Source organism: Thalassomonas sp. RHCl1 (assembly GCF_947387555.1).
In the GTDB taxonomy this organism is placed as follows: Bacteria; Pseudomonadota; Gammaproteobacteria; order Enterobacterales; family Alteromonadaceae; genus Thalassomonas.
On the sequence record NZ_CANDNZ010000025.1, the window covers coordinates 1 to 57,671 of the forward strand.

Below are 57,671 nucleotides of genomic sequence, written 5' to 3' on the forward strand. Positions count from 1 at the left end.
GCTTAAAGCTCAGCCCGGCGGCCTTATTCCACAGTGCCTATGCTATGGTTATCGCCGCTTGCAGCGGACAAAAAGATATTGTTTTCGGTACCGTGATGTCCGGACGCTTGCAGGGAGTCGAAGGAGCAGCCTCTATGATGGGCATGTTTATCAATACCCTGCCGCTGCGTATTAGTCTGGCAAACAACAGTGCAGAAGCCTTAGTGCGACAGACAGATGAGGCCTTACACCAATTATTACCACACGAGCAGGTCTCCCTGGCTTTTGCCCAAAGCTGCAGCGGAATCAATGGCGATGCGCCCTTGTTTACCGCACTATTAAATTACCGCCATACCCGCAAGGCCCAGAAGGACGGCGGTCAACATGCGCTGACCAACCTGAAATTTATCGACCCGATAGAAAGAACCAACTATCCTTTCTCGGTTGCCGTCGATGATTACGGTCAGGATTTCCTGATCAATGTTCAGGTAGAGGCGCAAATAGATGCCGAACGCATACTGGATTATATGATCACCGCCCTGACCCGGTTAACCGACCTGCTGGCGAACAATACCCAAGATCTAATCAACCAATACTCGGTATTGCCGGAGAAAGAGCAACAAAGTTTATTTGCCTTAAGCGCCACCGCTCAGAATTATCCTGACGATAAATGCATTTACGATTTATTCGAAGCCCAGGTAGCGAAAACCCCGGACAATACCGCGTTAATTTTCCAGAACCAGCAACTGAGTTACCGTCAGCTGGAGCAAAGAGCCAACCAGCTGGCAAGACACCTGCTTGCATCTGGTGCCAAACCGGAAGCCCTGGTTGCCCTTTATATGGAGCGATCCATCGAAATGCTGGTAGCTATCTGGGGGGTATTAAAAGCCGGTGCCGCTTATGTGCCTCTGGATCCGCAATTACCGGCATCAAGGATCGGCGCCATCCTGGACGACAGCCAGCCGCTTGCCATTATCAGCCAGCAGCACCTGGCCGACAACTTAAACGGCCTGAGCGACATTCCGGTACTGGCCATTGACGAAGCAGCCCTGGCAGCGGATTTAGCCGCTTTATCCCCAAACAGCATTGAACGTCCCCGGATACAATCGCCGTTAAGCTGTGCTTATGTCATCTATACCTCGGGCTCAACCGGCGTGCCTAAAGGAGTTGTCTGTACCCATCAGGGTCTGGTTAACCAAGCAGATGCCAAGCAAAAACAATATCCACTGACGACACAAGATAAGGTACTGCAGAAAACCCCTTATAGTTTTGATGTTTCCCTGCAGGAGCTGATCTGGCCGCTGATTTCAGGCGCATGCCTGGTGATCGCCAAACCCGAAGGCCATAAAGATCCCAAATACCTGGAGTCTGTGATCAAGAAACACCAGATCACTACCCTGCACTTTGTCCCCTCCATGCTCAGCCTGATGCTGGCGGGCAGCAACTGGCAGGAGTGCACCAGCGTCACACGGGTCTTCTGTTGCGGCGAGGCGGTTTCCAAAGAGCTGGAAACCAGCTTCTTCGCTACCGGTACACAAGCAGAACTGCACAACCTCTACGGCCCCACCGAAGCAGCCATAGACGTCAGTTACTGGGCCTGTGCCCCGGATTCCAACCTGCATACAGTACCGATCGGCCACGCCATGCAAAATACCCAGCTGCTGGTATTAAACGAAAGCATGCAATTGGTGCCCTTGGGCGTCACCGGCGAGCTGCATATCGGCGGCGCCGGCCTGGCCCGCGGCTACCTCAACCGGGAGGAACTGACGGCAAAACAGTTTGTCGACAACCCTTTCCCTGAGCTTGCCACCGACAGGTTATATAAAACCGGCGATCTGGTGCGTTACCTGCCGGACGGCAGCCTGGAATACCTGGGACGCAGCGATCATCAGGTGAAAATCCGCGGCCTACGTATCGAGTTGGGAGAAATCGAGCACCAGTTAAAACAACTGCCTGAAATTGCCTCCGCCCTGGTTATCGCCCATACCGACCAAAAAAGCGAGCAGCACCTGGTGGCTTATTTCATCGGCGAGGACACCAGCGAAGGCAATAACCAGCTGATCCCGTCTGTTAAAGAGCAACTGAGCCGGGTATTGCCTGACTATATGGTGCCGGCAGTCTTTATCAGCCAGCAAAGCTGGCCGCTGACGGTAAGCGGCAAAATCAACCGAAATGCCTTGCCTAAGCCGGAATTTAACGCTTCTGCCGAGTTTATAAAAGCAGAAACCCCCGAGCAGCTGGCCCTGGCGGAAGTCTGGGCAGATTTACTCGTCCTGGATGCGCAAGAAATCAGTATTTCGGCAAACTTTTTCGAGCTTGGCGGCCACTCCCTGCTGGCAATGAAACTGATCAGCCGTATCGAAGCGGAATTTAATACCAGCTTATCACTGCAGACCCTGTTTAAGTCACCGACCATAGCCACTATCGCCGAGCAGCTGACACCGGCGCAAGCGCAGGATGAGTCGCTGGACTTTATGGATCAGCTGCTGGATGAATTTGAAATCTAGGCCGGTATTGATATCTGTGCCAATAGCCGCGTAAACGGCAATAAAGAACAACTAAACGAATTTGAGGAATAAACGTGCAGTCACGTTATGTAGAAATAGCCAAACGTCTGAACCAATTACCCCGGGACAAACAGGTTTTATTCCGCCAGAAACTGGCGGAGCAGGGCATCAACAGCTGGCAATTGCCCATAGTGGCCTCACAGCAGCAACAAAACAAGCTGTCTCTGGCCCAGCAAAGGTTTCTGGTGGCCGAACAGGTCAACCAGCATGCTCTGTATAATTTATGCTCGGTACTGAGTTTTGATAACGGCCTGGATCCGCAAGCACTGGAACAGGCGGTTAATGCCCTGATCAGCCGCCACCGGGTAATGTCTACCTGTTTCAGGCAAGACGCCCAAGGCAACTGGCAATCACACCTGCTGGAAAATACCCGAATCAGCCTGCAGAGCCTGCCGGTAATATATAGCCCGGAACAGTCCCAAACCGACTGGTTGGAGCAAACCTATCAGCAGGAGCAGGCATACAAGTTTGATCTAACCTGCCAAGCACCGTTTAAAGTAACCTTATACCAGGATCAGCAAGCTTATTATTTATTTGTCACTATCCACCATGTCGCCTTTGACGCCTGGTCGATGGAAGTCTTCAACCGGGAGCTGGCCCTGCTTTACCAGGGAGCTGTGCAAAAAGAAACGGTATCCTTACCCGAGCCGTCAATCCAATATCAGGACTATGCCAGCTGGCAACAAGCCTGGTTAACCGGCGATGACTTTACCCGCCAGCAAAACTACTGGCAGCAACAGCTTAAGGAGTTACCCGAATTGCTGAGCCTGCCGTTGGATCGGGCACGGAAAAAAGCCAAAGATCGTACTTTTGCCGGTAACACCCAACAATTGCTGCTCGATCAGAAGCAAAGCCAGACCCTGCGCCAACAGGTCAATGCCGCCGGTAATACCCTGTATATCCATTTGCAAACCGCCTTTGCCTGGTTATTGGCCCGCTATAGCGGACAGGAGGATTTTTGTTTCGGCAGCTCAGTGGCCAACCGCACCCGGGAAGAGCTTGCCTCCCTGGTGGGGCCCCTGCTCAACACCCTGGTGGTAAGACACAAGTTAAACGGGGATCCCAGCTTTAACGAGTCTTTGGCCTTATGCCAAAAAACCACGGGACAAGCCTTTGATCACCAGGACTTTCCGTTCGAACAACTCGCCCCCTTGCTGGACATTAAAGCTAATCCTTACCATAGCCCGATCTTCCAGGTAATGTTTATTCATGTCGGACTGCAAAGCGGCAATGACATACAGCTAAGCAATACCCGGGGAACAATCATCACCCCGCAACAAAGCTCAGCCCGTTTTGATCTCAGCCTGCGGGTCATGGAGCAGGCAGACGGCAGTATAGCGCTGGAACTGGAATACAGCACAGAACTGTTTGAGCATGAGACCATAGCCCGGTTGCTGGCCAACCTGCAAACCATCATAGCCGTCACCCTGACGCAGCCGGACATTCGTTTATCACAAATCCGCTTTGAGCAGGACTTAAGCGCACTGACCGGCCCGGCACTGGCAACGCCGCAACAGCTCATTACCGAAACCCTAGCCGGCCATGATGGCGGGCAACTGGCACTGTCCGACGGTGAAAACCACTACAGCTACCAACAGCTGGAACAAGAAGTGGTCCAGCTGATGGGCTGGCTGCAGTCCCACGGGATCAGCAAAGGCCAGCACCTGGGGTTATGCATGAACCGCGAGCCGCTGCAGGTCGCCCTGATGCTGGCATGCTGGCGTCTTGGCATTGTCTGTATCATGATGGATCCGCGCCAGCCGGACCAGCGCCTGGAAAACCTGGCACTGGATGCCGGCGCCGCTTTAGTGGTCACATCAAAGGCACATGATTTTACTCAGGTAAAACAAGAAATCCTGGCGCAATGGCCGCAGGGTTTTGATACCAGCGTTGAAGTGCAGTCCCCGGATCTCGACAGCAGCGCCTATATTATCTACACCTCGGGCTCTACCGGTAAACCTAAAGGCACAGTGATCAGCCACCGCGCCCTGAGCCATTATGCCAGCGCTTTCTCCCAGCAATATCCCCAACCCGAAGGCAGCAAGTGGCTGACCCTGGCGACCGTTGCCGCCGATCTCGGCCTGACTTCTGTGCTGGCGGCCCTGTATCAGGGACAATGCCTGCTGCTGCCAAATGCCGAGCTGGCTTTTGATCCGCCGGCATTGGCGGATTTCCTTAGCCAGCATCCAGCCGACTGCCTTAAAATCACGCCGTCGCACCTTAATGCCCTGCTAAGCCTGGAAAACCCTGAAGCGGTATTGCCGAAAAAAGCGCTGTTCCTCGGTGGCGAGGGTTTAACGGCGGATCTGCTTGACAAGTTAACCGCCCTGGCGCCTGAACTTGAGATCATCAACCACTACGGACCCACCGAAGCCACGGTCGGCGTCTGTGCCAACAAGTTAAGCCGCATTCCGCAAGGCATCAGCCCGGTTGCGCCGCTTGGCACACCTTTACCCGGCATGCAGCTTAAGGTTTGCGATGCACAGGGCAATGTAGTGCCTCAAGGCGTGGTCGGCGAGCTGAGAATCTCCGGCCCGCAACTAGCCAGCGGTTACTGGCAGGCACCGGAGCAGACGGCTGCCAGTTTTATCCTGGACAGCGAAGGCAAACGTTATTATGCCACCGGCGACAGGGTCAGGCTCAACCACAGCGGTCTGATAGAATACCTTGGGCGCGGCGATGATCAGGTCAAACGCCGCGGCTACCGTATCGAACTTGGTGAAATCAGCGCCTGGTTAGCGCAGCAAAGTGAAGTCGAGCAGGCTTGCGTACTGATGCACCAACAAGATGACCGCCAGTTGCTGGTTGCCTGGCTGCAAATGCCGGAAAGCGAACTGCCCGCAGTCCAGCTAAGGCTGCAGCAGGCACTGCCGGACTATATGGTGCCGGACAGCTGGTTATGCCTTAAGCAACTACCGCTAAATGCCAACGGTAAGATAGACCGCAAGAGCTTGCCTGCTCCAGAGCTTGAACAGCAGCAAACACAGCACCGGCCATTAACTGCCAGCGAAGCAAAGCTGGCGGAGATCTGGCAGCAGCTGCTCAATGTTGACAGCATAAATGCGGACGATGACTTTTTCGCCTTAGGCGGCGATTCGATCAAGAGCCTGCAAATGATAGGCCTGGCCGCCCGCCAGGGTATCAAGCTTAAACCTGTCGAGATCATCAACAACAGAACCCTGAGCAAGGTAGCAGCCTTAGCCGAAGGTCCGAAAGATGCCATCTGCGAACAACTGCTGGCCCTGTACCGGGAAATACTCGGCGATACCATCACAGAGCAAAGCGACTTTTACCAAAGCGGCGGCGACTCCATCATGAGCCTGCAGCTTATCGCCAAGGCCAGGGGGGCCGGTATCAGCTTTACCCCGAAAATGCTGATGGACCACAGCTCACCTGCAGCCCTGGCCCAGGCAGTCCGGGAACAGCAAAAAAGCGGCGAAAGCACAGGACAGGCACCAGCAAGCCAGGCGCAAGAACCAGCACCGGCTTTACCCCGGGTTGACCGCAACCAGCCCCAGCCTCTGTCTGTTGCCCAGCAAAGGCTCTGGTTTATGCAACAGCTTGAGCCGACAAACACGGCCTATAACCTGCCGGCGCAGTTCGAAGTCAAAGGTCAGCTGGATTTAGCGGCCTTGAGCCAAACCGGACTGGCGCTGGTGCAAAAGCACGAGATGCTCAGATGCCGTTACTTTGAACAAGAAGACAAAGTTTTCCAGCAGGTGGCCCAGGCATACCAGCCGGTGAAAGTTCACAGCACACAGGACAACAATGAAGAAAACCGCAACCGGGTAGCCAGCAAAGTCTTTGACCTGGGCTCGGGACAACTGATTGCCATAGACTTGTTCCCTGTATCGCAGGATCATTACCACCTGGTGTTCAATATCCACCATATCGCCACCGATGGCTGGTCCATGGGCTTATTGATCCAGGACTTCCTCGAGTTGTACCGCAATTTCCAGCAGGATCCGCAATTCACCCCGGCGCAGACGGACGAGCCCGGCTATCTGGATTATGTCGCATACCAACACAACCAAAACCGGCAAACCGATAAGGCACTCAGCAATTACTGGCTTGAGCGCCTTGAAGGCATGCCCCACACCCTGGCTTTACCGGCGGATAATCCCTGGCCCACCAGGCAAAGCAATGAAGGGGCGAGTGCAGAGTGGCAGCTGGAAGCTGAGTTAACCCAACAGCTGGAAAGCTATGCAGCCGGCCTAAAAACCACGCCTTTTAGCGTGCTCCTGGCAGCCTTCCAACTGCTGTTATGGCGTTACAGTGGCCAAACAGACTTCGCCGTCGGCATCCCGGTATCCGGCAGGGAAGACGCCGACAGCCAGAACATGGTGGGGGTCTTTATCAATACCCTGATCAACCGGGTGCAGATCACACCCGAGTTAGCCGCCGAGTCCTGGTTAAAACAGATGTCAGCAGCACTGCAGCAAGATCTGTCCCGCCAGGACATGCCGCTGGAGCAGTTGCTGGAGTCGTTAAATCCCGAGCGGGACTTAAGCCGGCCGCCGGTATTCCAGGCCCTGTTTAACTACCAGGCAGACCACCAGCACAAACGGGCATTAAACATCCCAGGCCTCAGCTTTACCAGCCGGGAGCAAGCCGAAGTCAATACTAAGTACGAGCTCAGCTTTAACCTGTTACGCCGTGAGGAACTGTCGCTGCAAATCGAATATAACAGCGCCCTGTTCCGGGCTGAAACCATCAGCCAGTTATTTGGTGATTACCAGCAGATCTTAACCTGGTTAACCCGGGGACAGCAGCAGAGTTTAAGCAGTCTGAAGCTGGTGTCTGCCGGTTATAACTTTATTCAGCAGCCCAGCTCTGAAATCGGCGAACAGGATGACTTTATCCGCCGTTTCGAACAGCAGGCCGCCCAAACGCCGGATGCCGTCGCCGTTGTCGCCGATAGTCAGAACTACAGCTACCAGGCCCTGAACAGCGATGCCAACCGCCTCGCCCATTGGTTGATGAACCGCGGTATCGGGCAGGACCAGCTGGTAGCCTTTTGCCTGCCCCGCGGTTATCAAATGCTGATGACCCTGCTGGCCATCCAAAAAGCCGGTGCGGCTTACCTGCCGCTGGATCCCAAGCATCCGCAGCAAAGGATCTCAGGTATTTTGGCGCATGCCAAAGCCGAGCTTTGTTTATGCGATCAGCAAACCAGGAGCTTGCTTGAATCGTCTGCCCTTGCCTGCCCACTGATTGATCTAAGCTCAGAGCAGACATTGGCACAACAGGCGGCAAGCAATCCGCAACTACCTTTTGCCGCCGATGCCCTGGCCTATACACTGTACACCTCAGGTTCAACCGGCACCCCGAAAGGCGTGGAAATAGAAAGACGCAACTTTGCCGCCTTCTTACGGGCAATAGAGAGTGTATTGCCTTCATTTGAGCGCATTCTGGCCCTGACCACTATCACCTTTGATATTGCCGGGCTTGAGCTTTGCCTGCCCCTGACCCGGGGCGCCACTGTCGTTATTGCCGATGAACAGGCCCAGCTAGATCCCGAATTGTTAGCAGAACTGATCACAGGCAACAGCGTCGATCTTATCCAGGCAACCCCGGCAAGCTGGCGTTTACTAAGCCAGTTGCCGGAGCAACTGCTGGCACAAGTACATGCCGTTTCTGGTGGCGAAGCCCTGGATGTCGAGCTGGCCACAAGCCTGCAAAACCGTTGCAAGTCACTGATCAATGTTTACGGTCCGACGGAAACTACGGTCTGGTCTTCCTATTACCCGGTCAGCCAAAGACCTGCAGGCAATGTACCTATCGGCACGCCGTTACCCCACAACCGCATGTATGTGCTGGACGGGCAACTGATGCCGGTGCCCCTTGGCGTGGCGGGCGAACTGTATATCGGCGGCAATACCCTGGCCCGCGGCTACCGTTTTAACCCTGAGCAGAGCCAAAGCAGCTTTATCCAACATCCAGAGTTCGGCCGCCTGTACCGCACCGGCGACCGGGTGAAGTGCCTCAGGGACGGCCAGCTAAGCTTTATCGGCCGGGTTGATTTCCAGCTTAAAGTCCGCGGCTACCGAATCGAGCCGGGAGAAATAGAAAGCGCATTATTGCTTAACCCGCAGATCCGTGCCGCAGCGGTCACTGTGGTCGACAACCAGCTGGTGGCTTATCTGGAAAGCCGGGAAGCAACCCAGGCTGACAGCGAGCAGTTTACCGGAGAAATTCATCAGCAGCTGAAACTCAGTCTGCCTGCCTATATGTTACCGAACCTGTATCAGGTGATGGAGAAGCTACCGGTAAACAGCAATAACAAGATCGACCGCAAGGCGCTGCCGGCACCTGTTGTGGCAAGCCGGGAGCAAGCTGTGCCATTAACGGACGCCGAGCAAAGACTGGCAGCCATCTGGCAGGAGCTGCTTAAGGTCGATTTTATCAAGGCCGACGACAATTTCTTTACCCTCGGCGGCCATTCCCTGCTTGCCGCCCGGTTAAAAGCCCGGCTGAACCGGGAAAACCTCAACCTGCCGCTGCAAACCCTGTTTGAGCATCCGCTACTGTCGGAGCAGGCAAAACTGCTGCAGGTCAGCCAGTATCAGCAGATCCCTGTAGCCGAGCGCCATACACTTATGCCGCTGTCCGATGCCCAGAGAAGGATCTGGTTTATGCAGCAGCTGGATCTCTCCGATGCCAGTTTCAATATGCAAACCCAGGTGCAATTACAAGGCAGCGTCTCTGTTGCCGCCATGAAACAGGCCCTACTTGCCGTCAGTGAAAAACATGAAATGTTGCGGGTCACCTACCATGCCCATGAAGGTGAGGCGGCACAGAAGCTGAACCCTGAACTGGTACCGGCATTTGCCTTTATCGACCTCAGGGAAAAAGCCGGTGAAATAGAGGCGTTAACCGAAGAAAATGCCGCTATCGCTTTCGATCTGACCAGCGAATCGCCGTTAAGGCTGTACCTGTACCAGACAGCTGAAGCAACCTACTTCTGCCAGCTGGTACAACACCATATTGCCTCGGATGCCTGGTCCATGAGCCTTTTGATTGACGATTTGATCCTGGGCTACCAGCAAGCACTTGATCAGCACCAGGTATCGCTGGAAAAACCTGAGGTCGATTACCTGGACTATGCCGCATGGCAAAATAACGATCAGATACGCAAGCAGCAAAGCCTTAGCCTGGATTACTGGCGTAAAACCCTGACCGGCATACCGGCGCAGCTGGCATTGCCGTTTGATCAGCAAAGAGCACAGCAAGCGGATACCCGCGGCGACGTCGTCAGCTTCACGGTACCCGCTCCCCTGACCGCACAGCTCAGCCAACTGGCAAGCCAGCAACAATGCTCTTTGTTTATGCTGCTGATGGCGGCCTACAGTACGGTATTGCACAACAACAGCCAATCGCAGGATGTGGTGATAGGCACGGATGTCGCAAACCGCGACCACGGCCAGCTGGAGAAAGTGATCGGCTTCTTCATCAACCTGCTGCCGCTGCGCTTCAGACCCAAGGCAACCCAAAGGTTCAGCGAATATTTGCAAAGTGTCCGCCATACCTGCCTGTCAGGCTTTGAACACCAGATGCTGCCGTTTGACCGCATGGTCGAGGCGTTGCAGCCAGAAAGAATACCCGGGGTACACCCGCTTATCCAGGCGCTGTTTGTGATGCAAAACACCCCGGACAATGAACGCCAGCTTGACGGACTGACGGTTAAAGCCGTTACCCCGCGCCAGCAGCATTCGAAATTCGATATGGCCCTTTTCGCCAATGAAACCTTTACCGATGAAAAGCGCGCCAGTCAAGGAGACCGCCCGGCAGAGCTCAGCTTTAACTGGGTCTACCGCACAGGTTTATTTAATAAAAACACCATAGAGGCTCTGAGGGATGAATTCCTGCAAGTACTGGCACAAATAGTGGCCAGACCGGAAACCCCGTTAAAAGCCTTATCCAAATCTAAAGAGGAAAGCACCAAGATGTCCAACACGGCCGTCAGCTCAAAGAAAACCGGCAAATTGAGCAAGCTCAGCAAAATGAAAAAACTGAAAAAGACTTCAGAAACCCCTCAGGTCACGGCTGCTCCCCTCAACCCGGAGCGCCCGTTCCCCCTGCTGGTTCAATGCCACAACCCGAGCCTGGATCCCCTGAGCTGGGCAAGACAAAACCAGCAGCAGATCCTCTCCTGGCTGGAAGTACACGCGGGCATCGTTTTCAGGGGCTTTAACTTACCGACCGAGCTGGAGTTCGAGCAATTTTGTGTCGCCATTTATCCCGAACTTTATGCCATGTACGGTGATCTGCCGAAAAACGACATCGGCAGCAAGATATATAAATCAACACCTTACCCCGAAGATCAGATGATCATGTACCACAATGAAAGTTGTCACCAGCACCGCTGGCCGAGACGCCAGTGGTTCTATTGCAGCCAGCCGTCCCCGGTCGGCGGGCATACGCCGATCGTCGATTGCCGGGAAATGTACCAGCGCCTGCCGGAAAATATCCGGGAAAAGCTGGAACAAAAACACCTGTGTTATGTCCGCAACTTCTCCGGACTGGACGTCAGCTGGCAGCATTTCTTCAAAACAGAAGACAGAAGCAAAGTCGAAGCCTTATGTCAGCAGAATGATATCGACTACACCTGGTACGGCGAAGATAACCTGAGGATCAGCCAGGTATGTCCAGCGGTGATCACCCACCCGGTAACCGGCGAGAAAAGTTTCTTTAACCAGATCCAGCTGCACCATTTCAGTTTCCTGGAAGCGGACGTACAACAGCACCTGTTAACCACAGGCGGCCTGGATAACCTGCCGAGAAACGTCTGTTACGGCGATATGGAGCCATTGGAGCAGGAAGTGGTCGATTTGATCAGCGAACTTTATGAAGCCTGTGCCGTCAGGTTTGACTGGCAAAAAGCCGATGTCGTTATGGTCGACAATATGCTGGCCGCCCATGCCCGGGACCCGTTTGAAGGTGAAAGAAAAATTGCCGTTGCCATGGGCGACATCTACCAGCCGGGAGAAACCCTTTCGGTACCGCCGCTGCAGGCAAAACATACCGGCAAGGCCCTCGACAGCCAGGTATTAACAAATGAAAACCAAGCAGATAAAGAACAGGTTAAGGAAACAGCATTATGAGTTTATGGCAAAATCCCGGCACAGATTTAGGTGAAGCATTAAGCCATCAACAACAACTGATCAACGGCAAAACCGCCGAAGTACGTTACTTCTGGCTGAGCCTGCCTGCCGCCCTCGCGCCGGCGAGCACAGCCGGGCAACAACAGCAAAGACTGCTGCAACTGATGGAGAACCATCAGGCGCTTGCCAGCTATTACGGCGTGCCGGCAGATCTTAGCGTCACCCGGGCCCAGGTACAGGCCCCCAGACTTAACTTTCGCATCTGTGAGCAGACACTTGACAAACAGGCGGCCGAGCAAGAGGCGAAACAGCTATTTGCCGAGCAACAGCCGCATTTGCTGGCCTGGTTCTGGTACCAGGGTGAAGAGCTCAACATCTTGCTTGCCGGTTCGTCCCTGACCCTGGATGAATACAGCTGTGCCCGCATTCGCGACCTAATTGCCGATCCCTATTCCCCGCAGGAAGAAGCCGAATTGCAATACCAGGAATACAGCCAGTGGATCAATGAACTGCTCAGCGATGAAGAAGCCGAAACCGGCATCAGTTATTGGCGCAACCTCAACCTGTCTGCCCTGCCGGGCGCCAGGCTGATTGAACAGCAAGGCAAGGACAACAGCCCTGCCGCCGATCAGGCCGGTTATGCCAGCCTGTCACACAACATACCGCAACCACTGCAGCAAGCCCTGCTGCTGGCCGCCGGTGAATTCGACTGTGCGCCGCAACAAATCGCCCTGGTGGTCTGGGCGGCCCTGCTAAGCAAACTTAACGGCCATGACGAGCTGCAGTTAAACTATTTCCATGACTGCCGCCTGGATTACCAGGAATTCGAATCCAGCCTCGGCCTCTTTACCCGCCCGCTGCCGCTGCCTTTTTACCAGTTAAACAGCTGCGATCTCGAAGGCGCCAGCCGCGGTTTAGTGCCGTTATTTGAAGAAATGCTGGAATACCAGGAATATGTCAGCGTTATTGACGAACAAAACCCGGGCGCCACACAGGCCGGTTTTTTCTGGCACCAGCAGGAGCTGCTTGATGATATCACCAGCGCCGGCCTGCCGACCGCCAGCGAACTGCTGCTGCAGTATACCCAGACCAACTCAGGCGACGGCGGCTTAACCCTGAATTACCAAACCGGCCTGTACAACGCCCGGGCGATGCAGCGCCTGCTGGAACATTACCAGCTATTACTGGCGGCCGCCCTTGCCGCTCCAAGAACACCGCTGGCACAACTTAAGTGCCTGCTGCCGGATGAAGAGCTGGCGGCAACACCGGCTACAGCACAACCCCAGGGCAACCTGGTAAGCCTGTTTAAAACCCAGACAGAGCAAACCCCTGACGCCCCCGCCTTGCGTGACGGCGACAACTGCTACACCTACGGCGAACTGGACCGCCTCAGCGACGCTTATGCCGCTATCTTGCAGCAATCGGGTGCTGGCAGTGAAAAAATCGTCGCCTTATGCTTTCCCCGCAGCGGCGAATTTCTCGTGGCGATGCTGGCAGCATTAAAATCAGGGGCAGCATACCTGCCGCTAGACCCGGAGCAGCCACAGGCCAGGCTGCAGCAAATTATCGATGATGCCGATCCTGTGGTAGTGATCACTGAACTGGATAATTTAACCGGCAAAAACATTGTCAGCCCGCAACAGCTAAACGAAAAAGCCCAAGACGGCACATTTGAGCTGCAAATCCCGGCCATCAGCCAGGAGCAATTGGCCTATGTTCTATACACTTCAGGCTCTACCGGCCAACCGAAAGGCGTACTGGTAGAACACAGGCAATTAAGCCATTACAGCCTGGCCGCGGTCAAACAGCTGGCCCTGCCGAAACAGGGACATTATGGCTTGATTTCATCCCTGATCGCCGATTTGGGCAATACTATGTTATTCCCCGCCTGGCTGACGGGTGGCTGCCTGCACCTGCTCAATGGCGAACAGGCCCACGACGGCCAGGCATTGGCGCGTTACTGTGAACAACACCCACTGGACGCCCTGAAAATAGTACCTTCCCATCTGGAAGCCCTGCTTTGCGGTGCGCAAAGCCATATCCTGCCAGCAAAGGCGCTGGTACTGGGTGGTGAAGGCATCAGCAGCAGCTTATTAACGCAATTACAGCAGCTGAACTTAACTTGCCGGGTATATAACCATTACGGACCGACAGAAACTACCGTCGGGGTGCTGATGGGTGAAGTCGATATCAGCAATGGTTATGACCTGCTAACCTCTCCCCTGGGGGATAACCGGATATACCTGCTGGATAAAAACCAGCAAGCTGCTATCAGCGGCCAGCTGGCCGAACTTTATATCGGCGGAGCGGGCGTCACCCGGGGCTACCTCAACGACACTGAGCTTACCGGCAAGGTTTATCTGGACGACCCTTTCATCCCGGGACAGAAAATGTACCGCAGCGGCGATCTGGCGATCCGTCATGCCGACGGCGGCATCCGCATCATAGGCCGGGCCGATCATCAGGTAAAAATCCGCGGTTTCCGCCTGGCACTGGAAGAAGTGCAGCTGCTGCTGACCCGACACCCGGATATCAGTCAGGCCAGCCTGCAAATACGCGGCCAGGGTGAAACCGCGAAATTACTCGCCTTTGTTATTCCCGAGCAGGACAAGCAACCGGCACAGGACGAGATCATCGGCTATTTAGGCCAGTATCTGCCTGCCTATATGGTGCCCGCCTTTATTTATCCGGTGAAACAATTCCCCTTCACTTCAAACGGTAAAATTGACCGTAAGCAACTGCTGGCACAGGCAGAGCAGGCAGATAAACACGAGATAGTCGCGCCGCGTACCCCGCTGGAGCAGCAACTGGCCGGGATCTGGAAAAACATTTTAAAAGTATCCGAGCTTGGTGTAACCGACGACTTCTTTGCCCTGGGCGGCCACTCGCTGGCGGCCATCAAGGTCATTGCCCTGATCCGTCAGCAGCTGCATTACCAGCTGCCCAGCAACCTGTTGTTCCAGTATAAAACCATAGAGCAGATAGCGGCCTATCTGGAGAGTAATGCAGAAGTAAAACGCCTGTTTGCCTTCTCAGAAACCGGCAGCAATCATGCCCTGGTATTTATGCACGCCCCTGCAGGCCACTTCAACCACTATAACCAGCTGATAAACGGCCTTAAAAATGAAACCGATGTTTACGGCCTGTTCCCGGATCCCCAGCGCATCCTGAACACGGCACCAGGCCAGTTGGATCAGTTGCTAGATGATTATATTCAGCAGTTATTGCCGTTAAAATCACGCCAGCTGATCCTGGCGGGCTGGAGCCTGGCGGGCAGACATATGGTATTGCTGGCGGATAAAATGAAAGCCCGCGGCTTTACCGTCAGCACTGTAGCCATCATAGATTATGATCCGACACAAACGCTTAATGTCAGCGATGACGCCGAGCAGCTGATCAGCGATTTTGGCGATTACCTGGCGGCAGAAAGTATTGACTTACCGGAGCAGGATGTTACTGAGATCACTTCAGGGCTGAAAGGCAGCTACCAGGAAGCCATGCAACAACTATTGCAGCATCCGTTAATGGCTCAGCTGATCTCAACAGACGTTTCTACCCAGGAGCTGGAGCAGCAATTTATGATGCGCTGGTGTTTGAAGCAACACTTTTACCAGGCTGAAATCCCCGTAATCTCAACGCCGCTGTGGGTATGGCGGGGTAATAGCCATAAAGCACAGTTAAACACCTGGCAGGCATATTCCAGCTCAGGCATGCAAGGCTGGGAGATAGATGCCGATCACCACTCGATATTGGCCCACCAGGAACTGTTGGCTCAGTTCAGGCTCAATATCCAGGCCCTGGATGGCCAAAACACGGCAGACAAGGCCAAGCCAGAGCAGATCACAGCACAAGCAGAAACAATCTCATGAATATAGCAAAACAACTGTTACAGAAATCCAAGTACAGTATCGCGCTGGCGATATTCGCCAGCGCCATCAGTGCCGCCACCGGTGTCGCCATCATCGGCGGCATCAACTACGCCCTGAGTAACGGCCTGCCGGACTTCACCCTGGGCGTGACCGCCTATATCGGCTTACTGGTGCTGTTGCTGGCCAGCAGCATCTGGTCTCAGGTATTGCTGGTGAAAATCGGCTATACCATGGTCTACCGGCTGCGCAAAAGCCTGGTGGCCCGTATCCTCAACACCAGCATAGAAAGGCAGGAACAACTGGGGGGACCGGCAATATACAATGTCCTCACCCGGGATGTGACTATGCTCTCCAATGCCACCAAGCAGCTGCCGGTGGCCATTTATAACAGCCTGTTGGTTATCGCGGGCCTGATCTACCTGTGCTGGCTGTCGCCGCTGTTATTTGCCTTTGTCGCCCTGGTAGTAGTGATCGGCGTCTGGAGTGATGCCAAACTGACCGCCAGTTTGCAGAAGATGCTCACCCGTATCCGCCATATCGACGAAGAGCTGTTCCAGCAATACGAAGCCGTGGTGGAAGGACGCAATGAGTTGGCATTAAACAGCAACCGCCGCCGTTTTCTGCTGGAGCAACAGCTGATCCCTACCGCAGAAGCCTCCCGCGATGAGTCGGTGAAATCTGAAGTTTTATGGTCATTAAACCTGAACTGGACCACCTTGCTGGTATTTACCCTGATGGGTGTCATCTTCTTTGCCGGGATGCAGTTCCCCTCGATATCACAGGAAACCGTGGTCGCCTATATCCTTGCCATCATGTTTTTACGTACCCCGATTTCCATGGTACTCGACAGTATTCCCTCGGTCCTTAAAGGCAAAGTGGCGTTGGCGGCCATTAACCGCCTGACCCTGGAAGATAAAGACGAATTGCCGGTCCGGGACAAGCAGGCAACGCCGAAATTCCAGTCGCTGGCATTAAAAGATGCCGTGTACCAATATCCGGCCCAGGACGACGAAGCCGGTTTTTGTTTGGGCGCCGTCAACCTGAATATCAATGCCGGTGAACTGGTCTTTCTGGTGGGAGGCAACGGCAGCGGTAAATCAACTCTGGCGAAAATACTGACAGGTTTATACCAGCCCACCAGTGGTGAAGTTCTACTGAATAATAAGCCGGTCGGCGCAGAAAATGCCGGTGAACTACGCGGCTGCTTCTCTGCCATCTTCCCTAACTTCTTTTTGTTTAACGAAGTTATCGACGAGCAGGGCAACAGTGACGATCACCCGAAAATTGACTATTACCTGAAGCGCCTGGCAATCGACCACAAGGTATCGGTAGACAAGGGCCAATTATCCACCACCGCATTGTCGCAAGGGCAGAGAAAACGCCTGGCCTTGATGTTGCTCTATATGGAAGACAGGCAGGTGCTGTTACTGGATGAATGGGCGGCGGATCAGGATCCGGTATTTCGGGAAGTCTTCTACCGGGAGATACTGCCGGAGCTGAAACAGGCAGGTAAAACCATCATCGCCATCAGCCATGATGACCATTACTTTGACTGCGCCGATCATATTTACAAACTCGATTGCGGCCAGTTGTCGAACTTTAATACCGGGCAGCAGAAGTTGTTTGCCACCAGCTAAGTTTGTTCCGCTAAGGCATAAAGGCAGTACTGAACATACTGCCTTTTCTTTGCTGCTTAAAGATGTCTTATAAACACTGAAAGATTTATTAAAAAACCGACAACAAGGACCGCCATAAACCTGTCATATAAATTAATACCCTCTGCACTTCAAGCCAGCATAACGTTAACGCTAATCATGATTTCAAACTAGTGCTGAATGTCCGCTTTTCAACATTTCAAAATAAAAATGAACTATTGTTAATGTCTATAATTTGATAAAGATATTGACAAACATTTATTTGTTATCACATGACGGTCCGCATTTATCAGCCCCTATAACTGGTCAAATCAAAAAACAGAGCTACCTTTAGGACATAATTATATTTTCCTGCAATTTAAAGAAATGAAAGTTGAATAAGGAAGTGGCTATGAAACTTTTAATGTTAATAATGCTTGTATCCTTTTCAAGTAAGGCTAAAGATTTTAATAATGGTTGTGGCTCAGGCTGGAACGAAAAGTTCGTACCAGATAAAATTGCCCTTCTAGGCATTAACTTTGTTCAATCTTGTAGTGAACATGACAACTGTTACAGTCGATGTTTAAAAGGAGGAAAAAATTACAACAAACCTATCTGCAAACAAACAGCTACAGAGCAAAAAGAAGGTCGCCGAAAAATTTGTGATGCCAAGTTTCTTTCTAGTATGAAAGAATCATGTGAAAAGATAGACTTCCTACGTAAACATATTTGCTTAGGCGTATCAGCACTCTATGCTATTGCTGTAAGAAAAGGCGGTAGTGGTTCTTTCGCTGGCAGAGAAGTTCCACCTGAATATTTCGACTTTATCACATCTGACGCAGCAAAGAACTTCGATTTTTCTAACTTTGTTAATGAAATTAATCAAGTTCAAGATATCGAAGGAATACCAACAAGTAATAGATTGAAACTAATAATGAAAGGAGGGCGTCCTATAATGCAATTCATAGGTATAGATTCGACTTCCTTACAACCTCCTATAAAAATAGGAAATATTTATCGAACTGATCTACTTAAATATGGGGCTGTTGACCTGACTAATGCTTCTAAAAATGAAACTCCGTTAACAATAAAAAATATTGACGTTAAAAAACTTAATTTAGAAAAACTAAAAGTTGAACAACGCTTTTCGACTATTAAGCCCTGATCGGGAAAGCAACTCCAATGGCTTAAATGTATAATCACCACTGGTATGTACAATCTTAAACAACCTAACCTCTATACTTGTTTCAAATTAAACACTTGATACCCACAATTCAGCATTTCAATACAGCACCTGCTCTACAATTAACTCGATGCATGATAAAGATATCCCAGCCTCAAATACATTTGAAACATACATTAGTGATATTATGTATAAAACTAAGAACTGTTTGAGATAATAGTATGATGGATAAAGGTATAGTAATTTATTGGAATGAAGCTCAAGAGTTCATTAACTTTGATTGTGATCAACCAGAGACAGTGTCTGATGTTCATGAAACATTTGAAATGTGGGATATAGGAAAAGAATATTCATACAATGTTAGCCCTGTTGTTAAAAAAATATCAGACGCTACTTTTGAAATAAAAATAAAATATATGGAAGCAACGAACCCCGAACTTTCTGATGAAGATATACCATGGGGTGAAAGTACAATTTCTATCTCTAAAGGTGACACATCTGGTAATGCTTATTGGAAAGGCGCCCCAGATGTAGGCTACGACGGCGAAGCAAAATGGGTAAGGCTGGATGTTCCCCTTAAAGGTAATCGTCGTAGAATCACAACTAATAAATTACAAAGAGAACAAGCTCGCTTCCGCAAACTGTTATTAAATGCCGATAATCGAAAGTGTGTATTAACAGGAGAATCTACAGAGTTTACGTTAGAAGCTGCTCATATAATCCCTGTTTCTGAAGGGGGACCAGACATCCCCCAAAACGGAATAATTCTGCGTTCTGACTTACATCGTTTATATGATAATGGTGCCTTTATAATTAAACCAGATGGTTGCATTCAACCAGATTCTGAAAAATTATCTGCTGACTATAGAGCGCTTTTAAAATCTAAACGTTTACCTACGAATACGTTCGATCGAGTACAAAAAGCCTTAACAGCAAAGACCTAATAACATGTCTTGCGACAGAGCCTCCCAAAATCTATAGGCATGTAATAACACAGTATGTTTGCCCACCTAAATAAAGGTATTTTAAAGTCATTTAGGACTAATAAACTTCCTTCAAATTAATTCAAAAAAAGACCAATTCCCTATTGATTTAACCGAGAATTGGTCTTTCATTAATAATACTATCCAACCTTTAAAGGAGGGCACTTATTGCAACAATTCCCATAAATAAATTGTTGCCATAACAACCGTTACTACCTGCAGTAAAAGTAGTAACTTAAGCCGCAATCCCTGAGTGCGACAACACCCAGAGATTGCTAACCACCACGCACTTCAAAGGAGTACGTCATGGCTGAATATCATCATACGCCAGAGCCAGGCTCGGCAAAAGCAAAATATCCCATTTATCGGCAACTTACCGTACTGGAAACCAACTGCGAGTCGGGCGCAAAAACCCGCGGCATAGGCATTAACTATGTACCGGTAAACCTTGAACCTTGTGTAGTGCTCAGGGGAAAGTGGCTTCGACGGGCCGGTTTTTCTGTCGGGCAAAAGGTCAGGATTGTTGTCAACCAGGGAGAAATTGTTATCACACCTAAACAGGCTTATTCAAAACTGAAGGCCGAGGGATAAAACCCGAGGCTGTTATCAATAAGTCATAAGCTAAGCTGCTGTACTTAAAAACGAGCGCAGCAGCTTTACAACATTTCTAAAAACCAGGCACTTTGCCTATGGCTCAAAAGCCCCCTTTGGATGGCAAGTTATACCACGGGCAGTATGGCAGAAACCAGAGTACCACCTGCTGCATTCTTCGTCGCCGGCCGCTACGCATTGCCGGCACCAGTTATCACAGATACTGGCTGACGGTACAGCCCAGGCACCGGCAGATACGCCAATAGCCAAAGCAAAAACGGCTTTTTTAAATTTGTTATTCATGCTTTCTCCTTATTGTTTTAATGAACCTTCCTCGTGGCTCCAAACCTGTCGATTGTCAGTTATCAGCACAACCTCATAATCTGAAACGACGACAAAAAAAGCCTAGTCAAACAATGCTGCAAAGTACAGACATCGTTTACAAAAATATAACAACCTATATTTACCGGCAAAAAGAGATAAAAAACCAGAATTAAGCTGACAACCAGAGACTATGCCAGCCAGTGGATTTAACGGCACAACACAGCCAAACAACAGAATTAACCGACAAGAGAACTGCTTGCTTTTAAAGCGACATCGTACTAACTCGCTCATTATATTTGATATTTACTCTGGCATTCGTTTGCCATTGCATGATAACATAAACAAGAATTATTATCATTATCGTCTTTAGCAAAGGTATTTTTAGATGAAAACTAGCCGTCTGGCACTTGCTGTTCAAGCAGGTTTACTTAGCTCTTTCGCCCTGATCAGTTCTGTACATGCCAATACAGACAGTGAAGATCACGCCATAGAAACCATCATAGTTTCAGGACAAAAAATTCAACGTACAGCACAAGAAACCAAAGAGAGTGTCGCGGTTTTCACCGCCAGCGATCTTCAGGAAATGCCTTTGTTTGAATTCGAAGATGTTTTCCAGTTATCAGCCAATACCTTTGAAATCAATGGCGGCGAAAATTTTGGTCTGCGTGGTATCACCCAAAGTTCAACCTCAACCGGCGGCGGCAGGGGTGAACTGGGCAGCTTATATATCGACGGCGTCGCCTATACCGGCTATGCCACCCGCTTCGGCTCAAAGAATCTATGGGACCTGGAGCAAATAGAAATTCTGCGTGGCCCTCAGTCTACCAGTGTCGGACGTAATGCCCTTATCGGTGCCATCGTTGTACAAACTAAAAGACCTGAGTTAGGGGAAACTGCAGGCGCCTTTGCCACTAAATTAGGCAATTACGGCCAAACTGACTTCAGCGGTATGTTCAATGTACCCATCACCGACAACTCAGCACTGCGCATCACAGCAGACTCTACCCGCAGCGACGGATTCATGAAAAATACCACGCGCGACGATGATGAATACGACGCCCGTAAAACCGATAATATCCGTGCACAATACCTGGTGGAATTTTCCGAAGACTTTACCGCCAACATGATGTTGCAGTATACGGAAACCGAAAGAGGCCAGGACCTTTACGTGGTCAGCGATGACGATGAGGCAGAAGACAGAAGAAGCACGGCAAACCTGGATTCCTTTGAAAACTATGACGCCTTTGCCGCTTCCCTACACCTGGACTATATCATCAGTGATAGCTTGAGCCTGTCCTCGGTGACTTCTTTCATCGACGGCGACTATGAGCGCTTTAATGATTCCGACCAAACCGCAGAAGGAGACACTGCCCACGTCGCCCGGGAAACCGACGATAAAAACTGGTCGCAAGAACTACGTTTATCATACGAGTCCGATAACTTAAAAGGTGTTGCCGGTATCTATGTTACCGAGGTCGAGCAAGAGCAAATGACCACTTCACTGACTAATATCAGCCCGGCCTATGTTGGCGTACCCGCAACCTTACAGCCCTTCTACCCGGAACTTATCGGTGTCAACCGGGTACAGCCGTTTGAGCAAAAGATCACCAACATTGCCTTCTTTACCGAATGGGATTACCAGATTAGCGATCAACTGACCTTGTCTGCCGGTTTCAGGTATGACCGTGAAGAGCAGGACGTACTGAACAATGCAAGCAATGAATTGGCTGCCGGCACCAGCTTACCGGATCCGACAGAGGCAGGCGCATTGGCCGAGCAGATGCAGCCGGGCTTAGGCGCACTGGTAGCAGGCGGTATCACCCAGGTTAATGCTTTACTGATGAGCCAGCTCAGTGCCACTAACTTTGATGAAGTCAGCAATGACTACAATGCCTTCTTACCTCAGGTAGGCGCCAGCTATGCCGTAAATGACGATGTTATGCTCAGCTTATTCTACAAGCGCGGTTACCGTGCCGGCGGTGTTGACGTAAACCTGTTTGGTGAAGCCAGCGAATATGATCCTGAATACCTGGATAACTACGAGTTTTCGGTACGTTCTTCACTACTCGATAATAAACTGATCTTAAATGCCAACTTCTATTACGGCGACTGGAGCGAGCAGCAAATCAGCCTGTGTCAGGAAGGCAGCACGGATAACTGTGTATTAGAAAATGCCGGTGAATCCCGCATCTATGGCGCCGAAATCGAAGCCAGATACAACCCGACCCAGGATGTGATGCTTTTTGCCAACCTGGGCCTATCTGACACTAAGTTTACCGAATACGACAGCGACACTGCCGGCGACTTAACCGGTAAGACCTTCGCCCTTTCTCCAGACACAACTTTTGCCATGGGTGGCCGGATAATGGCGACTGAAGAGATCTATTTCAGCGCCAATGCCAACTATCAGTCAAGCGTTTATGCCGACACGCAAAACAACAACAGGCTGGAAAGCCGGATCTTGTTTAATGTCAGCACCGGCTATTACGGTGACAACTACGATGTTGAGCTTTACGTCAACAACCTGTTCGACGACTTTTACCTAAACTTTAATGCCGGAGGCGATAACCCTATCGTACGCGCCGGTGCGCCAAGAGAGTTCGGCGTGAAGTTAAACTATAGCTTCTAATCACTCCTTGCGATAAAGCAGCAGTACAGCCCTTAGTGGCTTAATCATAAAAAACGGGCTAATCCACAGGATCAGCCCGTTTTTTTACCTTCAAACAGACCATCCTGACCGGCTTTACAACAGCCGCCCCTGGTATTAACAAGCTCATTATCTTGCAAAAAACACCTGATGAACGGCTTTTAATAACGCTTGCCATCAGCTTGCCCCCCAAACAAAAACAGCGATTAAAAAGGCTGGTATTGCTGAGTATGTAGACAATATTTATCGGCCAGCTCAACCCGGTAAGTAAAGCTGACAAGCATTTGCTTAGCAAGGCAGGATGAGCATCATAAAGCTGGCTTTTACCCTGAAATGCATTCTCAGGCGCTAATAACAATGTAGAATTATCGCTGCTTGGCAGAAGGAAGAAGAAAATGAAAAAGCCGGACAAATATGCCCGGCTTTTCAGAAAAGAACTGCCGGAAGGAATACCGGCAGAAAAGCACTTTGTTAAGACAAGAGTTTCCCTGCTTCCTGCCCAGGAGCATCCTGTGGCGATACTTGCCCTTTCTTGGCCACTAACAAGTGCCCGCCCCACAAAAAAGCCAGAGCCAATATCAACATGCCCAACTGCAGGCCAAGTACAGAGCCGTAACCGCCCTGCCATAAGGTCAGCAGCTTGGCACCAAACATCCACCAGTCGGCGCCGATAACCATGAAGAACAGCAATGCCGTCAATTGCAACAAACGGCCGATATATTGTTTTTTCGCCGAAGCAAAAAAGACCGACACACTCACCAGAAAAATCACCGCAACAAAAATGTTTGCCAGGTAATCTCCCCGCCCTGCCATAGGCACAGGCAATACCCTTTCTGCTAAAAAGGCTGCGGCCGTGGCCATTACAGTGCCGCCAAAAATACCTATGGTCAGATTAGTGACAGCCTTTATTACCGGCTTAGCAACTTGCTGCTGGCGCCGGGCTTTGTCCAGCCACATCATATTGCCGGTGACTATCATGGCGCATACCGCGATACCGAGAATAAAATAAAGAATGCGTAAATCCACACCGGCAAAGTTACCAAAATGCAAGGTCGCAAGCACATCCTTGCCCCTTCTGAGTACGTTATAATTTTCAATATCGCTGTGGCTGATCAGCTCATTGTTTTCCAGGCGATAAAAGGTTTCTATGCGCTGGCCGAAGTAACGCGGATCCATGCCGGTAAGCTGGAGTGCCGCCTTGCTGTCGCCGTAATTATAAAAGGCCGCCCTGACAATGCCCTTTTCAGGTACCTGTCTTGCCTGCTCAATCAGGACAAAGGCAGCAGACATGTCTAAACTTTGCTGCGCAGGTTTTTCGTTATAACGGGTATATCCGGCATCCTGAAGTAAAGCCTTTTGATCACCCTGATATAAAAAGACCGCAAAAGACGCCTGATAAATAATGGCAATGTTAAAAATCAATCCGCTCAGGGCAAGCATAGCGGTGAAAGGTAAAGTAAATACCCCGACGACATTATGCATATCCAGCAACTTATCTTTGCGGCGGTTGTCGCCGCGATACTGGAAAAAGTTCTTAAACAGCTTTTTTCCCTGGATAAAAATACCGGAGACAATAGCGAAGAAGAAAAACAAGGTCACCACCCCCACCAACTCAGTGCCGCCGGGCAGGTTAAGATCATAATGCAGGCGGTAGAGGAAATCAGCCAGTCGGAACTGATTATATTGCCCGATAACTTCCCCCGTTTTCGGGTTTATCACTAACCTTTGCTGTTCGCTGCCGGTATTGTCGTCACCGTTAAAGGCATAAAAATACAAGCGGTAATAGGGATAGTGATCATTGGGCATATAAACCGTCATACGCTCTTGTTCATCCAAGCGATAGTCGGCCAGGGCATTTTCAATCACCTGCTGCAACGGCTTATCCGCTGCCGACAGCTCGACCGGGTAATGAGGCACGGTTGACCACTGCTTGATTTCTTCAAAAAACAGGGTGACAGACCCGGCCCAGAAGATAATAAATAATAATGATGAGATGATAAGACCCAGCCAGCTGTGGGCCTGGGTAAGATTTTTAATCAGCTTATGTTTCGGCTGTGTTTTACTGCTCATATTTAACCGGCTACAAAGAAATAAACATTAACGGCGCCCGACGCCAACAAGGCTTTGCTACAACCCCACAGTGCCGCCCTGGCGCTGTTGCGGCTATAGCAATAAATCATCACCGCCACCCAGAGACAAAAGCCCGATATCAGGCCAATCAATAACCTTATGTCCACTGCAAGGGGCAGCAAATGGTTCAGGTTCAACATCAGACTGATGGATAAAATGATCCCGAAAAAAAAAGCCGTAAAAGATTTAGGCCACATGGTATGAGCCCGTCATGGCAATTAGCGAAAAGAAAGCTATGCCTAAAGAAGACACCAGCACCAGGCGTTTTTCAATATGAGATGAAACCAGGGCCAGGCGTTTGCTGATATGAGGAGACACCAGCACTAAGGTAGTCCACATGCACATGACAGCAGCCAAAATAAAGATTGAAGCCACCAGGTAACCTTGTTGCTGTGCCATCTGACCTAAAGCCCAGACAAGCGCCAGCACAAAGCCGGACCAGCCCAGGGCTTTGGGTAAAGGCTTATCTATCAGTTGTTGTTTCGGAGAAGAAAGATAAGGAAGCAGGCACCCCACCCACAACAGAGAAATACTCAAGAACGACATAACAGGCCCCGACCAATACGTTAATAATAATGATTTGCATTTATTATCGTAAAAAGCCGGGTACAAAACAAGCGTTTAAAGCAGAATTTACAAATTAATCAAGCATTTCAAACGATAATCTTAACCGTGAAATATCGACTGGCTGCCGGCAGCGGGGCTGACAGCAGCAAGCAACTGTCAGCTTACCCTTGATTATTCCCTTGCTATCGACAGGTAACGGCGCACCACCAGCAGCACAGCACCGGCGAACAATAATCCCCAGGAAAAACTGCCGCCATGATCATGGTCATCCTCATACACCACGATCACCTCAACGGCATCATAAGTGGCATCTTCCAGCGGCAGGGCATATAAGGCATTGTTATCATCCGAACTGTACGTGGCCACCACTTCATCAAAGCCGGGTTCGTAAAGATCGATCAAAATATCATAATGATCACTGGGGAAACCTTCCACCAGGCTGGAGTTTACCTCGTACTGATCCTCACTGCTGTCGCCAACTATGGTAAACACGTCTGTGGTGAAGTGGTGCAACCAGGGACCGCCATCCCGGCTCAGGTAAATTTCTGCATAGACCTCGGCCACCCCGGAGTCTACGTCGGCATCAAACACCAAAGTAAACTCCCTGAAATAGCCGTCCTCGTCGATATCCCGCGCCAGCTCAGTGCTGGCGTCAAAAATGGCAAAATCATGCAGAAGAATATTCGAGTTCAGCGCCGTTACCCCGCCGCTTGTCCCTTTCGCCCCCCTGAGTTTGTTGGTGGCGGTATTTTTGCCCTTAAGCACTTTGCTGTCGGCATTGCCCTCGGCGGCCAGCATTTTACCGCTGCTATAAGATACCCGGCCCTTTTCTTGAGTTGCCGTTTCTGCCGCCACAGCCTGCGTGGCAAAAACCAGGTTAATGCAGGCCAGGGCAACCAGCAGGTAAACAAAAAACCAAAGGTAGCCGGAGAATATAGACTTTTTCGTGCGCATCTTTTTTATATCGGTCATTTTTTCTTCCTGATTTATCAACTTATGTCCATTTAACCTCAACTAAACTGAACGCAAGCTGAATTGACCTCGAACAATTAACATTTCCGGTAATTATTTCCCGCCATTGCCCGGGCGAAATTTTTCCCCCTGACTATACTTAGCGCTAAACGCTTATTAACAATAACAATTGTCTCCCCGTTAACATGGAAGATCGAAAAGACCTTAACATCAGGCATATCTTGCTGTTTGTCTTTTTTTGCCTCGTCTGCGGCCAGGCCGCTACGCAGCAGCCCCCTGCTGCAGATAAAATACTCGCCCTGCTCAAACAAAAGAAAAACCAGCAAGCCTACCGGCTGGCGTTAAGACACCAAAATGAGTACGAAGGAGAAACAAGCTTTGATTTTGCCTTTGCCCTGGCCGCCCAGAGCATGCGCGAACACCACAGGGCCATCTTCGCCCTCGAACGGGTATTATACGATTATCCCAAATGGCTGGAGGCCCGCTATGCCCTGGCGGGCAGTTATTTCGCCAGCGGCAACCTGGCGGCGGCAAAAACAGAATTTGAACAGCTGGCCACCCAGGATAAAAAGGGCAAATACCCGGATATTGCCAAATTCCTTACCCTGATCAAAAAACGCCAGCAAAATACCGGCGGCAGCTGGCACAGCCAGCTCCAACTGGGCATAGGTTATGACGATAATGCCAACAGCGGCATTAACGACGAATTTGTCGATATTCCGTCACTGGGACAGATACAATTGTTCGATACCAGCCTGGCCCAGGAAGATACCTTTATCCGGACCCAGGCGCAGGTCAGCTACGCTAAACCCCTCAATAAACAGCATAGTTTTTATGCCCTGGGTAAATTCAGCTACGCCGATTACCAGGACAACCCGGAAATGACCCGTTTATACGGCGATGTCTCCGGCGGCTGGCAGGGAAAATTCAACCGGATAAAAACCAGCCTGAATCTGTTTTACCGCCCTTTCTGGCTGGATCACAGCCATTACCTGGATTATTTTGGCACCTCGGCCAGCGCCAGCTATCAGCTCAATAAACATGAATTCGGCGCTTCGCTGATCCTGGCGCAGCAAACCTTTGAACAGGAAGATCTCGATAAAAAACAGGCTCTGCTCAACCTCTGGTACCAGATTTCGGTGCTGGGGGTCAGCGACCGCCTGACACTGACCTTAGGCAAAGAAGAATCGGACAATTCCGCCTTTGACTACCTCGGCCGGGATTTATGGGGTATAGGTTATCAGGCCCGGGCCTATTTCGGCACCAGCATCAGCTTGACGGCAAAGATCAATTACATCCGCTCCGAATACCAGGGCATCCACCCGCTGTTTGATGATGTCCGGGATGATACCTTATGGTCCGCCGAGCTCAGTTACCAGCAGCTTTTTGCCGAGCGCTGGCGCTGGCTGTTAAAAGCCAACTATCTAGATAACGAGAGTAATTTCGTTTTATACCAATACGACAGAACGGTTGTTTCCAGCGCCATTCGCTATGATTTCTGAAAAGGAAAAATCGATGAAGCTCACCAGAACCTATGCTGTTTTATTTTCCCTGGCAGGTTATGCCTTATTACTCCCGCTGCCAGTCATCACCCAGGTAGCCCACTCGGCCGAGCCCCAGGTCAATGCCGGTAAAACCATAGTGGCCCGGGGACGCGTGATTGCCAGGCAAAATGCCCGGGAGCGTCCCCTGAAAAGGCGCTCCCCCGTCTATGTACAGGATACCGTGAGCACCGGCGCCTTAAGCAATACCCAGATCCGCATGGCCGATGGCGGCCTGCTATCGTTACAACCTCATACCCAGGTAGCCATTTTAGACTACCAGTTTAACCAGAAAGACAAAGCAGACAGCGTCAGCATAGAGCTGCTCAAAGGCGGACTGCGCACCGTCACCGGGGCGCTGAAAAACAGCAGCAAGCAATATAAGATGAAAACGCCGGTGGCCAGCATAGGGGTGCGCGGCACCCACTATGAAGTCGAAATGAACAAGGGCTCGCTGTTTCTGGCGGTGTGGCAAGGCAATATCGATGTCCAGGTGACCACGGGCTCGCAGCCGCAAAGCTTTAGTCTGGGTCATGACGAAGCCAATGCCTTTGCCCAGGTGCTGCCGGACGGTGCGGTTAATTTTACCCTGGAAGTGCCTAAGGTTTTTACCAGGGGACACAGTAAAGCCATTCCCGCAGCCTCAGCCAGCGAAGAAGAAAGCCAGGAAGAAGCCGCAGCAGAAGAAAATCAAAGCGAGCAGGGGCAAACCGAACAAGCCCGGACAGAACAAGGCACAGACAAACAGCAGCAGACAGCAAGCACCGGCACGGCGCCGGCAAGCGATACAGCGCAAAGTGACAGCCAGGATACCGCCGCAACTACCGCTCCCCCGGCGCAAAGCCAGGAGCAAACGCAGGTGTTGGCCCTGGGCGTTACCGAAACACTGGACACGGGGGCGCCCGAGGCATCCTACGGCAGCGATGTCGACCCGGAATTTGACCTCTCCGGCGAAAGTTGGGTGGATAACGATGAAACCTGGGGCTCGCTTGAGCCCACCTCCCCCGAAGTGATCGCCTCCCGCAGCGGACTGGTGGAATTTAGCCAGCTCAGCGAATTTAATCTCACCGGCTCCGCCGGAGAGTTCAGCGACTTAAACCTGTCGATGTCAATAAACTTTGATACCGCCCGGGTAACACAGGGGCAACTGTCCTTTAACGACAACGGCGGCGAGTGGTTTGCGGCCTTTAACGGCATTATCGGCACTGATGAGCTGGAAATGAAGGTCAACTTTGCCAGTCACGGCAATGCCCTGGCCGAGGGAGAAATCAACGGCTTGCTGCTAAACAATGCCAGTGAAATCATCGGCGATTTTTCCCTGGCGGAGCAGGAAAACAGCGCGGTAAATGCCGCCGGCAGCTATTTATTGTCAGAAACCCCTTAACACCGGAAAGTACTTATGCTCAGCAACACCTTTTTAGTAAAGTTAAACCTGCTGTTCCTTGTCTTTACGGTATTAACTGGCTGTAACGGCGGCTCAGACAAAGAGGCGCAACCAGTCAAGGAGCCGGTCATCACACCGGTTGCCGATCCTGTGATCACGCCAAGCTTTAACCGCAGCGGCCAAAATAATGAATCGGCCGCCGCCAAAGCCGTGGTAAATACCGCCACTATCAATGCCAGCGGCGAGTTCAGCCATCCGGTAAATAATGAAAGCTTCGACGGCAACCTGTTGCTTTCGGTGGATGTAGAAGATCCCGACGGCCTGGCCTCGGTCGCCATCAGCTTTAACCAGCAGCAGGAGCTGCTATACCTTTGCCAGACCCAGGCCAGCTGCAGCGGCGCCCCTTTTCATCACACCGAGACCAACATCAATCCCGCGGACTTCGGCCTGTTTTCCGGCCCGGTAACCTTAGGCTTATGGAGCAAAGACATAGACGGCAACCAGCTACAGGTGGACAGTGTCACGGTCAACTGGCAAAGGCGGCAGCTGGAAGAAGTCAGCGCCGAACGTGCGATACCGGGAACCAGCATTAATGCCAACTGGCAAGCCAGTGACAATTTGCTCAGGTACAACCTTTATCTGGCCGCCGAATCCGGTGTCAACCGGGAAAACTTTACCGACTTAAACCAGGGCCAGGCCCTGCTGGCCGTCACCGCCCCGCCGCAAACCTTCAGTAACCTGGACAGCGATACCAGTTATTACCTGCTGGTCACCGGCATCGACAGCAGCGGGGAAAGCGCCTTTAGCAGCGAGATCCGCTTAGATCCGCCAACCGGCGAGGCAAATACCCCGCCAGAGCCCCGGGACGACAGTTTCGAGGAAAATGAAGATAACGAGATCCGCGGCAATTTACTGGTCAACGATATAGACAATGAGCAAAACCCGCTGTCCCTGTTGCAGCTGCCGGTGCGGCCACCTTTTTATGGCGATCTTGAACTGTCCGTCAATGGCACTTTCAGCTACCATCCCCCGGAGAACTTTAACGGCAGCGACAGTTTTGTCTATCAGGTCCAGGATGGCCAGGGAGGTTTTGCCCAGGCCGAGGTCACCCTGACCTTACTGCCGGTCAATGATGCACCGCAACCGCTTGCCGACAGCTATAATACCGCGGAAAACCAGCAGTTATTTGTTCCTGCCCCGGGTGTGATGCTCAACGACAGCGACATCGACAGCGAGAGCTTAATCCTAAACTCCAGCCCGGTCACGGCTCCCGACTTTGGCACCCTGATCTTAAACACAGACGGCAGCTTCAGCTATAACCCGGATGAGGATTTTACCGGCGAAGACAGTTTTCGCTATCAGGTATCGGATCCCCAGGGCGAAGTCAGTACGGCTTTAGTTACCATTAACGTTGCCGGCGACAATACCGCCCCGCTGGCGGTCAACGACAGTTACGGCACCCCTGCCAATACCAGTTTAGTGGTTGACGGCAGTGAACTGCCCGGGCTGCTGGCGAACGACAGCGACGCTGACGGCGATTCGCTCCAACTGCAGCAAAGCCTGATAGACAACGTCGACAACGGTACCCTGACCATAGGTAGCGACGGCTTTTTCACTTATATTCCCAACGGCAACTTTGTCGGTACCGACTCCTTTATTTATGCCATTGAAGATGGCCGGGGCGGCACCGCACAGGCCAGCGTCACCATTAGCGTCGGGGCGGCCAACAGTCCCCCCCTTGCCGTTAGTGACAATTACACCACAGACAGGAATACCCCATTAGTCGCCGACGGCAATGAAGCTCCCGGCGTGCTGGCAAACGATCTCGACGGCGATAACGACACCCTGGTGGTGCAACTGCCCCTGATACAAGATGTCACCCATGGTGTGCTTAACATCTCTGCCGACGGCTTTTTTACCTATATCCCGGACGATGACTTCTCCGGTATAGATACCTTTGTTTATGCCATCAGCGATGGCCAGGGAGGTACGGCACAGGCAAGTGTTACCCTGGCGGTAGAGGTTATCAATACAGACCCCGTTGCCGGCGATGACAGTTATGAAACACCTGAAAACAGCCCACTGATTGTTGACGGCAATGCCTTGCCCGGAGTGCTGGAAAATGACACAGATGCCGAAAACGACCTCCTCAGGGTCGCGGGGATTGTTAAAGATGTGGAAAACGGCAACCTGACCCTGGCTGAAGACGGTTTCTTTACCTATACCCCAAGCGAACACTTCGTCGGCAGCGATACCTTTATTTATGCACTGGAAGACGGCCGTGGCGGCACCGCTCAGGCCAATGTGCAGATAGCGGTCACCGAAGTCAATTTTCCCCCGACCGCCCTGGATGATGACTTCACCCTGGATGAAGACGAAACCATCATCCTTGATGTCCTGGCCAATGACAGTGACGAAGACGGCGACGAGTTAACCCTTGTCCTGGAAAGCCAACAAACCGATCACGGCCAAGTTGAAATGACAGGAGATAAGCTAAGCTACACCCCCACCGGGAACTTCAACGGCATTGACAGCTTTACCTACTTTATCGATGACGGCCATAACCCGCCCGCAAGCGCCATAGTGACCCTGACCATAAACCCGGTCAACGACACTCCCGTCGCCGAGCCAGATGAGTTCGAGGTTGCTACAGGCACAGTCAGCAACTTAGATGTCCTGGCCAACGACAAAGATGAAGAGGACGATCCCCTGACCATCACCGGGGCTAGCGCCATCAGCGGCACAGTGACTATCCAGGCGGACAATACCTTGAACTATGTGCCTGCCGCCAATATAACCGATGACGTTTTAACTTATGAAATAGAGGACGGTAATGGCGGCTTTGCCTCAGCAGAAGCTATCATCAAGATTACCGGAGTCGACCAGGCACCAAATGCTGCCGATGATTTTTTCAGCCTGCCGCAAGACAGCATTTTAATAGCCGACAATATTGATATAGAAGGCTTTTTAGCAAATGATAGCGACCAGGAAGGGGGCATAACCTTAAATACTAACCTGCTTTCAAATGTGACCAACGGCTCCTTGACCCTGGACGGCAACGATGGCACTTTTACCTATCTCCCCAACGCCGGCTTTGTCGGCAGCGACAGTTTTAGCTATCAAATCTTTGACAGTAAGGGGGCGACAGATAGTGCGACCGTCACCATCCAAGTCTTGGCCAATAAAAAGCCCCAGGCACACCCGGATCATTACGACTTACGTCCCAACACGACTCTCACTACAGATAATGTCGATTGCCCCTCACCATTACCGGGTAATCCAGAACCGGACCTGAGCTGTCCTTTGGCGAATGATTCCGACGAGGATAGTGGCGATACCTTAACTTACCTGGGACCGATAGCAGGGGAAGAAAAAGGCGTACTGATCGACAATGATGACTCTTCCTTCAGCTATACCCCGGAGACAAACTTTTCCGGCACCGACAGCTTTTTATATGAAATACAAGATAGCCTCGGCGTAAAAAGCCGTGCCCTGGTTACCTTATCGGTGGAAGAAATCGGCTGGGGAGGCAATGACGGCCTGCCCAACCTGCCACCGCTCGATTTTAACCACCTAAGCTTTGACGGCACGCATTATTACCTGCTGGCGGATCACAACACTTTCACCAGTACCGATGCCACCAACTGGGAGCATGCCTATCATGAACAGCTCACCAGTTTAACTGCCGCAACCGCCGGCGATACCCTGCTAAGCCCGGGCGTCACCACCCGGGTAGCCGTGGGCAAAGCCGGTACGGTTTTTATCAACCAAAACAGCAGCGCCAACTCAGCGGACGAAGGAGTCTGGGTTGAACGGGAAATCAGTGTCGATGTCGCCATGCAGGATATCATTTTTACCGGCACCGAATTTATTGCCTCCGGCTTGCAAAAGGTCATGTTCTCCCTCGACGGCATCAACTGGACCCCTTCGGTGCCCAATTCCGCAGTCATTTTCCACGGCGTCAATTTTGATTTGGGCACCCTGGTGATCGTCGGCGAAAACGGCACCATAGAAACCACAGCCGACGGCTTTAGCTGGAGCCTGCAAAGCAGCACCAGCGAGCATTTATACGATATCGCCGGCAACGGCACGGACCAGCTGATAGTGGTCGGCGGCAACGGCACGGTATTGACCAGCAGCGACGGTATTTCCTGGGTGCCGGTCACCAGCACCACCTCCGCCAATTTATATGCCGTCGAATACGGCAACGGTTTATATATGGCTGTGGGCGATAACGGCACTGTGGTGACCAGCAACGACGGGGTCAGCTGGTCGCTGCAAGCCAGCCTGGGCAGCGCGGCCCTCAATGCTGTCATCTGGGACGGCGGCAAATTTATCGTCGCCGGCGACAGTACTCAGCTGCTGGCCTCCAGCGACGCCACCAACTTTACCCAGGTGGACGCCGGCGATCACAGCCACTTTAACGGTATCGCCCTCAAGACGACCGCTGCGGGTGATAATATTGAGGTTTATGTACGCGCCGGCGCAAACAGTAACTTCTTAAAGAGTTCGGACGGCTTCAGCTGGACACCAAGCACCACGACCTTACCCGGCATAGTGAACCAGGTAGAGTACTTTAATAATGAATTTATTGCTGTCGGTGACAACGCCCTGGTGATGACCAGTCCCGACGGTGACACCTGGACAAACCAAAGCGTGCCCACCGGCGAGAATTTGCATGATATTTTCTGGCATCAAGCTCTCTCCCTTTATGTGATTGTCGGGGAAAACGGCCTGCTGATGACCAGCAGCGACGGCATCAGCTGGGTGGCAGAAACCCTGTCCGGCGGCACCGTGCCAACAGAGCACCTGTATGCGGTTGGCCATGACGGCAGCGCCTTTATAGCTGTAGGGCAGAATGGTAAAATCCTGCATAGGGACAATACCGCAACCCCGGGCGGCACCACCTGGAGCGACAGCCACTCCAACCCCGGCTTCGGCCAGTTAAACGACCTCGACGTTGACGCCAGCAAGGCCATGATCGTCGGCGATAACGGCGTTATCGTCACCGGCAGCGTGGCCGGCGGCAGCTTCAACCAGCTCAGCACAGGTTTTAGCGATAACCTCAACACCATAGACTACGACAACGGCAACTACATCACCCTGGGGGATCTCGGCGCCACCTATACCAGCACGGACGGCGTCACCTGGCTGTCCGCCTTTGCCGGCTCGGGGGAAAACCTCAACGACGTAGTCATCCAAAACCAAGAAATCTTTGCCGTCGGGGAGCACGGCACCTATATCCGGGGGCACGACCATTACTGATATGATACTCACCTTTTACGGCGTCAGGGGCTCAGTGCCCGCCCCCGGGCAGCACACGGTAAAATACGGCGGCAATACCCCCTGCATCCACCTGGACACGGGAGAAGACTTTCACCTGGTGCTGGACTCAGGCACAGGCATCATCCCGTTGGGAGAACAACTGGTCAAAGATAACAAACCTATCTACCTGCTGCTGAGCCATAACCACTGGGACCACATCCAGGGTTTTCCTTTTTTTAAACCTGCCTATCAGAAAAACCGGCAAATCCATATTTTACCGGGATTAACCCGGCCGATGCAGCCCAGGGCAATTTTAAACCAGATGACCGGCAGCTTATTTCCGGTGCCGTCCGGACAGCTGGGCGCCGATATCAGAGTAATGGCCAGTCCTGCCCCCCACACCCCGATATCCATAGGGGAGCTCACCATCACCCGCAGGATACTCAACCATCCCGGCGGCGGCAGTGCCTATCTTATCGATAACCAACAGCATCGTTTTGCCTACATTACCGATAACGAACTCTTTCCCCCCGGCCCCGTCAACACCAGCTTAGAGCAATGGCAGGAATTCACCCGGGAACTGGATTTGTTGATCCACGACGCCCAGTATTTCCCCGACGATTTTCCGGCAAAATCCGGCTGGGGCCATACCTGCTACGAGTCGGTGATCGAGCTGGCCATTGCCGCCGGGGTCAGGCATTTATGCCTGTTCAGCCATGACCATCGCAGAAGCGATGATGAAGTCGAGCAGATGCTGGCCCGGGTCAGCAGCGAGATCCGACGGCAAAAAGCCCCCCTTGAGGCCTTTGCCGCCCGCGAGCAAAACAGTTTTATCCTGGACAAACATGGCTAAGGGACGGCGGCGTTTTTTCCGGGATCTGCTGCTGACCCTGGCCGTTACCGTCGCGGTGATGCTGCTGCAATGGCAGCAGCCTCCCTGGCTCGAACGCCTAGAAGGCATCGCCTATGATATCAAGCTGTTACACTTTACCCCGCCAAGGCCCACTTCCCCCGCCAACATCCAGATTGTCGATATCGACGAAAAAAGCTTACATGAGATCGGCCGCTGGCCCTGGCCGAGAAAACACCTGGCGGTCTTAATTGAGCAGCTCACGGCGTACGGCGCAATAGTGATCAGCTTTGACATGATCTTTTCCGAGCCCCAGCAAAACCCGGTCGAGCGTATCCGTCCCTTACTCCAGCTGCAAGATAAAGCACTGGATTTACGCCTGGCACAAATTCAGCCGCTGGTAGATGATGACAGCCGCTTTGCCGCGCAAATTGCCAATAATGATGTGGTGCTTGCCTGCCTGTTCCAGCATGATCCAGGCCTGGCGCAGGGGCAGATCCTGCCCCCGCGGGTAGAGCAGCAGCAAGCGCTCGGTGAACACGAATTGCACCGGTTTGCCGGCTTTAACGCCAGCATCAAAACGTTAAATGCCGCGGCGCAGGGACAGGGCTTTATCAATGCCATCCTGGACGTTGACGGCATCATACGCAAAGCCGCGCTGTTAACTGAATATCGCGGCAGGTTATATCCGTCGCTGGCACTGGAAACCTTCAGGGTTTACAGCTTTGCCGAAACCATAGCCCCGATCTGGCACCGGGAGCAGGAGCAGTTATTCCTGTCCGGCATCAAACTGGGTCAGGATGTCCTGGCCACAGACAACAGAGGTCAGCTGCTGATCCCCTACAAAGGTCCGGTAAAAAGTTATCCCTACAGCTCCGCCAGCGATATCATCAAGGGCAGGATCGACGATCAACGCTTCGACGGCGCCGTGGTATTTGTCGGCACTTCCTCCGTCGGCATGGCGGATTTGCGCAGCACCCCGGTGTCCCTGGTTTATCCGGGTATAGAAATTCATGCCAGCGTGTTTGACGCCCTGACCCAGCCCCGGCAGCAAGTGGTCCAGCCCCACTGGTGGCTGGGGGCCAATATGCTGCAACTGCTGCTCTGTACCTTGTTGCTGACCGTGTTGCTGCTGGAAATTTCCCCGGCACTGATGGCCTTATCCGCCGCCTTGATCTTCGCCCTGGCCGCCTCATTTAATATCGGCCTTTGGTATTATGCCGGCATTCACCTGCCAGTGATCCCGGTGTTGCTGCTGGTGGTGACCTTGTCGCTGCTGGAAATCGCCCGGGGTTTTTACCGGGAAAACATCCAGCGCCGCCAGGTCAAAGCCATTTTTGATCAATATGTGCCGCCGGCGCATATCGACCGCTTGCTTGAAGAAAGTGATGCCGATGTTATGGCAGGGGAAAGAAAAGAATTGACGGTGCTGTTTGCCGATATCCGCGATTTTACCCGCTTGTCGGAAAGTCTCAGCGCCAATGAACTGAAAAAACTGCTCAATGCCTACTTCTCGCCGGTCACCGAGCAGATTTTCCAGCACCAGGGCACCATAGACAAGTATGTCGGGGACATGGTGATGGCTTTTTGGGGCGCCCCCCTGAACGACGAAGCCCATGGCCGGCACGCACTGGACGCCGCCTTTGCCATGCTCGAAGTCACGGAAACCTTATCACAAGAATTTACCGCCAGGGACTGGCCGCAGATCAATATTGGCATAGGACTCAACAGCGGTGAAATGAATGTCGGCGATATGGGCTCAAGCTTTCGCCGGGCCTATACCGTACTGGGAGATGCAGTTAACCTCGGCTCCCGCCTCGAAGGCCTGACCAAGTATTACGGCCTCAACCTGCTGGTAAGCGAATTCACCAAAGCGGCGGCGCCGCAATACCACTATCAGATCATCGACAAGGTCAGGGTGAAGGGAAAAGAGCACGCCATTACTATCTACCGCCCGTTTCCCCCGGACAGCGAACCCGACATCATCAACCAGCTTGAGGCCTTTAACCGGGTCTTTTCCCTGTACCGGCAACAAGCCTTTGACCAGGCACTCACGGCTTTAAATGAAATTATCCGGGTTTATGACGACAAGATACTCCATGACATCTACCGCCAGCGTATCGAGCATTTTATCAAGCATCCGCCGAGCGAAAACTGGGACGGCGCCTATACTCATACAAGTAAATAAGCCAAATGAATCAAATAGTAAGAAAGTTGACACGGAACTCAAGATGAACAACGTAGAGCTTTTTACCGAAATCGGCATCGCCTTATCTACAGAAAAAGACCATCGCCTGCTGCTGGAAAAAATCCTGTTGAATGCCATTATTTTAACCCATGCCGACGGCGGTACCATTTACTCGGTAACAGCAGAGCACGCCCTCAAATTTGAAACCATCATCAATAAATCCTTAAAGCTGCACCTGGGCGGCACCACAGAGCACAAGATCACCTTTGCCGATATTCCCATTTACATCAATGACAAAGTCAATACCAAGGCCATGGTTGCCGTGGCCGCTGCCACCGGAGAGATCATCAATATCAAAGATGCCTATCATGACAAACATTACGATACCAGCGCCGCCCGGCAGATGGACAGCCAGACAGGTTACCGTACCCAGTCGGTATTGACCCTGCCGATGAAAGATCATCTCGGGGAGTTAAACGGGGTATTGCAGCTGCTCAATGCCACCAGTGAAAGCGGCGAAGTGGTGCCCTTTAACCAGGAAAATCAGCTCCAGGTACGCGCGCTAACCTCCCTGGCTGCGGTAGTGCTTACCAATAAACAACTTATCGACGATATGGAAACCCTGTTCACCACCTTCTCCAAACTCATCGCCGAAGCCATAGATAAAAAATCTCCCTATACCGGGGGACACTGCCGCCGGGTACCGGAAATTACCCTGTTACTGGCCCGCGCCTGCCATGAAACCGACTCCGGACCGCTGAAAGATTTCACCTTAACCCTGGAAGACTTTCATGAGATCTCCGTTGCCGCCTGGCTGCATGACTGCGGCAAAGTAGCTACCCCCGCCCATATCATGGACAAGGCGACAAAACTCGAAGGAATTTTTGACCGCATCGCCCTGGTCGATGCCAGGTTTGAAATTGCCCGGCGCGACCTTGAACATCATCCCGAGCTATCACCGGTAAGCCGCCGGCAAAAACTCACCCAGCTGGAAAGCGACCGGGAATTTATCCGCCAGGCCAATATCGGCAGCGAATTTTTTAACCAGGAAAAAGTCGACCGGGTACATCAGATCAGCCAGCACTACCAAGTGATCATCGCCGGAGAAAAACAAGCCATTCTCAGCGATAACGAGGTACATCACCTGATCACCCAGCGCGGCACCTTAACCGCCCAAGAGCGGCAAATTATCAATGAACATATGGATATCACGGTCGAAATGCTCGAATCCACCAAATTCCCCAAACACCTGCAAAACGTGCCTGAATATGCCTGCGGCCACCATGAAAAAATGGATGGCAGCGGTTATCCCAAGGGGCTGACCCGGGACCAGATGTCGGTGCCGGCAAGGATGATGGCCATCGCCGATATCTTCGAGGCGCTCACCGCGGCAGACAGGCCCTATAAAGTGGCGAAAACCCTGTCGGAATCTTTGACCATTTTAGGGCGCATGAAACTCGACCATCATATCGACCCGGATATTTTTGATGTTTTTATCGATAAACAGGTTTACCTGGATTTTGCCCGAAGCGCCCTCAAAGCGGAGCAAATAGACGACTTTGATGTCAATAACATCCCCGGATATGTTCCGCCCGCACAGAGAAAGGACCTGGCCGAAGCGATAAAAACACATAAAGAAGGCTGAAAACCACGAGACAAAAATAGTAACACCGAAGAAATCGCCACCTTGCTTTGTAAGCCATTGCTGATTTATTTCCGGGTTTGAAATAATGATCAGCAAAAATATCATCGACTTAAAACTTTATTTCTTCCTCCAGCCAAGCCGCTGAGTTTTTCGCCACGCTTTCCCAACAAGCTGTTCTAGGCTTAGTAATGCCTTTAAAGAACTTAGCTGGAAGTGAATATGGAACTGAACACCCCACAAGCAGTACGCCAGATAAAATCTTGCAATAAAGACTACGCCGTTGTCGAAGGAGAAAAACAAAGCCTGTTGCAGGCGATGTCCTTTGCCCTCAAATTCCACAAACTTAACCTAATAGATCAAAATGGTGAGTTATTCGTTAAGGGAACCGTGCCTGTCAACAGTAAAGACAGCCCGGATGCAGCATTAGGAGGGCCGCCCAATAGACTTGCCTGGCAAAACAGTTAACGAACACCTTTGCACCGCCATAATGGCAAAGCGTAAATTCCAGCGGCATTTAAGCATTACATCTTGTCAGAATGCCGCCGGCTTTAACAGCCTCTACAAACACTAAAACCTCCCTCTCACTTTCCCATCATACAGACACTAAGAACAACCGGTTTTATCTGCTGCCGCCCAAGGATTCGATTTTATACCGGCAACAAGCCCGAACAAAAAACATAACCAGTTAGTCAATTTTCAGAAAACAAAATCACGGTTATCACTAAAAAAAATACTGTAAAAATCGGGCGTGCACCCGTAATAATTAGCCTCAAGAAGAAAACTTGGCTGATTTTTATTGGTTGACACTATTGACAAGTATTCATATAAAAAATATGACCGGGTGGTCAATTCATGTTAAATTTAACATGAATGTCGTATTTCAATAACAATAGTAAAAATTGTTCAAGAAATATTCACAATTCGCCCGGCCTGCATTTTTACCTTTGGATTACACGGATTTTTATGACACTGTCACGCCAATGTCATACTCCAATTTTATGATTTTGCACGCCCAAAATAATAAGCCACTGAAATGGCAACAACTTACATTGAGGAAAAGTCATGAAATTAAAAATACCAGCTCTGCTGGCATTTTTTTGTGTACCTGTAACCCAAGCAAGCGAACACGTGCTTAATGCGGTTACCGGCAATCAGCTTTCAACCGGCGCCAGCATCACCAGCGAAACAAGTGCTTCACTCGAAGGGGTTTGTTATAACTGTCCCGATTTGGCAAAAATAGCCGATGCCAGCACCTTTGATGACGCGGTTTATTATGCCGATGCCATCAATGCCGTAAACAACAACTACACAGCGGCAGAAATTAAATCGGCAATTAATACCATCATCAGTGCCGGCCATAAAGTATTAACCTACTCAGAGGTTTGGACGGCATTAACCGAAACCGATGAAGATCCTGCCAACCCGGATAACGTTATCTTATTATACAAGGGAACATCCCTGGCAAAATTATCCAACGGCAGCGGCGCACAAAGCAGCGATCCGGATAACTGGAACCGGGAACATGTTTGGGCGAAAAGCCATGGTTTCTCAAGTTCCTCAAACGAAGCCTATACCGATATCCACCACCTAAGACCCACAGACATTTCCGTCAACTCCTCCCGCGGCAACCTCGACTTTGATAACAGCATGAACACGCTGAGCGAGTCTCCCAATACCCGTATCGACAGCAACTCGTTTGAGCCACGCGATGAGGTTAAAGGTGACGTTGCCCGTATGGTGCTCTATATGGATATCCGCTACGAAGGCCTGGATACCTTTACCCCGGACTTAACGGTTGTAGATCGTTTAACCTCCACCAGCGAACCGGCCCTTGGCCGTTTATGTCGCCTGCTTGAATGGCACGCCGCAGATCCGGTTGATGCCACTGAGCAAAACCGTAATAACCGCATCTATGAATACCAGGGCAACCGTAACCCGTTCATTGACCACAGCGAATGGGTCGACTTGCTCTATAGCGCCGATACCTGCGTTGATGATACTACCGGCGGAGACGGTGGTGGTACCGACGGCGGCACCGATGGCGGCGGTACTGATGGCGGTGGTACTGACGGTGGCGGCACCGACGGCGGCACAGGCAATATCAGCACCAATGGCCAGCTAACCATCACCGAAGTGATGCAAAACCCAAGCGGCCTGAGCGATAACGACGCCGAATGGTTTGAAATCTTAAATACCGGTACCGGCGACATCAACCTTAACGGCTGGACCGTCAAAGATGAAGATAGCGACAGCTTTACCATTACAGAAGATGTCATCATCCCTATGGGCAGCTACGCCATTTTAGGCAAAACCACCGACACCTCAATTAACGGCGGCATCAATGTCGTTTACGGCTATGGCGATGGTATGTATTTATCCAACAGCTCGGATGAAATTCTGCTGGTTTCCCCTGAAGGAGAAGTGGTTGACGCTATCGCCTACGATAACGGCAACGAGTGGCCGGATCCAAACGGCGCTTCCATGACCCTGATCAACGCCACCACAGACAACAGCATTGGCGGCAACTGGACCACAGAAAGCAACAACAGCTACACCGACGGCAACTTTGGTACCCCGGGCACCGGCGATGCCACCTTTGAGTTAGTGATCACCGAAGTCCTGCAAAACCCGAGCAAGGTTTCTGACAGTGCCGGTGAATGGTTTGAAGTGTTAAACAAAGGGGCCATTGCCGTTAATATCAATGGCTGGACCTTACGTGATGATGACAACGACAGCCATCAAATCACCGAAGATGTCATTGTACCGGCAGGCGCCTACTCGGTCTTCGCCAACAACAGCGACAGCGCAAGCAACGGCGGTGTTGAAGCCATTTATCAATTCTCCGGCATGTATTTAAGTAATGGCAGTGATGAACTGGTACTGGAAATGCCTGACGGCACCATTGCCGATTACATCGCCTGGGACGGCGGCTCACAATGGCCTGATCCCAACGGTAAGTCCATGACCTTAACCAGCGCTTCCCTTGACAACAATGTCGGCAGCAACTGGTTTGAAGAAACCAGCAAAAGCTTTGGTAGCGGTGATTTCGGTACCCCGGGCACAGGCCCTGATGTTTCCGACGGCACCGACGCCAGCACTATTGGCATCTGCGCCGATGAAGCCAGCCTGATCAGCTCCATCCAGGGCATCGACAATATCACCAGTACCCAGGGACAAAAACATGTCATTGAAGGGGTGGTCACTTCGGTGTTTGCCAGCCTTGACGGCTTCTTTGTCCAGGAAGAGCTGACGGATGAAGACGGCGATGCGCAAACTTCAGAAGGTATCTTTGTTGCCAACAACGCCAATACCATCACTCCGGCAGTTGGTTCTGTAGTACGTGTCTTTGGTGAAGTTTCGGAAAGCTACGGCAGAACCCAGTTAAACGCCAGCGAAGATCTGCTTGAATGTGGCACCGGCAGCGTCAGTGCTACCAGCTTAAGCCTGCCATTTGCATCGCTCGAAGCGCCGGAAGCCCTGGAAGGTATGCTGGTCACTATCGACAGCCCGTTAACTGTCTCCAACAACTATGACTTAGGCAAATACGGTGAAGTAACCCTGTCTAACGGCCGTATCTTTACCCCGACCAACATCTATCGTCCGGGTACAGCCGAAGCGGTAGCCCTGGCAGCAAGCAATGATCTCAACCAGATCACCCTGGATGACGGACAAAACGGCACTAACCCGGAAACCGTTATTTACCCGGGCGGCAACTTGTCGGCAAGCAATACATTGCGTGCAGGCGACCAGGTAACGGCTTTGACCGGCATTATGGATTACAGCTACAGCAAGTACCGCATCATCCCAAGCCAGGCGCCTGACATTGCTGCGGTAAACACCAGAACAGATGCACCTGAATTAACGCCGGGTAACCTCACGGTTGCCAGCATGAACGTACTCAACCTGTTTAACGGTGACGGCCAGGGCGGCGGATTCCCAACCTCACGCGGTGCCGACAACTTAGCCGAGTACGAGCGTCAGGTTGCCAAAACCGTTGCCGCCATCATTGCCATGAACGCCGATATTATCGGTTTGATGGAAATTGAAAATGACGGTGTCGATGCCAACAGCACCCTGGTTGACCTGGTAAGCCGCTTAAACGCCGTTGCCGGTGACAACAGCTACGCCTTTGTTAATACCGGTGGACCGATTGGCACAGATGAAATCGCCGTGGCCTTGTTATACAAGCCGGGCACGGTTTCTTTAGCCGCCGATGCCCAGGTGAACAACGACGAAATCTTTAACCGTCCGCCACTGGCGCAAACCTTCAGCCTCAATGAAAACGGCGAGCAGATCACTATTATCGCCAACCACTTCAAGGCGAAACTTTGTACCAGCGCCACCGATCTCGATAAAGATCAAGATGACGGCCAAAGCTGCTACAACGCCAAACGTCAGCTGCAGGCCCAGGCGCTGATCGACTGGATTGCCAGCGACAGCCAGCTGAGCACGCAAAAAGACGTGCTGGTAATGGGTGACTTAAATGCTTATGCCATGGAAGATCCTATCGTTAAGTTTACTGACCAGGGTTATACCAACCTGATCAAACACTTCAACGGTACTTACGCCTATTCCTACACCTACGGCGGCGCTGCCGGTTACCTGGATCACGCCCTGGCGAGCGATTCTTTACTGGCGAAAACCGTAGATACCACAGACTGGCATATCAATGCCGATGAGCCTTTGGTACTGGATTACAACACGGAAAATAAATCTGAGCAGCAGCTGGCAGACTTTTACGCAGAAGACCCTTACCGCTTTTCTGACCATGATCCGGTAGTGATCAGCTTCAACCTGGAAAAAGCGGCGAAAAGCGGCGACGTTAACGGTGACGGCACTTTGGATTTCACTGATTATATGCTGATTTACTCCTTGTTGAACGTTAGTCAGGGAGCGGATAACTTTAATGCAGAAGCGGACTTAGATGCCGACGGCCAGATCACTTTTGCTGATATGCGCTTATGGCAACAAATTTACGCTAACCCTTAACAATAAACAGGCACCGGCTCCCTGACCTTAGCTCAGGGCCGGTGCCGCCAAACATAACCCTTTATTAGAGAAAAAGATGAAAAACTTGAAAGCCCCCCATAAATTATTTACCGCCATCTTCTTAATGCTGAGTTTTGGCCTGAGCACCTTTTCCGCTCAAGCAGCACTTATCTTGTCATTTGATACACCTGATAACGAAATTCAGGTAAATGACACATTTAGCGTAAATCTGTTCGCTGAAACAACAACCGATAGCGATGCTTTTTTCAGTTGGGATCTGAGCATTAACTTTGATAGCAGCATATTCAACCTGGATAGCCTGGTATTGGGCGATGAGTTTGTTAGCGCACCTAACACTAATCTTGAAGATCTTTCTGCCACTTTACCCTTGTCACTGGCAAACCCATTTTTCCCAAGTATCTCAGGTGATGATATCTTATTAATCAGCTTTAATTTTACTGCGCTTGCCGCCGGAACTTCTGAACTGTTTACCAGCTTGGGGAATAATGATGCCGGGTTCACATCAGCATTCCTGCAACCGCTTGACGCTACTCATGCATCAACAAGCCTAACCGTTCAAGGTGCCAATGAAGTTCCTGAACCCGGCGCTTTATTGCTGATGTTATTAACAAGCTTGTCACTGATGGCATTTCGTCGCAAAGCTTAATTAAGCTTACGCAGATGAGTTAACCCCAGGCAATAACGCCCTGTAAAATATACAAGCGTTATTGCCTTTCACCCTCCAATGTCATTTTAACAGCCAAATATATTTCTCCACATTAATAAAACACACAAAACCTCTTAATTCAATACGTTACATGTCTGGCATATTCCCTGCTTTACTTGCTATATCAAGTCATTATTAAGGGGACGGTTATGCTGGAACTTAAACATTTAAAAACCCTGGTTACATTAGAGCAGAGCCATTGCCTGAATAAGGCGGCTGAATTGCTTTTTACCACACAGTCGGCGCTTTCCCACCAGCTCAAGACGCTCGAACACAGACTTAACCATAAGCTTTTTATCCGCAGGAGCAGTCCTCTGGTTTTTACCCCCCAGGGCAAAGTCCTGTTGGCGCTGGCCAAAGAAGTTTTACCTAAAGTGGAACAGGCTGAAATTCAGCTATCCGCCAGAAAGGCGACAAAAGTGCAACGCATGCCGTTTAATTTTGCCATGCAATGTCATTCCGGCTTTCAATGGTTATTACCGGCGATCAAAACCTTCAGCGGCCAACAGCCCGCCTTAGAGGTGGATCTGATAGAAAAAAGTGTTTTTAGTCTTGGCCCCGACAGCGACTTGCCGGATTTCAATATCCTGTTAACCGATAAAAAATCCAACCACCAGGAGTTTATTTATCAGGATATAGGTACCTTCGAATTGGTATTGGCGCTGTCAAAAGAAGATCCGCTGGCGGACAAGGCCTATATCCAGGCCGATGACTTAACCGATAAAACCCTGATCACCTACCCGTTATCGCCGGAGCAGCAGGATATCTTCAACTTATTCCTGCAACCGGCCAGCTGCCAACCCGCCCGGCTGCGCCAGGTGGAAAACTCGGATGTGATCCTGCAAATGGTGGCGGCAGGTCTGGGGGTAAGCGCTATTCCCGACTGGCTGGTAGCACCGCAAATCAGGCAGGGAAAGCTGAAGAGCAAAAGCATAGGGCAGCATGGCATTTCCCGTAAACTTTATGCTGCATACCGCCCCGATCAGGCCAAATGGGCTGAGCACTTTGTGCCGATAGCCCGGCGCCAGTTCAGTGAATTTTCAAGCGCAAGCAGCCTGCATTAAATTATTATCCTGACCAAGGGGGTTATTATGAGTGATATAAACAAGCATTTTTCCGGCAACGAAACCGATGTCGTGATTATAGGTGCCGGGCCCGTGGGGTTATTCCAGGTATTTGAGCTGGGGCTGCAGGGCATAAAGACGATCGTTATCGACAGCCTGCCCCATATCGGCGGTCAGTGCCGTGAGCTTTACCCGCAAAAACCTATTTTTGATATCCCGGCGCTGCCGCAAATCAATGCCTTAGATCTCATCGACAATTTAGCACAGCAGGCATCCCCTTTTAACCCAGAGTACCTGCTGGATAATCGGGTAATTGACATCAAACGTCTTGAGCAGGAGCACAGGTTTTTACTGACCACAGACAAAGGCAGGCACATCCGGGCAAAGGCAGTGATCATTGCCGCCGGCGGCGGCTCCTTTGAACCGGTGAAACTGAAGATCCCCGGGGTCGAGCCGCTGATAGACAAGCAGGTTTTCTACCGGGTGAATGACTTAAAGCAGCACCAGGATAAAGATCTGGTGATCCTCGGCGGCGGCGACTCCGCCTTCGACTGGGCGCTGGAATTACAAAAGGTTGCCAACAGTGTCACCCTGATCCACAGATCGACCAGGTACAGAGCGGCGGAGAACTCGGTGCAACTGGTGGAAAACCTGTGCAGCAAACTGAAAATGCAATTGCTTACCGGGCAAGTGAGTGAACTGATCACAGAAAACGGCGAGCTAAAACAATTAAGGGTAACGGGTAAAGACGGTGTCACCCGGCGGATCGAGCTGGATCAACTGTTGGTATTTTTTGGCTTGTCTCCCAAATTATCCCTGCTGAAAAACTGGGGACTGGAGCTGCACCAAAACCAGATAAAAGTCAGCACAGCTAGCTTTGAAACTTCCCAGCCGGGCATCTATGCCGTAGGCGATATCAACTGGTATCCGGGCAAACAAAAGCTGATCTTAAGCGGTTTTCATGAAGCGGCACTGGCGGCTTTTGCGATAAAGTCCTCCCTGAGTGACGGCAAGCGCGTGCCTTTGCTCTACACCACCACCAGCCCTATAGCCCATCAGCGGCTGGGGGTAAATGTTGAGTTATATTGATTTATTCACCGGCTGGTTCCCCGGCCTGGGAACCAGCTAAAAGTGTCATATCGACATCAGTGTCAATATGACACCAGATTAACTAATCACCTTATCCCAATAAGGCTGATCGCCGCCGAGACGTTCGATAATAAAATCCAGGAATACCCGTACCTTGGCCGGTAAATGACGCCGCTGTGGAAACACGGCATAGAAGGTTTGCATCGGTAGCTGATACTCCTTAAGCAAGGGCACCAGGCGCCCGGCAGCAATATCATCACCAACAATAAAGGTTGGCATCTTGGCAATCCCCAACCCGGCCAAAGCCGCCTGCAACAGAGCTTCGCTATTATTAACCTGGTAGTTACCGCTGACCTTCACTTTCACCGGTCCGTTATCGCCGAGAAAAGTCCAGTCACTGCCGCCACTGAAATAAGAAAAGTTGATGCAGTTAAAGCTGAGTAAGTCTTCCGGTATAGCGGGGGCGCCGTGTTGCTCCAAGTAATCGGGCGTCGCACAAATCACGCTGCGGCAAGGCGCCAGACGGCGGGAGATCAGGGTAGAGTCCTGTAAGTTTCCGCCACGGATGGCAAGATCATAACCCCCTTCCACCAGGTCCACCACCCTGTCTTCCATCACCATATTTAAGCTAATATCGGGATACAGGCTTAGAAAGTCCGCCACCAGCGGGGCAATATGCAAACGCCCGAATGACATCGGGGTATTGATCTTCAACTCCCCTTTAGGGTTGCCCTGCAACTGGGTTACAGAATCTATCCCCTCAGAGGCGGCAACCACCGCCTTAACGGCGTATTCAAAATAACGCTCCCCGGCTTCGGTTAAACTCAGCTGCCGTGTGGTCCTGTGCAGCAGCTGTACTCCGAGCTTATGCTCGAGCTCTCGGATCCGTTTACTGACCGCAGATTTACTTGTGCCCAGGCGTAGCGCCGCCTGGGAAAAACTGCCGTTTTCCACCACAGCAACAAAGACCGGAATTGCCGAAAAAGTTTCCATCACCTTTACCATTGTCAACTTAAACTCAACAATTAGTTTCCCCTGACCCGGCTTATCAGTCAAATAAAAAACAATTAAAGTATTTTCCACTAAAGCGAAAGAGATTAAGGAAACATCATGAAAGTTTTTCAGGCAATTGAACAGCGCCGGGCCGTGAGACATTATCAATCGGATATCGAGATGCCGGAGCAAGATTTTAAGCAATTAATGTCGGCGGTGCTGCTGTCACCGACCTCTTATAATATTCAGCACTGGCGTTTTATCCGGGTGACAGATAGAGCTCAAAGAGAGAAAGTCAAAGAGGCTGCCTGGGGACAGGACCAGGTAAGCGAGGCTTCTGAGCTCATTATTTTATGCGCCGATACCAATGCCTGGAACGACAGGCCACAGCGTTATGTCGCCAACAGCCCCAAGGAAACCCAGGAGATGTTATTGCCTATGATATCAGCCTTTTACAGCGGTAAAGAACAGCTGCAAAGGGATGAAACCATGCGCTCATGCGGTATGGCGGCGCAGACCCTGATGCTGGCAGCCAAAGGACTGGGATACGATACCTGCCCTATGATAGGGTTTGACCGGGAAGCCCTTGCCCGCTTGATCCGCTTACCCCAGGGACATGTGATTGGCATGATGATAGCCATAGGTAAAGCAAAAACACCGGCTCATCCGCGCGGCGGCCAGCTGCCGTTAACTGAAGTGCTGCGGGAAAATCATTTTTAATCCGCAGGGGCATTACCGGGCCGCTTCGACCCGGTTCCTGCCGTTTCGTTTGGCGTGATACAGCGCTTTATCGGCCCTGGCGAATAAGCTTTCGAAACTGTCCTCGCGCACAAAATTGGTCACACCGATACTGACGGTGATGTTAATTTTATCATCATGCCGGCTGATCACCAGTTCACTGATTTTCTCCCTGAGACGCCGGCAAATCACCTGGGAAGCTTCTGCATCAGCATAGGGAAATGCAATTAAGAATTCCTCCCCGCCCCAGCGGTAAACATGATCCCCCGGGCGGGTCAGCCTTTTTAAACTCGCCCCCAGCACTTGCAAAACCTTATCACCGACATCGTGGCCATAACGATCATTGATGTTTTTAAAAAAGTCGATATCAACAATAGCCAGGGAAAATTCTTTATTATCCCGGTTAAACCTGCTGATATAGGCGTTAATTTCCTCCAGCCCCGCCCGGCGATTGGCCAGATTGGTGAGGACATCGGTATTCGCCTGGTGCTTCATAAAATTAGAATTTGCTTCCAGTGCTTTATTGCGAAGATCCAGATCCCGGGTTCTTTGTTTAACCACCAGCTCCAGCTCCTGGTTATTCAAAAACAGTATCGAAATGATCAGGATTAAAAACATGACTATCGCAACAATACTGTTGATTTCCAACCGGTGCTTTTCATAAAGGCTGACCGGCAGATTAATCACCAGGCTACTTTGCGGTAATAAATCCAGATCGATATCAAAACGCTTTAGCTGGTGATAATCAAAAACCGGGGAGTAGCTTGCTTTTTCTTTAATTTTTACCGCCGAGCTCGGCACACCGCTTAAGATAGTTAATGCCATAGCGGCTGCCTCAGCTCCGTGCTGATAAGGGTCATTCATCATGCCGCCGAGCGCACCATTGCCTATCATTAATGTGCCCCACATGCCATAAACCGGCACCTTGCTATGTTGGGTCAATAAGGGTAAGTCATGCTCATAGGAAAAATAATGGCCAAACTTGTCTTTATGTATTGCCAGCACCAGAAACGCCGTTCCCGGCTCCTGCCTGGCCGCTTGCTGATATAACTCTTCAAGGGAGAAGTCATCCCATATATCCAGCATAATACCGCGTGTTGCCGGCGACGTTAGCCAGCCGGCACGGATCTCTTTCGCACGCTCAGTCATGCGCAGCCCGAGTCCCGTGGTGTCTCCCAGTAAAATAATGCGTTTGATATCTGGCTGCAGGCGGCGGATCAACTCAAGGTTTCCTGAAATCTCCATACCTTCCTTGATACCGGTAATCTTGTCTTTACCTGATAACAGCTCAGGATAAAAAACATTCACCCCGCAAAAAACCACCGCAACCCCGGGAAAGATAGCGGCTCCATGCTCGAGCATAAAATAATAGGCGGCATCATCACTGGTAATGATGATATCCGGTTGGTATCGGCTGTATTTATAATGCAACAGGCCGATTAACTTTTTTTGGTAAACAAGATCATCTGCAAAGCGCCTGGCATCCATATATTCAATATAAAGATTTTCCGCCGGCACAGCCTGTGCCAGCTTATCCCGGACCCCGCGGGTCAGTTCGGCGGTCCAGCGATATTGAGGGTGATAAGAATTGAGTAATAAAACTTTTGCCTGCTCTTCGGCAAAAGCCACGGGGAACAACAAAGGTTTCACAAGTAAAAAAAACCATAAAACCTTTTGCAGCATGTGCCGGGCACCTCAGGGAAAGCATTCACTAAAACCTTAACCGTGCCGGCAAGTGGATTATCCGCAAAAAAGCGCACTATCCCTTATCAGATTTTCCGTAATGTGCCCCGGCACAAGATATTTCCTGATAAATCACAAGAATACCTTTATATCTTAGATTGAAAAAGTCAGATGTTCCAAAGAGGTGAATAGCACACACCTGGTGGCAGGCAAATAATACATCAGCTGACTCACCAGGCCCGGCCATATATATTTAGAGCTGGTGTAGCCTTGCCATACGCTCAACAAAAGCCTTGGCAAAGCGCGCTGCCGAGTTATCATCCATATTAAAATACAGAGAAGGCTCAATCAGCTCGGCTTCCATCAGGGCAAACCCCTGCCCGTGACGGACAAAATCGACCCGGGCATATAGCGGCAGTTCATTGATGGCCTTTAGGGCCACTGTCGCCTGTTCCAGTAACTTATCTTCCGCATCTATGCTGGTTAAACGGCCACCGTGCTCTTCCTGTACCCTGAAGTCTTCATCTTTTGGTGTTTTCAAGATGCTGTGGCTGTATTTGCCGTCAAAATAAAAGCAGGAATATTCCCCTTCACTGCAAATATTCTCCATAAACGGCTGCACCATAAAAGCCCGGTTTGCAAAGGTATCCGCCAGCAACTGCTGCTTCGCCTCAACCTGCTCCCGGGTCAATAAAAAAGTATTGTCGGCATTGGCGCTGATACGGGGTTTTAGTACGATTTTTTCACTGGCAAAGTGCTTAAATGCCGCCAGGACATCATCATAATCAAAGACTTCCGGCCACAAGGTCGGCACTATGGTGACCCCTTTCGCTTCCAGCTGCCTCAGGTAGCTTTTATCGATATTCCAGCGCACTATATCCAAACTGTTTTCCAACACCGCATTTGAGGCTTCAATTTTTTCCAATACCTGTAAAAACAAAGGGGCATCATCCTGATAATCCCAGGGAGTGCGAATAATCACTACTTGATAATCATCCCAGTTAACCCCCTGATCCCGCCATGACACCATGTGAGTTTGCCAACCCAAGGCTTTTAGGGGTTGCTCCAGTAAATGATCATAAGCCTCAAAATTTTCCAGGCTGTCCATTGTTAATATCGCGCAATGCTTCATGCCGTTTTACCACCTTTACCTGTATCAGAATAATTGTATACAAAATCAATCGCAGAGCATCGCATTTACCAACGCCTTTGTCCATGGCGGTTATTTGATTTAAAGGAAAATTCCTCCGGCGGATAAACCCGCTTTTGTCATAACGGGGTAAAATGGCAAAAACCGGCTGAGCCCGGGGCAATTTTGGCGAATACCCCTGGCTAAGCTAAGCTTAAAGAGTGATGGTACGGATGCAATAATAAGCAGCCAGGATTCTTCCTTCATCCGCGGTCTTTTACTTTTTTGTTTTACTTTTGCTGTTAATAGAGCAATAGCTTGTGCTAAATCGGTTTTCCGTCATTATCCGATAGACAATAGAAGACAATTAATAGTAAATTATTGCTAATTTTATTACACATTTTCTTTTCACCCTTTTTCAATGAACGAATAAGATGATCCAAGTAGACGATAAGGTGTTGGCTGATATAGACCGCGGTTTTTCAGTACCGGCGCAACCTGAACTATTGCTTAAGCTGCAAAAGTTAATGAGTGTATCTGAGCCGGATATCAACAAGATTGCCGATACCATCTCACAGGATGTCGCCGTCAGCGCCACCATATTAAAAACCATCAATTCCCCTTTATACGGCCTGGCCCGTTCAATTTCCGATATCAAAAAATCCGTCCGTTATATCGGTCTCACCGGTATTACTACCTTAGTCACCAGCAGTTTGCTCAAACGCAGCTTTAAAGATAAAAAAGCCAGCATTCCCCTGGATGATTTCTGGAATAACTCCTCCAATATCGCCAATAGTGCGGTATTTATCGCTAAACGTCTTAAAAAGCGGATCTCCAGCGAGAAGTTGTTTACCCTGGGATTATTTCACGACTGCGGTATTCCGGTGATGGCGATGAAATATGAAAACTACCGCAGCACCTTAACCCAGGCAGAACAAAACCCGAGTGAAACCCTGCCGGATATTGAAGAAAAAGCCTATAACGTCAGTCATGCCACTATCGGCTATTATGTCGCCACTTCCTGGCGCTTACCTATAGACATCTGCCAATTGATCTTGCGCCATCACGAACGCGAGTACCTGCATAAAATCGACGGTTCAACCGATCAGATAAGCTTTGCTATTTTGAAGCTGGCGGAGAATATCGTCTATCTGCACAAACATTTTCGCGAATCCGCCGACTGGCCCTTTGTCCGCGATTCCGTATTAACGGTACTGGATATAGACGAAGATGATATTGCCGATTTAATTGAAGATCTCAATGAGCAGCTGATTTAACGGCTCGCCCCCTGCCAGCAAACAATAAGATAAAGCTCGCGCGAGCATAAGCCAACCGGCTATTGGCGCGCGGGTTTATTCCCTGATCACTTCCCGGCGCTTTACGCGCACAAACAAGCCCTGAATATCTTCCTTGATCAAATATAATGACGGGATCAAAAACAAGGTGATCACTGTGGCAAAGACAATGCCAAAGCCCAAAGAAATCGCCATGGGAATAATAAATTGCGCCTGCAAACTGGTTTCAAAATATAAGGGGAAAACACCGAAAAAGGTCGTTAACGACGTCAGCAGGATAGCCCTGAATCGTTGCGTGCCTGCCTGCATCACAACATCCACCATGCGGCGGCCAGAGTCCTTACCTTTATTGATAAAATCCACCATGATCAAACTGTCATTGACCACCACGCCGCTGAGGGCGATAAAACCGTAAATGGACATCATATTGATGGTTTTCCCCAACAGCCAGTGACCGGCAATGGCGCCGATAATGCCAAAGGGGATCACCGACATAATCACCAGCGGCTGGACATAAGACTTGGTGGGGATGGCAATTAAACAATAGATCAGGAACAGGGCGCCAATGCCCGCTATCGCCAGTTGCCGTAAAAAGTCCGACTGCTCTTTACTGGCCCCTTCCATACCATATTTCACACTGGGGTAATTGCTGAGGATCTCCGGGATATGGTTGTCATTCATTTCTGAAACAATTTTACGTGACTCTACTTTTTCACTGTCGATATCCGCCGAAATGGTAATAGCACGCTTTTGATTAACCCGGGTGATGGTAGAAAACCCCTGACCGATACTGATGTCCGCCACCTGGTAAAAAGGCACTTCTTTACCGTCCGGGGTGCGGATCCACATGTCTTCAAGATCAAATACCGACAACCTCTGCTCTTTTGGATAACGCACCATCACCTTCAATTCATCGCGCCCCCGCTGGATCCTCTGCGCTTCTTCACCATAAAATGCCTGGCGCACCTGGCGCGCCAGATCCGTAAGGGTGAGCCCTAAAATTTCCGCTTCCGGTTTAATCCCGAGTTTAATCTCCTGGCTGCCCCGGCTGAATGAATTACGGATATCATAAACGCCGTCATACTCCTTAAGCTTATTCTGTAAAGCCAGGGCGGCGGCTTCAAGCTCTTTATCGTTACTGCCGTTAAACTGAAACTCCAGCGCAGCATCGCCCCCGGCATTGGTACCGGCATAAAAGCGTAATTCCTTGGTACCGGGAATTTCACCGATACGCTCGCGCCATAATTTTTCAATATCATAGGCGCTGAGCTCACGCTGATCCGGCTTTACCAACTCCAGAATAAAAGTTGCCTGGGTATTACCCTGGGTAAAAACCATAGTATGCTTGATAAAGTTGACCCCCTGAAACGGGTTCTCATCGGCGATAGCCAGCGCTGCCCGGTTAACCTTATCTATGGCCTTGTTGCGATCGCCGGCTGAACTGCCGTTAACCATCACTATCTTCCCCTGGATAAAGTCGCTGGGAATAGAGGGAAAAACTTCCATTTTGACAAAACCACCGGTGATCAGGCTCAGGGATAAAATCAAGATCGCAACAAAGACCGCCATAGTGTTATAGCGGGCATGCAATGCCCTGCCCACCCAACCCAGGTAGGTATGATGAATGAAGTGCTCCAGCTTTTCCTTAAAAGCCATTTGCACACGCTCGATAGCATTGGCATTTTCCTTCGTCAGTGGCCGGTAGCGCATATGCGCCAGATGCGCCGGCAAGATCCATTTGGACTCGATCAGGGAAAACAGCAGACAAAAGGTCACCACTAAAGCGATGGCGCGGAAGAAGGCGGCGAAAGTTGCTTCTATCATCAGCAGCGGGGCAAAGGCAGCAATGGTGGTTAAAACCCCAAAGGTCGCCGGCATGGCCACACGCAGGGTGCCGCGGATGACATTGTCGGTGGAATGACCATAATTCTGGATTTCACTATAGGCGCTTTCCCCGATCACTATGGCATCATCCACCACTATGCCCAGCACCATAATAAAAGCAAACAGGCTGATCATATTGATGGAGACCGACCACTCTCCCAGGAGCGGCATCATGATGAAGGCGCCGAAAAAACTGATCGGGATGCCGATCATCACCCAAAAGGCAATTTTGATCCGTAAAAACAGCGCCAGCACCAGGAACACCAGGCAAGCCCCCAGGGTTAAATTAGTGATCATCATGCTCAGGCGTTCAGACAGGTAATAGGATGAATCCCCCCACATGGTAAGCTTGGCCCCCGCCGGCAAACGTTTATTTTTTTGCTCGACATAGGCTTTTACTTCCCTGGCAATATCCAGATCGTTTTGATCGCCGGTGGACTGGATCATTATGCTTGAAGTGTGTTCACCGTTAAATTTGGCAAAGCCCTCCTGCTCGACAAAGCCGTCAACAATATTGGCAACATCCGATAACACCAGCCGGGTGCCGTCGGGTTTCGTACTCAGCACCAAACGGCCGTATTCTTCCCCGGTGTAGGCCTGCCCCAGGGTACGCAACAAAATATCGCCGCCCCGGGTTTTGATGGTGCCTCCGGGCAGGTCCACCGAAGACTTTTTCACCGCCTGGCTGACGGCAGAAAAAGTCAGGCCGTACTGCTGCAGTTTTTCCTCCGAGACTTCAATACTGATTTCATAATCCCGACTACCGACAATATCGGCGATATTGACGCTCGGCAGCGCCATGATCTCATCACGGATATCCTGCGCCATCACCTGACGGCTACGCCGGTCCATGCTGCCGCTGACGGACAGCCACATCACCTGGCTTTTAAATTCTACTTTGGTAATAACAGGTTTTTCGGTTTGTTCCGGAAAGGTGGTGATCGCATCCACCTGCATCTGCACTTCATCGAGTTTTTCCGCAATAGAATAACCCGATTGAAGCTCAATGCTGACAGTGCCCAGCCCTTCCTGCGCCGTAGAGGTGGTGCGCTTAATACCTTCGATATCTTCCAGCGCTTCTTCTACCTTAAGGATCACCCCCTGCTCAACCTCTTCCGGCGCCGCCCCCAGATGATAAACCCGGACCTGGATACTGTTTGGATTAAATTCAGGAAAGGTTTTTTTATTTAATCCCTGATAGGAAATAACACCGGCGATTAAAATAAACATCATCAGCAAGTTGGCGGCAACACTGTTACGGGTAAACCAGGCGATGATGCCGGTGAGTTTTTCGCTGCCGACAGTCATCAGAAGCTGGCCTGTGAATTCTGCGCAGGGGTTGCCGCGCTTTTATCCCGGGCAAGACGTTCATTTTCCTCGCCAAAAATGCGCAGCGCCATGCCCTCGACGGCGGCATCAAGATTCGTTAATACCAGCCTCAGCCCGGTATCGAGCTTATCCCGGGTATAGACATAATCGAGATCGCTGCGCAGGATATTGATCTTTTGCATGCTCAGGGCATTATCATCTCCTGCCAGATAAATCTGGTCGGCGCCATGTAAGGCACTGCGGGGAATAGCGACCACGTCTGAGATTTTCCGCCCCTGGATACTGGCTTTAACAAAAGTACCGACACGTATTTCATCGCGGCTGTCAGCATTAAGCACATTATAGGGATCATCGAGTTGAGCCACGACATAATGCACCCGGCTGGCGCTGTCCACTACCCCTTCATAGCGGGTAACAACCCCCGGCCAGCGATATGTTTTTCCCGCCAGCTGATAATAAAGCTCGACCGCTAACCCCTGACCGGCCCCCTGGTTGATACGGGGCAAATTAAGAAATTCGATATCTTTTTGCTTAACCGGCAAACGTACTTCGGCATAATCGACGGCAAAGGTGGTGGCAAGCTCACTGCCGGTGGTAACGTATTGGCCGATATCGACTTTTTTCGCTTTTAACATAGCATCATAAGGCGCCACTATTTTCGTACGCACCAGTTTAACTTCCGCCTCGGCAACATTAGCCCTGGCGGCGGCAAGTTCAGCCTTGGCCTTTTTTAAATTAGGCAGACGCAGCGCCATTGCAGGCGCATCCTTGAGAGATTTGCCGGTTAACAACCATTCGTCTTCTGCCTGCTCCACCCTGGCCTGCTCTTCGATCAATGAAGCCTCTGCGGTCTCTAACCTGGAGCGGGCCTGCTGCAAGGCAACCTTATAGGAAATATCATCTATGGATAGCAGAACCTCTCCCTTACGAAAGAATCCCCCCACCAGAAAATGATCAGCAACCTGGGTGATCAACCCGGAGACTTCAGAAACCAAACGGGTTTCGGTTCTTGGTACTACACTGCCCTGACTGGCAATACGAAAAGTGATGTCCCGGTATTCCAGTGGCATCACTTCCACCAAAGGCGCTTTAAAAACCTGGTTTTTTTTCGCCGGTTTCGGCGCCAATACAGTGGCAAGGGTGAGAATTAATATCGCCACCAAAATAATGGCAATGGGGGTAAGCACATAACGTAACGGCACCATGCGCCTTTTAGAAGAATCCCGAACCTGAGTGCTGGTAAAGTTCATAAATAAACTCTTTAGGAAGCAGTAAGGAATAACGTGTGAATCACACAATTATGCTGTTACTGCCTGTTATACCAGCAA

Annotated in this window: 32 protein-coding genes; 22 read left to right on the forward strand and 10 right to left on the reverse strand. The window is 50.9% G+C overall.

Annotated elements, in window-relative coordinates; genetic code table 11:
• The 9 genes from QL234_RS30935 to QL234_RS30975 form a co-directional block, all read left to right on the forward strand.
• Window positions 1-2,486: amino acid adenylation domain-containing protein (locus QL234_RS30935; RefSeq protein WP_281561583.1), on the forward strand; the 2,486-nt coding region annotated here is incomplete at its 5' end.
• A 74-nt stretch (window positions 2,487-2,560) separates the two neighbouring features.
• Window positions 2,561-11,650 (forward strand): non-ribosomal peptide synthetase, encoded by a 9,090-nt coding sequence (locus QL234_RS30940; protein WP_281561584.1) that lies wholly within the window; start codon window positions 2,561-2,563, stop codon window positions 11,648-11,650.
• Window positions 11,647-15,519 (forward strand): amino acid adenylation domain-containing protein, encoded by a 3,873-nt coding sequence (locus QL234_RS30945; protein WP_281561585.1) that lies wholly within the window; start codon window positions 11,647-11,649, stop codon window positions 15,517-15,519. Before QL234_RS30940 ends, QL234_RS30945 begins: the two co-directional genes overlap by 4 nt.
• Window positions 15,516-17,156, forward strand: a complete 1,641-nt coding sequence (locus QL234_RS30950; protein ID WP_281561586.1) for a cyclic peptide export ABC transporter — start codon at window positions 15,516-15,518, stop codon at window positions 17,154-17,156. Before QL234_RS30945 ends, QL234_RS30950 begins: the two co-directional genes overlap by 4 nt.
• Before the next feature lie 409 nt (window positions 17,157-17,565).
• Window positions 17,566-18,318, forward strand: a complete 753-nt coding sequence (locus QL234_RS30955; protein ID WP_281561587.1) for a hypothetical protein — start codon at window positions 17,566-17,568, stop codon at window positions 18,316-18,318.
• A 239-nt stretch (window positions 18,319-18,557) separates the two neighbouring features.
• Entirely contained in the window at window positions 18,558-19,280 is a 723-nt protein-coding gene (locus tag QL234_RS30960; protein ID WP_281561588.1) for an HNH endonuclease, read from the forward strand.
• Window positions 19,281-19,625: 345 nt separating this feature from the next.
• A complete protein-coding gene (locus QL234_RS30965) occupies window positions 19,626-19,910 on the forward strand; it encodes a SymE family type I addiction module toxin (RefSeq protein WP_281561589.1) in 285 nt (94 codons plus the stop codon).
• Between the two features lie 98 nt (window positions 19,911-20,008).
• Window positions 20,009-20,176, forward strand: coding sequence for a hypothetical protein (locus tag QL234_RS30970; protein ID WP_281561590.1), 168 nt, complete (start codon window positions 20,009-20,011; stop codon window positions 20,174-20,176).
• 443 nt (window positions 20,177-20,619) lie between these two features.
• Window positions 20,620-22,863 (forward strand): TonB-dependent receptor, encoded by a 2,244-nt coding sequence (locus QL234_RS30975; RefSeq protein WP_281561591.1) that lies wholly within the window; start codon window positions 20,620-20,622, stop codon window positions 22,861-22,863.
• A gap of 58 nt (window positions 22,864-22,921) precedes the next feature.
• On the opposite strand, the gene QL234_RS30980 is transcribed toward QL234_RS30975, so the two are convergent.
• The 5 genes from QL234_RS30980 to QL234_RS31000 all read right to left on the reverse strand — a co-directional run bounded on the left by QL234_RS30980 (window position 22,922) and on the right by QL234_RS31000 (window position 26,550).
• Window positions 22,922-23,293: a hypothetical protein gene (locus QL234_RS30980; protein WP_281561592.1), complete on the reverse strand. Its 372-nt coding sequence runs from the start codon at window positions 23,291-23,293 to the stop codon at window positions 22,922-22,924.
• Window positions 23,294-23,352: 59 nt separating this feature from the next.
• Complete coding sequence (locus tag QL234_RS30985) at window positions 23,353-24,951, reverse strand: PepSY-associated TM helix domain-containing protein (protein ID WP_281561593.1); 1,599 nt, start codon at window positions 24,949-24,951, stop codon at window positions 23,353-23,355.
• Between the two features lie 2 nt (window positions 24,952-24,953).
• Complete coding sequence (locus QL234_RS30990; protein ID WP_281561594.1) at window positions 24,954-25,208, reverse strand: hypothetical protein; 255 nt, start codon at window positions 25,206-25,208, stop codon at window positions 24,954-24,956.
• Complete coding sequence (locus tag QL234_RS30995) at window positions 25,198-25,557, reverse strand: hypothetical protein (protein WP_281561595.1); 360 nt, start codon at window positions 25,555-25,557, stop codon at window positions 25,198-25,200. The genes QL234_RS30990 and QL234_RS30995 overlap by 11 nt, the downstream gene beginning before the upstream one ends.
• A 192-nt stretch (window positions 25,558-25,749) precedes the next feature.
• Window positions 25,750-26,550 (reverse strand): choice-of-anchor H family protein, encoded by an 801-nt coding sequence (locus QL234_RS31000; protein WP_281561596.1) that lies wholly within the window; start codon window positions 26,548-26,550, stop codon window positions 25,750-25,752.
• Between the two features lie 185 nt (window positions 26,551-26,735).
• On the opposite strand from QL234_RS31000, the gene QL234_RS31005 reads away from it, so the two are divergent.
• The 11 genes from QL234_RS31005 to QL234_RS31055 all read left to right on the forward strand — a co-directional run bounded on the left by QL234_RS31005 (window position 26,736) and on the right by QL234_RS31055 (window position 47,292).
• Complete coding sequence (locus QL234_RS31005) at window positions 26,736-28,052, forward strand: DUF2860 family protein (protein ID WP_281561597.1); 1,317 nt, start codon at window positions 26,736-26,738, stop codon at window positions 28,050-28,052.
• A 13-nt stretch (window positions 28,053-28,065) separates the two neighbouring features.
• Entirely contained in the window at window positions 28,066-29,475 is a 1,410-nt protein-coding gene (locus QL234_RS31010) for a FecR family protein (protein WP_281561598.1), read from the forward strand.
• A 15-nt stretch (window positions 29,476-29,490) separates the two neighbouring features.
• Window positions 29,491-34,740, forward strand: coding sequence for an Ig-like domain-containing protein (locus QL234_RS31015; protein ID WP_281561599.1), 5,250 nt, complete (start codon window positions 29,491-29,493; stop codon window positions 34,738-34,740).
• A gap of 1 nt (window position 34,741) precedes the next feature.
• Window positions 34,742-35,593 (forward strand): MBL fold metallo-hydrolase, encoded by an 852-nt coding sequence (locus QL234_RS31020; protein ID WP_281561600.1) that lies wholly within the window; start codon window positions 34,742-34,744, stop codon window positions 35,591-35,593.
• Window positions 35,586-37,778 carry an adenylate/guanylate cyclase domain-containing protein gene (locus QL234_RS31025; protein ID WP_281561601.1) on the forward strand — a complete coding sequence of 731 codons (2,193 nt, stop codon included), beginning with the start codon at window positions 35,586-35,588 and terminating at the stop codon, window positions 37,776-37,778. The genes QL234_RS31020 and QL234_RS31025 overlap by 8 nt, the downstream gene beginning before the upstream one ends.
• Window positions 37,779-37,821: 43 nt before the next feature.
• A complete protein-coding gene (locus QL234_RS31030) occupies window positions 37,822-39,423 on the forward strand; it encodes an HD domain-containing phosphohydrolase (RefSeq protein ID WP_281561602.1) in 1,602 nt (533 codons plus the stop codon).
• Between the two features lie 219 nt (window positions 39,424-39,642).
• Entirely contained in the window at window positions 39,643-39,888 is a 246-nt protein-coding gene (locus QL234_RS31035; RefSeq protein ID WP_281561603.1) for a hypothetical protein, read from the forward strand.
• Window positions 39,889-40,485: 597 nt separating this feature from the next.
• On the forward strand, window positions 40,486-44,412 hold the full coding sequence (locus QL234_RS31040; RefSeq protein WP_281561604.1) for an ExeM/NucH family extracellular endonuclease: 3,927 nt from the start codon (window positions 40,486-40,488) through the stop codon (window positions 44,410-44,412).
• Between the two features lie 172 nt (window positions 44,413-44,584).
• Entirely contained in the window at window positions 44,585-45,079 is a 495-nt protein-coding gene (locus QL234_RS31045) for a cohesin domain-containing protein (protein ID WP_281561605.1), read from the forward strand.
• 209 nt (window positions 45,080-45,288) lie between these two features.
• On the forward strand, window positions 45,289-46,203 hold the full coding sequence (locus QL234_RS31050) for a LysR substrate-binding domain-containing protein (RefSeq protein ID WP_281561606.1): 915 nt from the start codon (window positions 45,289-45,291) through the stop codon (window positions 46,201-46,203).
• A 27-nt stretch (window positions 46,204-46,230) separates the two neighbouring features.
• Window positions 46,231-47,292 (forward strand): NAD(P)/FAD-dependent oxidoreductase, encoded by a 1,062-nt coding sequence (locus tag QL234_RS31055; RefSeq protein WP_281561607.1) that lies wholly within the window; start codon window positions 46,231-46,233, stop codon window positions 47,290-47,292.
• A gap of 78 nt (window positions 47,293-47,370) precedes the next feature.
• Here QL234_RS31055 and QL234_RS31060 read toward each other — a convergent pair whose 3' ends face one another.
• Window positions 47,371-48,285: a LysR family transcriptional regulator gene (locus QL234_RS31060; RefSeq protein ID WP_281561608.1), complete on the reverse strand. Its 915-nt coding sequence runs from the start codon at window positions 48,283-48,285 to the stop codon at window positions 47,371-47,373.
• Between the two features lie 117 nt (window positions 48,286-48,402).
• Between QL234_RS31060 and QL234_RS31065 the strand changes: the two genes are divergently transcribed.
• On the forward strand, window positions 48,403-49,005 hold the full coding sequence (locus QL234_RS31065; protein WP_281561609.1) for a nitroreductase family protein: 603 nt from the start codon (window positions 48,403-48,405) through the stop codon (window positions 49,003-49,005).
• Window positions 49,006-49,017: 12 nt separating this feature from the next.
• Here QL234_RS31065 and QL234_RS31070 read toward each other — a convergent pair whose 3' ends face one another.
• Window positions 49,018-50,706 (reverse strand): diguanylate cyclase, encoded by a 1,689-nt coding sequence (locus QL234_RS31070; protein WP_281561610.1) that lies wholly within the window; start codon window positions 50,704-50,706, stop codon window positions 49,018-49,020.
• Window positions 50,707-50,959: 253 nt separating this feature from the next.
• Complete coding sequence (locus QL234_RS31075; RefSeq protein ID WP_281561611.1) at window positions 50,960-51,838, reverse strand: hypothetical protein; 879 nt, start codon at window positions 51,836-51,838, stop codon at window positions 50,960-50,962.
• 431 nt (window positions 51,839-52,269) lie between these two features.
• On the opposite strand from QL234_RS31075, the gene QL234_RS31080 reads away from it, so the two are divergent.
• On the forward strand, window positions 52,270-53,112 hold the full coding sequence (locus QL234_RS31080; RefSeq protein WP_281561612.1) for an HDOD domain-containing protein: 843 nt from the start codon (window positions 52,270-52,272) through the stop codon (window positions 53,110-53,112).
• Window positions 53,113-53,187: 75 nt separating this feature from the next.
• Here QL234_RS31080 and QL234_RS31085 read toward each other — a convergent pair whose 3' ends face one another.
• Both QL234_RS31085 and QL234_RS31090 read right to left on the reverse strand, forming a co-directional pair.
• Window positions 53,188-56,322, reverse strand: a complete 3,135-nt coding sequence (locus QL234_RS31085) for an efflux RND transporter permease subunit (RefSeq protein WP_281561613.1) — start codon at window positions 56,320-56,322, stop codon at window positions 53,188-53,190.
• Window positions 56,322-57,593 (reverse strand): efflux RND transporter periplasmic adaptor subunit, encoded by a 1,272-nt coding sequence (locus QL234_RS31090; protein ID WP_281561614.1) that lies wholly within the window; start codon window positions 57,591-57,593, stop codon window positions 56,322-56,324. Before QL234_RS31090 ends, QL234_RS31085 begins: the two co-directional genes overlap by 1 nt.
• Window positions 57,594-57,671 lie beyond the last annotated feature (78 nt).

Coding starts and splice junctions, on each gene's coding strand:
- QL234_RS30950 (WP_281561586.1), top strand. CDS start 15,516: ATGAATATAGCAAAACAACTGTTACAGAAATCCAAGTACAGTATCGCG.
- QL234_RS31065 (WP_281561609.1), top strand. CDS start 48,403: ATGAAAGTTTTTCAGGCAATTGAACAGCGCCGGGCCGTGAGACATTAT.
- QL234_RS30985 (WP_281561593.1), bottom strand. CDS start 24,951: ATGAGCAGTAAAACACAGCCGAAACATAAGCTGATTAAAAATCTTACC.
- QL234_RS31055 (WP_281561607.1), top strand. CDS start 46,231: ATGAGTGATATAAACAAGCATTTTTCCGGCAACGAAACCGATGTCGTG.
- QL234_RS31085 (WP_281561613.1), bottom strand. CDS start 56,322: ATGACTGTCGGCAGCGAAAAACTCACCGGCATCATCGCCTGGTTTACC.
- QL234_RS30960 (WP_281561588.1), top strand. CDS start 18,558: ATGATGGATAAAGGTATAGTAATTTATTGGAATGAAGCTCAAGAGTTC.
- QL234_RS31070 (WP_281561610.1), bottom strand. CDS start 50,706: ATGCTGCAAAAGGTTTTATGGTTTTTTTTACTTGTGAAACCTTTGTTG.
- QL234_RS30970 (WP_281561590.1), top strand. CDS start 20,009: ATGGCTCAAAAGCCCCCTTTGGATGGCAAGTTATACCACGGGCAGTAT.
- QL234_RS31030 (WP_281561602.1), top strand. CDS start 37,822: ATGAACAACGTAGAGCTTTTTACCGAAATCGGCATCGCCTTATCTACA.
- QL234_RS31000 (WP_281561596.1), bottom strand. CDS start 26,550: ATGACCGATATAAAAAAGATGCGCACGAAAAAGTCTATATTCTCCGGC.
- QL234_RS30990 (WP_281561594.1), bottom strand. CDS start 25,208: ATGTGGCCTAAATCTTTTACGGCTTTTTTTTTCGGGATCATTTTATCC.
- QL234_RS31040 (WP_281561604.1), top strand. CDS start 40,486: ATGAAATTAAAAATACCAGCTCTGCTGGCATTTTTTTGTGTACCTGTA.
- QL234_RS30975 (WP_281561591.1), top strand. CDS start 20,620: ATGAAAACTAGCCGTCTGGCACTTGCTGTTCAAGCAGGTTTACTTAGC.
- QL234_RS31050 (WP_281561606.1), top strand. CDS start 45,289: ATGCTGGAACTTAAACATTTAAAAACCCTGGTTACATTAGAGCAGAGC.
- QL234_RS31080 (WP_281561612.1), top strand. CDS start 52,270: ATGATCCAAGTAGACGATAAGGTGTTGGCTGATATAGACCGCGGTTTT.
- QL234_RS30965 (WP_281561589.1), top strand. CDS start 19,626: ATGGCTGAATATCATCATACGCCAGAGCCAGGCTCGGCAAAAGCAAAA.
- QL234_RS31010 (WP_281561598.1), top strand. CDS start 28,066: ATGAAGCTCACCAGAACCTATGCTGTTTTATTTTCCCTGGCAGGTTAT.
- QL234_RS31015 (WP_281561599.1), top strand. CDS start 29,491: ATGCTCAGCAACACCTTTTTAGTAAAGTTAAACCTGCTGTTCCTTGTC.
- QL234_RS30945 (WP_281561585.1), top strand. CDS start 11,647: ATGAGTTTATGGCAAAATCCCGGCACAGATTTAGGTGAAGCATTAAGC.
- QL234_RS31005 (WP_281561597.1), top strand. CDS start 26,736: ATGGAAGATCGAAAAGACCTTAACATCAGGCATATCTTGCTGTTTGTC.
- QL234_RS31035 (WP_281561603.1), top strand. CDS start 39,643: ATGGAACTGAACACCCCACAAGCAGTACGCCAGATAAAATCTTGCAAT.
- QL234_RS31025 (WP_281561601.1), top strand. CDS start 35,586: ATGGCTAAGGGACGGCGGCGTTTTTTCCGGGATCTGCTGCTGACCCTG.
- QL234_RS31075 (WP_281561611.1), bottom strand. CDS start 51,838: ATGAAGCATTGCGCGATATTAACAATGGACAGCCTGGAAAATTTTGAG.
- QL234_RS30955 (WP_281561587.1), top strand. CDS start 17,566: ATGAAACTTTTAATGTTAATAATGCTTGTATCCTTTTCAAGTAAGGCT.
- QL234_RS31060 (WP_281561608.1), bottom strand. CDS start 48,285: ATGGAAACTTTTTCGGCAATTCCGGTCTTTGTTGCTGTGGTGGAAAAC.
- QL234_RS31020 (WP_281561600.1), top strand. CDS start 34,742: ATGATACTCACCTTTTACGGCGTCAGGGGCTCAGTGCCCGCCCCCGGG.
- QL234_RS30995 (WP_281561595.1), bottom strand. CDS start 25,557: ATGTCGTTCTTGAGTATTTCTCTGTTGTGGGTGGGGTGCCTGCTTCCT.
- QL234_RS31090 (WP_281561614.1), bottom strand. CDS start 57,593: ATGAACTTTACCAGCACTCAGGTTCGGGATTCTTCTAAAAGGCGCATG.